The organism is Nonomuraea sp. NPDC050691 (genome assembly GCF_040654455.1).
Taxonomy (GTDB): domain Bacteria; phylum Actinomycetota; class Actinomycetes; order Streptosporangiales; family Streptosporangiaceae; genus Nonomuraea.
Window position 1 is genome coordinate 1 of record NZ_JBFAIA010000026.1, and the last position, 55,122, is coordinate 55,122.

Annotated in this window: 57 protein-coding genes, 1 tRNA gene and 2 pseudogenes (1 of these 60 only partly in view); 33 read left to right on the plus strand and 27 right to left on the minus strand. The window is 72.2% G+C overall.

Annotated features, from left to right (window positions below; genetic code table 11):
- Positions 1-454: helix-turn-helix domain-containing protein (locus AB0H81_RS13755; RefSeq protein ID WP_358373651.1), on the minus strand; the 454-nt coding region annotated here is incomplete at its 3' end.
- 220 nt (positions 455-674) lie between these two features.
- Between AB0H81_RS13755 and AB0H81_RS13760 the strand changes: the two genes are divergently transcribed.
- The 10 genes from AB0H81_RS13760 to AB0H81_RS13805 all read left to right on the plus strand — a co-directional run bounded on the left by AB0H81_RS13760 (position 675) and on the right by AB0H81_RS13805 (position 10,751).
- Entirely contained in the window at positions 675-1,442 is a 768-nt protein-coding gene (locus tag AB0H81_RS13760; RefSeq protein ID WP_358373654.1) for a hypothetical protein, read from the plus strand.
- The gene (locus tag AB0H81_RS13765) at positions 1,439-3,043 is read left to right on the plus strand and encodes an MFS transporter (RefSeq protein WP_358373657.1); all 1,605 of its coding nucleotides are present in this window, start codon (positions 1,439-1,441) and stop codon (positions 3,041-3,043) included. Before AB0H81_RS13760 ends, AB0H81_RS13765 begins: the two co-directional genes overlap by 4 nt.
- Positions 3,044-3,096: 53 nt before the next feature.
- The gene (locus AB0H81_RS13770; protein WP_358373660.1) at positions 3,097-3,309 is read left to right on the plus strand and encodes a hypothetical protein; all 213 of its coding nucleotides are present in this window, start codon (positions 3,097-3,099) and stop codon (positions 3,307-3,309) included.
- Between the two features lie 25 nt (positions 3,310-3,334).
- On the plus strand, positions 3,335-3,556 hold the full coding sequence (locus AB0H81_RS13775) for a hypothetical protein (protein WP_358373661.1): 222 nt from the start codon (positions 3,335-3,337) through the stop codon (positions 3,554-3,556).
- Complete coding sequence (locus AB0H81_RS13780; RefSeq protein WP_358373664.1) at positions 3,556-3,999, plus strand: hypothetical protein; 444 nt, start codon at positions 3,556-3,558, stop codon at positions 3,997-3,999. Before AB0H81_RS13775 ends, AB0H81_RS13780 begins: the two co-directional genes overlap by 1 nt.
- Entirely contained in the window at positions 3,996-4,724 is a 729-nt protein-coding gene (locus tag AB0H81_RS13785) for a hypothetical protein (protein WP_358373667.1), read from the plus strand. Before AB0H81_RS13780 ends, AB0H81_RS13785 begins: the two co-directional genes overlap by 4 nt.
- Complete coding sequence (locus AB0H81_RS13790; RefSeq protein ID WP_358373669.1) at positions 4,721-5,980, plus strand: FAD-dependent oxidoreductase; 1,260 nt, start codon at positions 4,721-4,723, stop codon at positions 5,978-5,980. Before AB0H81_RS13785 ends, AB0H81_RS13790 begins: the two co-directional genes overlap by 4 nt.
- A 1-nt stretch (position 5,981) precedes the next feature.
- Positions 5,982-6,782 (plus strand): aspartate/glutamate racemase family protein, encoded by an 801-nt coding sequence (locus tag AB0H81_RS13795; RefSeq protein WP_358373672.1) that lies wholly within the window; start codon positions 5,982-5,984, stop codon positions 6,780-6,782.
- The gene (gene hemB, locus AB0H81_RS13800) at positions 6,779-7,762 is read left to right on the plus strand and encodes a porphobilinogen synthase (protein WP_358373814.1); all 984 of its coding nucleotides are present in this window, start codon (positions 6,779-6,781) and stop codon (positions 7,760-7,762) included. Before AB0H81_RS13795 ends, hemB begins: the two co-directional genes overlap by 4 nt.
- Before the next feature lie 61 nt (positions 7,763-7,823).
- The gene (locus AB0H81_RS13805; protein ID WP_358373675.1) at positions 7,824-10,751 is read left to right on the plus strand and encodes a hypothetical protein; all 2,928 of its coding nucleotides are present in this window, start codon (positions 7,824-7,826) and stop codon (positions 10,749-10,751) included.
- A gap of 103 nt (positions 10,752-10,854) precedes the next feature.
- On the opposite strand, the gene AB0H81_RS13810 is transcribed toward AB0H81_RS13805, so the two are convergent.
- A complete protein-coding gene (locus tag AB0H81_RS13810) occupies positions 10,855-12,777 on the minus strand; it encodes a Xaa-Pro dipeptidyl-peptidase (protein ID WP_358373678.1) in 1,923 nt (640 codons plus the stop codon).
- Between the two features lie 253 nt (positions 12,778-13,030).
- Between AB0H81_RS13810 and AB0H81_RS13815 the strand changes: the two genes are divergently transcribed.
- Both AB0H81_RS13815 and AB0H81_RS13820 read left to right on the plus strand, forming a co-directional pair.
- Positions 13,031-13,690 carry a FadR/GntR family transcriptional regulator gene (locus AB0H81_RS13815; RefSeq protein WP_358373681.1) on the plus strand — a complete coding sequence of 220 codons (660 nt, stop codon included), beginning with the start codon at positions 13,031-13,033 and terminating at the stop codon, positions 13,688-13,690.
- A gap of 131 nt (positions 13,691-13,821) precedes the next feature.
- Positions 13,822-14,403, plus strand: a complete 582-nt coding sequence (locus tag AB0H81_RS13820; RefSeq protein ID WP_358373684.1) for a TetR/AcrR family transcriptional regulator — start codon at positions 13,822-13,824, stop codon at positions 14,401-14,403.
- Positions 14,404-14,502: 99 nt separating this feature from the next.
- Here AB0H81_RS13820 and AB0H81_RS13825 read toward each other — a convergent pair whose 3' ends face one another.
- Positions 14,503-15,270, minus strand: coding sequence for a hypothetical protein (locus tag AB0H81_RS13825; RefSeq protein ID WP_358373686.1), 768 nt, complete (start codon positions 15,268-15,270; stop codon positions 14,503-14,505).
- Positions 15,271-15,382: 112 nt separating this feature from the next.
- Entirely contained in the window at positions 15,383-15,913 is a 531-nt protein-coding gene (locus AB0H81_RS13830) for a nuclear transport factor 2 family protein (protein WP_358373689.1), read from the minus strand.
- A 441-nt stretch (positions 15,914-16,354) separates the two neighbouring features.
- Between AB0H81_RS13830 and AB0H81_RS13835 the strand changes: the two genes are divergently transcribed.
- A complete protein-coding gene (locus AB0H81_RS13835; RefSeq protein WP_358373692.1) occupies positions 16,355-16,558 on the plus strand; it encodes a CDGSH iron-sulfur domain-containing protein in 204 nt (67 codons plus the stop codon).
- Between the two features lie 96 nt (positions 16,559-16,654).
- Positions 16,655-16,993 (plus strand): hypothetical protein, encoded by a 339-nt coding sequence (locus AB0H81_RS13840; protein ID WP_358373694.1) that lies wholly within the window; start codon positions 16,655-16,657, stop codon positions 16,991-16,993.
- A 139-nt stretch (positions 16,994-17,132) separates the two neighbouring features.
- Here the strand turns inward: AB0H81_RS13840 and AB0H81_RS13845 are convergent, their stop codons facing one another.
- The 3 genes from AB0H81_RS13845 to AB0H81_RS13855 form a co-directional block, all read right to left on the minus strand.
- The gene (locus tag AB0H81_RS13845) at positions 17,133-17,627 is read right to left on the minus strand and encodes a GNAT family N-acetyltransferase (protein ID WP_358373697.1); all 495 of its coding nucleotides are present in this window, start codon (positions 17,625-17,627) and stop codon (positions 17,133-17,135) included.
- Positions 17,628-17,663: 36 nt separating this feature from the next.
- Positions 17,664-18,239 carry an HD domain-containing protein gene (locus AB0H81_RS13850; protein WP_358373700.1) on the minus strand — a complete coding sequence of 192 codons (576 nt, stop codon included), beginning with the start codon at positions 18,237-18,239 and terminating at the stop codon, positions 17,664-17,666.
- Between the two features lie 110 nt (positions 18,240-18,349).
- A complete protein-coding gene (locus AB0H81_RS13855; protein ID WP_358373703.1) occupies positions 18,350-18,793 on the minus strand; it encodes a protein-tyrosine phosphatase family protein in 444 nt (147 codons plus the stop codon).
- Positions 18,794-18,898: 105 nt separating this feature from the next.
- Between AB0H81_RS13855 and AB0H81_RS13860 the strand changes: the two genes are divergently transcribed.
- On the plus strand, positions 18,899-19,360 hold the full coding sequence (locus AB0H81_RS13860) for a GNAT family N-acetyltransferase (RefSeq protein ID WP_358373706.1): 462 nt from the start codon (positions 18,899-18,901) through the stop codon (positions 19,358-19,360).
- 24 nt (positions 19,361-19,384) lie between these two features.
- Here the strand turns inward: AB0H81_RS13860 and AB0H81_RS13865 are convergent, their stop codons facing one another.
- Positions 19,385-19,918 (minus strand): MarR family transcriptional regulator, encoded by a 534-nt coding sequence (locus tag AB0H81_RS13865; protein ID WP_358373709.1) that lies wholly within the window; start codon positions 19,916-19,918, stop codon positions 19,385-19,387.
- Between the two features lie 39 nt (positions 19,919-19,957).
- Here AB0H81_RS13865 and AB0H81_RS13870 point away from each other — a divergent pair, with 39 nt between their 5' ends.
- Positions 19,958-20,977, plus strand: a complete 1,020-nt coding sequence (locus AB0H81_RS13870) for a DMT family transporter (protein WP_358373712.1) — start codon at positions 19,958-19,960, stop codon at positions 20,975-20,977.
- A gap of 85 nt (positions 20,978-21,062) precedes the next feature.
- On the opposite strand, the pseudogene AB0H81_RS13875 reads toward AB0H81_RS13870, so the two are convergent.
- A pseudogene (locus AB0H81_RS13875) lies at positions 21,063-21,632 on the minus strand (methyltransferase domain-containing protein); the annotation flags it as partial.
- Between the two features lie 145 nt (positions 21,633-21,777).
- Here AB0H81_RS13875 and AB0H81_RS13880 point away from each other — a divergent pair.
- Positions 21,778-22,440, plus strand: a complete 663-nt coding sequence (locus AB0H81_RS13880; protein WP_358373714.1) for a nucleotidyltransferase domain-containing protein — start codon at positions 21,778-21,780, stop codon at positions 22,438-22,440.
- Positions 22,437-23,029 (plus strand): annotated as a pseudogene (locus AB0H81_RS13885) (nucleotidyltransferase domain-containing protein). Before AB0H81_RS13880 ends, AB0H81_RS13885 begins: the two are co-directional and overlap by 4 nt.
- A 25-nt stretch (positions 23,030-23,054) precedes the next feature.
- Here the strand turns inward: AB0H81_RS13885 and AB0H81_RS13890 are convergent.
- The 3 genes from AB0H81_RS13890 to AB0H81_RS13900 form a co-directional block, all read right to left on the minus strand.
- Positions 23,055-24,224: an FAD-dependent monooxygenase gene (locus AB0H81_RS13890; protein WP_358373717.1), complete on the minus strand. Its 1,170-nt coding sequence runs from the start codon at positions 24,222-24,224 to the stop codon at positions 23,055-23,057.
- A 415-nt stretch (positions 24,225-24,639) separates the two neighbouring features.
- On the minus strand, positions 24,640-25,506 hold the full coding sequence (locus tag AB0H81_RS13895; RefSeq protein ID WP_358373720.1) for a hypothetical protein: 867 nt from the start codon (positions 25,504-25,506) through the stop codon (positions 24,640-24,642).
- Positions 25,503-26,003, minus strand: a complete 501-nt coding sequence (locus AB0H81_RS13900) for a SigE family RNA polymerase sigma factor (protein WP_358373723.1) — start codon at positions 26,001-26,003, stop codon at positions 25,503-25,505. The genes AB0H81_RS13895 and AB0H81_RS13900 overlap by 4 nt, the downstream gene beginning before the upstream one ends.
- 213 nt (positions 26,004-26,216) lie before the next feature.
- On the opposite strand from AB0H81_RS13900, the gene AB0H81_RS13905 reads away from it, so the two are divergent.
- Positions 26,217-28,454 (plus strand): Orn/Lys/Arg decarboxylase N-terminal domain-containing protein, encoded by a 2,238-nt coding sequence (locus tag AB0H81_RS13905; RefSeq protein ID WP_358373725.1) that lies wholly within the window; start codon positions 26,217-26,219, stop codon positions 28,452-28,454.
- Positions 28,455-28,529: 75 nt separating this feature from the next.
- Here AB0H81_RS13905 and AB0H81_RS13910 read toward each other — a convergent pair whose 3' ends face one another.
- The gene (locus AB0H81_RS13910; RefSeq protein ID WP_358373728.1) at positions 28,530-30,131 is read right to left on the minus strand and encodes a hypothetical protein; all 1,602 of its coding nucleotides are present in this window, start codon (positions 30,129-30,131) and stop codon (positions 28,530-28,532) included.
- 108 nt (positions 30,132-30,239) lie between these two features.
- Between AB0H81_RS13910 and AB0H81_RS13915 the strand changes: the two genes are divergently transcribed.
- Both AB0H81_RS13915 and AB0H81_RS13920 read left to right on the plus strand, forming a co-directional pair.
- Positions 30,240-31,424, plus strand: coding sequence for a HAMP domain-containing sensor histidine kinase (locus AB0H81_RS13915; protein WP_358373731.1), 1,185 nt, complete (start codon positions 30,240-30,242; stop codon positions 31,422-31,424).
- Complete coding sequence (locus tag AB0H81_RS13920) at positions 31,421-32,083, plus strand: response regulator transcription factor (protein ID WP_358373734.1); 663 nt, start codon at positions 31,421-31,423, stop codon at positions 32,081-32,083. The genes AB0H81_RS13915 and AB0H81_RS13920 overlap by 4 nt, the downstream gene beginning before the upstream one ends.
- A 132-nt stretch (positions 32,084-32,215) precedes the next feature.
- Here the strand turns inward: AB0H81_RS13920 and AB0H81_RS13925 are convergent, their stop codons facing one another.
- The gene (locus AB0H81_RS13925; protein ID WP_358373736.1) at positions 32,216-32,587 is read right to left on the minus strand and encodes a DUF5997 family protein; all 372 of its coding nucleotides are present in this window, start codon (positions 32,585-32,587) and stop codon (positions 32,216-32,218) included.
- 55 nt (positions 32,588-32,642) lie between these two features.
- On the opposite strand from AB0H81_RS13925, the gene AB0H81_RS13930 reads away from it, so the two are divergent.
- The 3 genes from AB0H81_RS13930 to AB0H81_RS13940 all read left to right on the plus strand — a co-directional run bounded on the left by AB0H81_RS13930 (position 32,643) and on the right by AB0H81_RS13940 (position 35,463).
- The gene (locus AB0H81_RS13930; RefSeq protein WP_358373738.1) at positions 32,643-33,389 is read left to right on the plus strand and encodes a LysR family substrate-binding domain-containing protein; all 747 of its coding nucleotides are present in this window, start codon (positions 32,643-32,645) and stop codon (positions 33,387-33,389) included.
- A 1,173-nt stretch (positions 33,390-34,562) separates the two neighbouring features.
- Entirely contained in the window at positions 34,563-34,712 is a 150-nt protein-coding gene (locus tag AB0H81_RS13935; protein ID WP_358373740.1) for a hypothetical protein, read from the plus strand.
- An 88-nt stretch (positions 34,713-34,800) separates the two neighbouring features.
- Positions 34,801-35,463 carry a GntR family transcriptional regulator gene (locus tag AB0H81_RS13940; RefSeq protein ID WP_358373743.1) on the plus strand — a complete coding sequence of 221 codons (663 nt, stop codon included), beginning with the start codon at positions 34,801-34,803 and terminating at the stop codon, positions 35,461-35,463.
- Here AB0H81_RS13940 and AB0H81_RS13945 read toward each other — a convergent pair.
- From AB0H81_RS13945 to AB0H81_RS13955, 3 genes are all read right to left on the minus strand, one after another.
- Positions 35,421-35,918, minus strand: a complete 498-nt coding sequence (locus tag AB0H81_RS13945; RefSeq protein WP_358373745.1) for a hypothetical protein — start codon at positions 35,916-35,918, stop codon at positions 35,421-35,423. The genes AB0H81_RS13940 and AB0H81_RS13945 overlap by 43 nt on opposite strands.
- Before the next feature lie 688 nt (positions 35,919-36,606).
- Positions 36,607-37,200: a DUF6461 domain-containing protein gene (locus tag AB0H81_RS13950; RefSeq protein WP_358373748.1), complete on the minus strand. Its 594-nt coding sequence runs from the start codon at positions 37,198-37,200 to the stop codon at positions 36,607-36,609.
- Between the two features lie 473 nt (positions 37,201-37,673).
- Entirely contained in the window at positions 37,674-38,141 is a 468-nt protein-coding gene (locus AB0H81_RS13955; RefSeq protein WP_358373750.1) for a hypothetical protein, read from the minus strand.
- Between the two features lie 565 nt (positions 38,142-38,706).
- Here AB0H81_RS13955 and AB0H81_RS13960 point away from each other — a divergent pair.
- Positions 38,707-39,042, plus strand: a complete 336-nt coding sequence (locus tag AB0H81_RS13960; protein WP_358373753.1) for a tyrosine-type recombinase/integrase — start codon at positions 38,707-38,709, stop codon at positions 39,040-39,042.
- Positions 39,043-39,110: 68 nt separating this feature from the next.
- Here the strand turns inward: AB0H81_RS13960 and AB0H81_RS13965 are convergent.
- From AB0H81_RS13965 to AB0H81_RS13995, 7 genes are all read right to left on the minus strand, one after another.
- Positions 39,111-39,185 (minus strand) — tRNA-Val (locus tag AB0H81_RS13965).
- Positions 39,186-39,202: 17 nt separating this feature from the next.
- On the minus strand, positions 39,203-40,159 hold the full coding sequence (locus tag AB0H81_RS13970) for an ROK family protein (protein WP_358373754.1): 957 nt from the start codon (positions 40,157-40,159) through the stop codon (positions 39,203-39,205).
- 154 nt (positions 40,160-40,313) lie between these two features.
- Complete coding sequence (locus AB0H81_RS13975; protein ID WP_358373757.1) at positions 40,314-40,622, minus strand: hypothetical protein; 309 nt, start codon at positions 40,620-40,622, stop codon at positions 40,314-40,316.
- 11 nt (positions 40,623-40,633) lie between these two features.
- On the minus strand, positions 40,634-41,086 hold the full coding sequence (locus AB0H81_RS13980; RefSeq protein WP_358373759.1) for a peroxiredoxin: 453 nt from the start codon (positions 41,084-41,086) through the stop codon (positions 40,634-40,636).
- 39 nt (positions 41,087-41,125) lie between these two features.
- Complete coding sequence (locus AB0H81_RS13985) at positions 41,126-41,554, minus strand: DUF3052 domain-containing protein (RefSeq protein WP_358373762.1); 429 nt, start codon at positions 41,552-41,554, stop codon at positions 41,126-41,128.
- Positions 41,555-41,670: 116 nt separating this feature from the next.
- On the minus strand, positions 41,671-42,078 hold the full coding sequence (locus AB0H81_RS13990; protein ID WP_358373764.1) for a secondary thiamine-phosphate synthase enzyme YjbQ: 408 nt from the start codon (positions 42,076-42,078) through the stop codon (positions 41,671-41,673).
- 9 nt (positions 42,079-42,087) lie between these two features.
- On the minus strand, positions 42,088-42,270 hold the full coding sequence (locus AB0H81_RS13995) for a DUF1918 domain-containing protein (RefSeq protein ID WP_358373766.1): 183 nt from the start codon (positions 42,268-42,270) through the stop codon (positions 42,088-42,090).
- 595 nt (positions 42,271-42,865) lie between these two features.
- Here AB0H81_RS13995 and aceE point away from each other — a divergent pair.
- From aceE to AB0H81_RS14010, 3 genes are all read left to right on the plus strand, one after another.
- Positions 42,866-45,613 carry a pyruvate dehydrogenase (acetyl-transferring), homodimeric type gene (aceE, locus tag AB0H81_RS14000; protein WP_358373769.1) on the plus strand — a complete coding sequence of 916 codons (2,748 nt, stop codon included), beginning with the start codon at positions 42,866-42,868 and terminating at the stop codon, positions 45,611-45,613.
- Positions 45,614-45,745: 132 nt separating this feature from the next.
- Positions 45,746-47,245 carry an alpha/beta hydrolase gene (locus AB0H81_RS14005; protein WP_358373772.1) on the plus strand — a complete coding sequence of 500 codons (1,500 nt, stop codon included), beginning with the start codon at positions 45,746-45,748 and terminating at the stop codon, positions 47,243-47,245.
- A 132-nt stretch (positions 47,246-47,377) separates the two neighbouring features.
- Positions 47,378-48,142, plus strand: a complete 765-nt coding sequence (locus AB0H81_RS14010) for a maleylpyruvate isomerase family mycothiol-dependent enzyme (protein WP_358373775.1) — start codon at positions 47,378-47,380, stop codon at positions 48,140-48,142.
- A 287-nt stretch (positions 48,143-48,429) separates the two neighbouring features.
- Here AB0H81_RS14010 and AB0H81_RS14015 read toward each other — a convergent pair whose 3' ends face one another.
- The 3 genes from AB0H81_RS14015 to AB0H81_RS14025 all read right to left on the minus strand — a co-directional run bounded on the left by AB0H81_RS14015 (position 48,430) and on the right by AB0H81_RS14025 (position 50,769).
- A complete protein-coding gene (locus AB0H81_RS14015) occupies positions 48,430-48,813 on the minus strand; it encodes a VOC family protein (protein ID WP_358373776.1) in 384 nt (127 codons plus the stop codon).
- 60 nt (positions 48,814-48,873) lie between these two features.
- Positions 48,874-49,605: a YafY family protein gene (locus AB0H81_RS14020; RefSeq protein WP_358373779.1), complete on the minus strand. Its 732-nt coding sequence runs from the start codon at positions 49,603-49,605 to the stop codon at positions 48,874-48,876.
- A gap of 135 nt (positions 49,606-49,740) precedes the next feature.
- Positions 49,741-50,769: a PHP domain-containing protein gene (locus AB0H81_RS14025; protein WP_358373782.1), complete on the minus strand. Its 1,029-nt coding sequence runs from the start codon at positions 50,767-50,769 to the stop codon at positions 49,741-49,743.
- A 161-nt stretch (positions 50,770-50,930) separates the two neighbouring features.
- Here AB0H81_RS14025 and AB0H81_RS14030 point away from each other — a divergent pair, with 161 nt between their 5' ends.
- From AB0H81_RS14030 to AB0H81_RS14050, 5 genes are all read left to right on the plus strand, one after another.
- Positions 50,931-51,272, plus strand: a complete 342-nt coding sequence (locus tag AB0H81_RS14030) for a hypothetical protein (protein ID WP_358373785.1) — start codon at positions 50,931-50,933, stop codon at positions 51,270-51,272.
- Positions 51,273-51,275: 3 nt separating this feature from the next.
- Positions 51,276-52,424, plus strand: a complete 1,149-nt coding sequence (locus AB0H81_RS14035) for a glutathionylspermidine synthase family protein (protein WP_358373787.1) — start codon at positions 51,276-51,278, stop codon at positions 52,422-52,424.
- Complete coding sequence (locus AB0H81_RS14040; protein WP_358373790.1) at positions 52,421-52,852, plus strand: DUF350 domain-containing protein; 432 nt, start codon at positions 52,421-52,423, stop codon at positions 52,850-52,852. Before AB0H81_RS14035 ends, AB0H81_RS14040 begins: the two co-directional genes overlap by 4 nt.
- A 168-nt stretch (positions 52,853-53,020) precedes the next feature.
- Entirely contained in the window at positions 53,021-54,145 is a 1,125-nt protein-coding gene (locus AB0H81_RS14045) for a helix-turn-helix domain-containing protein (protein ID WP_358373817.1), read from the plus strand.
- Positions 54,146-54,248: 103 nt separating this feature from the next.
- A protein-coding gene (locus AB0H81_RS14050) for an ACP S-malonyltransferase (RefSeq protein ID WP_358373792.1) crosses the window boundary here: on the plus strand, positions 54,249-55,122 show its 5' portion. 23 nt of this gene lie beyond the right edge of the window; 874 of the gene's 897 nt are visible here — the first part of the coding sequence; it begins with the start codon at positions 54,249-54,251; its stop codon lies off the right edge, out of view.

Consider the following 55,122-nt stretch of genomic DNA (forward strand, 5'->3'; position numbering starts at 1 on the left):
CGCGCGCGGCTCGGACCGGCGGGGCCAGAGTGGTCCGGGCCGCCGGCACCGCCGACACCTCGGGCGTGGCCTGCGGCCCGGACGCCGGGCTCTCGGGCAGCCCCTCGGCCCGGCGGGCCAGGTCGATCACGCCGCGCAGCACGGCCAGCGAGCCGTCGGACAGCCCGGAGGCCGCGGCGCCGAGGGCGGCGGCGCGTGACTGGAGGTCGTCCACCGCGGCGGAGGCGGCGCCCAGGGACTCCTCCCCCACCAGCCAGCCGACGCTGACCTGGAGGCAGGAGGCGAGCGCCCGCAGCACCTGGAGGGTGGGGTTGGTCTGCTTGCCGGTGCGCAGCTGGCTGACGTAGGCGCGGGTGATGGGGATGCCCGCCTCGGTCAGCTCGGCGGCCACCTGCGCGCCGCTCAGCCCCCGCTCTCTCAGCGCCAGGTCCAGCCTGTCGGCGATGTTCGCCACTCCGCGCCTCCTGCCGCCCGGGGGACCCTCAGCGTAGGGGAATCCGGGGATCATGCGCGCCTTCCGGCGTCCGTAAACCTCCGGAGGCGCATCCATACCCAACTGGAAAGTGTCAGTTGACACATCTTCCCACAGAACGCCACTATCGGACCGACAGGTGGAAAGTGAGACTTGACAGCCGGACGGTTCTGGAGAGTCGCCGGCGAGGAGGTGGCCGGACGTGACCGATCCCCAGACCGGTTCCTGGTTCGCCAGGCGGCCGAGGGCACCGCAGGCACCGGACCGGGTGATCCTGCGCATCTGCGCCCGGGTGGCGCCGCGTGACAAGCGCGTCCACGTGGCCAACATGCCGCTCGGCGGCGTGGAGGTCTGGGTGGACGGCAACGGCGACCGCTGGGTCCACTACCACCGGATGGCCCGCGAGCTGCGGCTGGCCGGCTGGTACACCGAGGTCGCCGCCGAGCGGCTCATGGTGCTCGGCTGGAGCGCCGAGTGCCTGGTCCACCGGGCGCGGATGCTCGACGCCGCCCTCGCGGGCCGGCTGTCCGACTACGCCCGCACCGCCCGCACCGCCTACGCGCTCGGCACCCGGCTGCGCGAGGAGAAGGTGCCCGCGGACGAGATCGCCACGCGGGTCCGCGACCACCTCGGCCGCGAGCTGCGCTGGCCCGACCGGCTCGCCGAGCTGGACGGCCTGGAGCGCACCGCCTCGCTGGAGGCGCTGCGGCTACGCCTGGCGCAGGTCACCGGCCTAGAGGCCAAGGTGAGCCGCCGCTGCGCCGAGCACCTGACGCTGGCCTCGCAGGTCGTCATGTCGCTGGTCGGGCCCGACGCCGGCCGTTCGGCCCGCTCCTGGACGCGGGCGCCCGGCCGCCTCATCGGCCTCACCGAGCGGATGGTCGCGGCCAGCGTGCCCAACCGTCCCGAGGTGCCGCGGCCCGAGACCGTCACCGTCGCCCGCAGGGACCTGGCGGAGACGCCGCGATGACCCTGACGCCCGTTCGCGAGCACGTCGCCGGCCCGTTCGTCGGGCCGGTGGCGCGACCCCGGCCCCAGGTCCGGGGGCGCTTCGCCGTCCTGCGCCTGATCGCCTGCGGTGTCGTCATCGCGATCATGGCCGACAGCACGGCGACGACGCTGGCGATCCCCGTGCTGAGCCGCGACCCCATCGCGGCCTCCCTGCCGATGGCCGAGGTCACGTGGGTCAGCACGATCAACTTCGCCGCGGTGGCCGCGCTGCTGGCCACGGCGGGCCGCTTCGCCGACCTGCTGGGCCGGCGCAGCGTCCTCGCCTTCGGCCTGGCCCTGTACGGTCTGGGCGCCGCGGCGGTCATCGCGACCACATCCTTCCCGCTGCTCCTCGGCGGGCGGCTGGCGCAGGGCGTCGGCGCCGCGCTGATGTTCCCCGCCTCGCTCGGCCTGCTGCTGGGCGAGCTGCCCGCCAACCGCCGCGCCGGCGCCGTGGCGCTGTGGAGCGCCTCGTCGGGCATCGGCTGCCTCATGCTGCAGGTCGGAGGCGGCCTGCTGGTGGCCGAGTACGGCTGGCGCGGCCTGTTCCTGCCGAGCGCCGGACTGGCGGCGGCCCTGCTCATGCTGACCCCCGCGCTGCCCCGCTCCCTCGGCCAGGTGCGCCGCGTGCCCGACGTGTTCGGCACGGTGCTGCTGATCGGCGCGATCGCCGCGGCCGTGCTGGCCGTGTCGCAGGGCGGCACGTGGGGCTGGACCTCCGTGCGCACCATCGGCTGCGGGGTCGCCTCCGCGCTCCTGCTGGCCGGGGCCATCGCCACCTCGTGGCGCCACGCGGCCGGCGCCATCGACATACGGCTGTGGCGGCGGCCCGGCTTCCTGTGGTCGGGCGGGGCGTCACTGCTGTACGGCGCGGCCTCGTTCGTGGTGCTGGCGCTCGGCCCGCTCTACCTGAAGAGCTCCGGGTTCGACCCCGTCACCATCGGCCTGTGGCTGACGCCCATCTCGCTCGCGATGATCGCCGGGAGCCCGCTGGCCATGCTGGCCGGGCGGCGCATCGGCCTCAACGCGGTCATCTACGCCGGGGCGCTGCTCCTCGGCGGCGGCTGCGCCCTCCTGCTGGCCAACCCCTATCCCACCGTCTGGACGCTGGTGGCCGCGCTCATGCTGGGCGGCGGGTTCGGCGCCCTGTCCACCGGAACGTTCACGGTCGGCACGATGGCCGCCCACCCCACCCAGTACGCCTCCGCCGTCGGCGCCATCAACACGGCCCGCATGCTGGGCGGCGCGATCGGCGTGGCCGGCGCCTCGGCCCTGGTGGACCAGCCGGTGCTGGACGGCCCGATGCCGGGCTTCGCCTCCGCGTTGGCCGGCTGCCTGATCGTGGCCGTGGTGGTCGGCACCGTGGCGCTCGCCCGGGTCGCCGGCACGCCGCGCCGCAGGACCCCGCGCCTGTCGCGGCGCGAGGCCGAGGCGGAGCTGATCATGCTGCGCCGGCTGCTCGCCGAGCTGCGCGACAGCTTCGTCCAGGTACGCGACGAGGCGGAGGAGGAGCTGGCCCGCTTCGGCGCCCGCGACCTGTCCGCCCCCCCGTCCGCCTATCGGGCCGCCGAACGGCTCTGACCCCCACCAGTCCCGTGTATCCGCCCGTGAAGCCGCGCTGACAGGAGTGGACCATGCTCGCCGACGAGATCCGCAGGCCGTACCAGCACCCCTACGGAGCCCCCGCCCGGAGGGAGAGGCAGGCGCCGCCGCCTCCCCGGCCGGCGGAGGACGAGCCCGTCGACGGGGCGGAGGCCGAGCGCACCGTGCACCGGCTGCACCACATCAGGCAGGTGTCCGACCTGGCCATCAGCGTCATCGACCAGGCGCTCGCGCACGCGTCCTGAACCCCCCACGCGCATGGAGGAAACCATGGTCACCATCAAGGTCGAATGCCCGGCGGAGGTCGCCGCGGAACGGCAACGGGAATTCGCCGACACCGTGATCGGGGCCGCGGTGCACCTGCTCGGCGCCGAGCGGGCCGGGGTGCGGCTGGACACCACCGACGACGCGCGGACCCGGCGCGAGACGGATGACGACGCGCGGGAGCGGCGTGAGGCGGCGTTCTGGGCCGCGGCTTGGTCGGGTTGCTGATGACGGCCGGACTCGCCCCGGCGCCCGTCCTGCCGGACCGGCGCCCGCGCAGGGGGATCGGCGGCGCGATCCCCGCCCGCCGGGCCGCCGTGCCGCACAGGCCGTGGATCACCACGGTGCCGGCGCCCCGTTCCGCGCCCGCCCCTGCGGAGTCGGCGACCGGCTCGGTCGCTGTGACATCGGCGACCGGCTCCGTCGCGGTGGCGCTGCGTACGAAGGCGAGCGCCGTCGCGGACGCCGAACTGGACCGGCTCGCCTCGCGGGCGCCGGAGCTGGACTCCTCGGCGCGTGACGAGGTGCGCGACGCGGTCCAGCGGGTGGTGGACGCGTTCCTGGAAGGGCCGCTGACCCGCCTGACCAGCCACTCGGGCTCTCCCCTCGGCGAACGGTACGCCGACGCGCTGCGGGCGCTGTTCGGCCTGGACGCGGGGAGGACCGCATGAAACGCGGCAGAGTGGGCGTGATCGTGCCCCCGGCCAACCCGGCGGCCGAACCGGAGCTGGCCCGGCTGCTGGGCTCGCGGGCCGACATGCACGTCACCCGGTTCCCCGTACGGCCGGGGCTGACGCTGCCGGAGCGGCTGGAGGCGTACAACGAGGCGCTGCCCGCGATGATCTGCTCGTTCGGCGACCTGCCGCTGGACGCGATCGTCATGCTGTGCAGCGGCTCGCGATACCTGCTCGGCCCGGAGGAGGACCGGTTCCGGTGCGAGGAGCTGAGCGCGCGTTTCGGCGTGCCGTTCGCCTCGGCGACCCTCGCCACGCTGGACGCGCTCGACCACATCGGCGCCGAGGACATCGTGCTCGTCTCGCCGTACGAGCCGTGGCTGACGGAGCTGGCCGAGCGGTTCTGGAAGGCGGCCGGCATGCACGTCACCCGGGTGGTCGACGTGCGGGCGCGCGGCCGGTTCTCGCCCTACGACGTCACCACGGCCGAGCTGGTGGAGCAGGTCGGCGAGGCGGGCCTGCCGGACGACGCCGTGGTGCTGTTCAGCGGCACCGGCATGTCGACGCTGCCCGCGCTGCTGTCGATCGGCGCCGGCAACGACCGGATCCTGCTCACCTCGAACCTGTGCAGCTCCTGGTGGGCGCTGTCGCGGGCGACGGGCATGCCGATCACGCTGGGCCGCGTCCCGCACCGCCCTGCCGTGCAGGGGCAGCGGACATGAGCGGCGTCGTCGTGGTCGGCGCCGGCCCGGTCGGGCTGACGGCCGCGCTCACCCTGGCCAGGGCGGGCGTGCCGGTGACCGTGTTCGAGCGGGAGGCGGGCCTGGCCAGGCAGTCACGGGCCTCCACCTTCCACCCGGCCACGCTCGACCTGCTGGACGACCTCGGCGTCGCCGAGCCGCTCATCGCCCGCGGCCGCGTGGTGGACCGCGTCCAGTGGCGCGACCGGGGCGGCGTGGTCCTGGCCGAGATGGGGATGGGCAGCCTCGACGGCCTGACCCGGCACCCGTACCGGCTGCACGCCGAGCAGTCGTCGCTCACCCCGCTGCTGCTGGCGGCGCTGGAGGCCGAGCCCGACGCGGACGTGCGGTTCGGCACGGCCGTGGACGGGGTGGCCGAGGGCGGCACCGGCGTGCGGCTGCGCATCGGGCAGAGCTGGGCGCGGGCCAAGTACGTGGTGGCCGCCGACGGCGCGCACAGCACCGTGCGCGGCTCGCTCGGCCTGCCGTTCCCCCGCGCCGCCTACCCCACGCAGGCGCTGCGGGTCTTCACCGACTCGCCGCTGGACGAGCTGCTGCCGCGCCTCGCGCCCCTGACGTACGTGCGCGACGTGGGCCAGTCGTGCAGCCTGCTCGCGCTGCCCGACCACTGGCGGATCGTCGTGCGCATCCCGTGCGACGCCCGCAATCCGCTGGCCACCTCCAGCGTGGCCGCGCTGGTGCGGCGGGCCCTGCCCGGCGTGAGCCGGCCGGTGCGGGTCATCGGCGCCGACCGGTACGGCCTGTCCCGCGGGGTGCTCGGCTCGTTCCGGTGCGGCCGGGTGCTGTTCGCGGGCGACGCGGCGCACCTGACGTCCACGGCCGGCGGGCTCAACATGAACGCCGGCATCCACGACGCCGTCGAGCTCGGCGCCGTGCTGGCCGAGGTGACGGCCGGGCACGCCGGTCCGGCGGCGCTGGACGCGTGGGCGGCGCGGCGGCGCAACGTCCTGCTCGAACACGTGATCCCGCGCAGCGAGGCGCGCGTGGCCGGCGTGCAGGACCGCGACACCTCCCGGCTGGCGGCCGCGATGGCGGGGCTGCGGGCCATCGCCGGCGACCCGGAGGCCACCCGCGTGTACCTGGCGCAGGCGTCGATGCTCGACACCCTCCCCGGCGGCATGCCCGCGAGCACCGCCGACACCCTGCCCGGCCGGGCCCCCGGGCGCGGCCCCGACCGTGTGCTGGACCCCGTCCCCCACCCCGTGAGGCAGAGCTGACATGCGCATCTGGTTCCAGAAACACACCGTCGAGGGCCGCACGCCGCTTCTGGACAAGCTGTACGCCGAACACCTGGCCCTGGTGTCCGCCCCCGGCACGACCGTGGAGATCCACACGCTGCCGGCCGAGACGTACGGCACCGCGCTGCCCGAGCACCTGGTCGGCTACGGCGAGATCGGCCTGCTGTTCGGCCACTACTTCACGCAGACCGCCGTGACCGCCGAGCGCGACGGCTGCGCCGCCTGGATCAGCGGCGCCGGCCAGGACCCGGGGCTGGCCGCGGCCCGCAGCCGGGTGTCGATCCCCGTCGTCGGCTACGGCGACGCCGTCTGGCAGGCCGCCCGGATGGAACGTCACCGCCTCGGGGTCCTCGGGTTCATCCCGCACCTGGCCGAGCCGATCACCGAGAACATCCGGGCCGCGGGCGCCGAGCTGGCCTCGTACCAGATCGTCGAGCGCGGCGCGGACGTCGTGCAGCGGGCCCTCGCGCACGACTTCGAGCCGTTCCTGGACGCCTACACCAAGGCCGCGCGCCAGGCCGCCAAGGCCGGCGCGCAGTGGCTGGTGCCGGCCGAGGGCATCCCCAACGTGATCCTCGTCCACCTGCGCGTCCACGAACTGCACGGACTGCCCGTCATCGACCCCGGCGGGCTGGCCATCAAGACGGCGGAGCACTTGTGCGAGCTGCGCGCGCTCAACATCACCGCGCGCAGCAACGCCGGTTACTGGATGCGGCGCCCGCCCCAGGCCGCCGTCCAGCACGCCGAGCGGGTCCTGCTCGGCAAGGTGATCGGAGACTGACCATGAGCTATCCCGCCGAGCGTCCCCGCCGCCTGCGGCGCACCCCCGCCCTGCGCGGGCTGGTCGCCGAGACCCGCCTGCACCCCGCCGACCTGATCCAGCCGCTGTTCGTCCGCGAGGGCCTGGACGAGCCCCGTCCCATCACCTGCATGCCCGGGCAGGTCCAGCACACCCGCGAGAGCGTCCGCAAGGCCGCCGCGGCCGCCGTGCGGGCCGGCGTCGGCGGGCTGCTGCTGTTCGGCATCCCGGAGAGCAAGGACAGCGACGGGCGCGGCGCCTGGGACGAGCACGGCATCGCCCAGCTCGCCCTCGCCGACGTCGCCTCCGAGGTGGGCGACGCCACCGTCGTCATCGGCGACGTCAACCTGGACGAGTACACCGAGCACGGGCACGTCGGCGTCCTCGACGAGCGCGGCGACGTCGACAACGACGCCACGCTGGCCGCCTACGCCCGCGTCGCCGTCGCCCAGGCCACGGCCGGCGCCCACATGGTGGCGCCCAGCGGCATGATGGACGGCCAGGTCGGCGCCATCCGCCGGGCCCTCGACGCCGCCGGCCACCACAACGTGCCGATCATGGCCTACGCCGCCAAGTACGACTCCGCGTTCTACGGCCCGTTCCGCGACGCGGTCGAGTCGCGGCTGACCGGCACCCGCTCCACCCACCAGCAGGACCCCGCCAACCTGCGCGAGTCGCTGCGCGAGGTGCTGCTCGACGTGGACGAGGGCGCCGACTTGGTGATGGTCAAGCCCGCCGGCCTCTACCTCGACGTGGTGCGCCGCGTCGCCGACGCCGTCCACGTGCCGGTGGCCGCCTACCAGGTCTCCGGCGAGTACGCCGCGATCGAGGCGGCCGCCGCCAACGGCTGGCTCACGCGCGACCGCGCCATCCTCGAGAGCCTCACCTCGATCCGCCGGGCGGGCGCCGGGAGCGTGATCACGTACTGGGCCACGGAGATCGCCGAACAGCTTCCCCGCTGACCTCGGAGCCGCCCCGACGCCGGACCCGATGCCCGAACCACGGAGAGGAGATGCGACCCCCATGTGGCGCACCCTGTCGGAGGACGCACGTGAGGCCATCCTCGAACTGTGCGACGGCTACGGGCCGCACCTGTACGACTACTGCCGGACGGAGCTGTCGTCGAGCGACGCCGAACTGGCCGTCGCGGGCACCCTGCTGTCGGCGCACGCCTGGGCCGAACGCGTCGACGAGTCGTCGCCGCTGCGGCCCTGGCTGTACGCGCTGGCCAGGGCGCACCGCGCGTACCTGTCCACCCCCACCAGCGTCGGCTCCTGGTCGCGGCCCGGCCGGATGGCCGACCTGCTGCCCGAGGCGCTGCGGGCGCTCGCCCCGGCGCACCGGGAGCTGCTCGACCTGTCGGTACGGCACGGTCTGACGCACGACGAGATCGCCACCATCTTCGCGGCGGACGTCGACGAGGTGGAGACGATCGTGCTGGAGGCGGCCGACGGGCTGGAGGAGTGGTTCGCCGCCGTCATCGCCGCCAGGACCCGCCACGGATGCGCCGCGCTGGAGTCGCGGGTGAACGACTGGGCGTCGGCGCCCGGGCGGCGCACCCGCGCGCGGATCAGCCGCCACATCGCGCACTGCGACCTCTGCCAGGGCGCGCCGCGCGTCATGGTGGCCGACACGCTGCTGCGCCAGATGCCGATCTCCTCGGCGCCGGGCACGCTGCAGGGGCAGCTCGCCTGGGCGCTTCCCCTGCCGGACGAGGCGGGACTGTGGCGGGCGGACGGCTTCCCGGCGCAGGCGCGCGGGCTCGCCGAGCCCGCGCCGCCGCCCATCTCTCCGGTCCCCGGCCCCACGACGGGGACCTGGGAAAGCTCCGGGCCGGCGGCGGGCGCGGCCGTCGCCGGCCCGGAGCACACACCTGACCCGGCCGCGCACCGCCCGCCCAGCAAGCACGCCCGGCCGGGGCCCCCGGACATCGTCCCGCGACCGGAGTCGCCGGCCGTCACCCCGCGAGAGCCGGCCGCGCGTGTCCCGGGGCTGGCCGCCGCGCGAGCCACCGTGACCCGTGGCGGGCCGTCCGCGCCCGCCACCGAGACCCCAGGCGGGGCCGCCCAGACCGCCGCCTGGACCCCGGACCCGGCCGACCAGTCCCCCGCCTGGTCGCCGGATCCGGCCGAAGACTGGGCCATCGTCCGCCGCAACCGCGGAGGCGTGCCGTACCGGAACCTTCCAGCGGCGTCCGCTCGTGACCGGATCAGCAGTAGCGGCCCGGCCGGTCAGGAGCGGGCCCCCTCACGCCGGGCCGAAGGTGGCCCGCCATGGGAGCACCACCCGGACGATGGCCCACTCACCCCTCCCCCCACCCCGGCACCCCCCACCACCGCGCCGACGCCACGCCCTGCCACCCCACCCGCCGCCGCCTCGCACCCCAGCGAAGCGCGTCCCCTCACACCACCCGCCGCCGCGGCCCCGGCGCAGGTGGCTGCCGAGGTGGCGCGGCCGGTGGTGCCCCCGATGCGTACCGCCACCCCCTCGCCTGCCCCCGCACCCGCGGCCCGGCCGGTGGCGGCCCCGGCGGCGCGCGTGGCGCCCACGAGTCTGCCGACGGACCGCATGGTGGCCGGAACCCCCCGCCCGAAGCGGGCCGTCCCGCTGAGCGCCCCGGTCATGGCCGACGCCCCGCCCGCCGCCCGCCCGAGGAACGGCTCCACCGACGCCACCCCCTCCCAGCACCACCGGCCCACCAACGGATCCGCCACCCCCGCCTCCCCTCAGCACCGCCCCTCCCCCGTTCGACCGGCCACCACCGACCCGGCCACCACCACCGGCCCGGGCTCGGTCCCCCCGGAGGCGGGCCGGCGGGTCCCGCCCTCCTCCGGCCGGGTGCACGGAGTGATCACCATCCCCGGGCCGCGCCGGGCCCCCGAGGACACCGTCATCCCCCCGGCCGGTGGGCGGGGGGACGGCGTGCCGGGGTGGGCCCGTGGACGCGGCGCCGACGGCCCGGGTGAGGGCCCGGCCGCCGGCGCCCCGCCGTTCACCGCGCCGCTCCGCTACGAGCCGGGCCCCGCAAACGGCGGCCACGTGGTGGAGCTGCACGCGGGCGGCCCCGACGAGTTCTGGCTGGAGCGCCCCGAGCTCGCCGACGGCGAATCGGGCGTCACGGTGCGGACCGTGGCCCGCGTGAGCCTGCTGGTCGGTGTCGGGCTCCTGGTCGCGGGCCTGGCCTGGTCGGGACTGAACGCCCGCCAGCACATGCCGGCGATCTCGGAGACGGGCGCCGAGGACCCGGCCCGGACGCCGTCGCCGGACGGCCGCCCGTCCCCTGACCCGGCGGTGCCCGTGCCCCCGCCGGAGCCCGCCGCCGTGCCTCCCGCCGCGCCCGCGGCCCCCGCCGTGACCCCCGCGGCAGGGTCCCCGGCGCACCCCACGACCGGCCCGTCCGGCACCGAGGGGACGGCGGACGGTCGGCGGGAGAGCCCGGTCGTGGCCGGCACGATGAGCCCGGCCGACCGGCCCGCCAAGCGCTCCGCCACCGGAAACCCCACGGACCGCGTGACGCGGGAGCCGGCCGGGACGCGACGCGAGCAGCCGGTGACGCTGCCGCGGCCGCACGCCCCGGTCGCGTCCCTGTCGCCGGTGTCGGTCAAGCTCGGCGCCCGCCGCACCGGTACGTTCGCGCTCTCCTGCAAGGGCGGCACGTGCCGCGTCGTCTCGGCGGGCGGCACGGGCGGCATCACGGTGTCGGGCCGCGCGTTCCGGGTGAAGGTGCCCGCGGCCCGGCCCGGCTGCCACGGCCGGCCGGTCACGCAGACGGGCACGATCGTCGTGCGCTGGGTCGGCGTGGCACGAGGAGACGGCCGCAGGACGTCCGGCACGACGACCACCGGCGGGACGCTGCGGCTGCGGGTCTCCTGGACGGTCGCCAAGGACCCGGGCGCGTACGTCATCGACGGGGAGGGCAACGGCCACTGGAGCAACTGCGTCCGGTACTGAGGCGTGTCCCGCGGGGCACGCTCGGTGGGCAGGTAGCACAGGACCCGCCCGGCCCGTCCTCGTCCCGGTCCTCACCCGGAACGAGAACGAGCCGGGCACCGCGTCAGAAGAAGCTGAACTCGGGCTCGGCCTCCGGCAGCTCGACTCGCGCCGGTCCGCGGAAGGTGGCCCGGTCCTTGGGCACGTCCGCCAGCGGGGTGCCGAGGACGAACGGGATCGACACCGTGCTGGCCGCCAGGTCGAGCGTCACGTTCGCGCCCGTGCCCGGCTCCTCGCTGTAGGTGCTGTCCGTGCCGGCGACCACGAGCGCGAGCCGGTGCCCCTTCGCGAAGGTGTAGTCCTGGGGCAGCGTCTGCCACCTGACCTTGCCGAACGTGCCGACCGGCAGCGGGGACGGCTTGCTCGGCGAGGCGCGGTTCTGCACGTCGATCCAGCCGCGGGCGACGATCTCGACGGGCCGCTCGGCCACGTTGGTGACGATCTTCCTGTAGCAGGCGTCGTCGGCCGTGGTGCTCTCCCCGTGGCAGTCCTCCTCGGTGAGCGTGGTGATGCCCTGGCCGCGCCGCCAGTCCACCCGGGTGGCGTCGCCGAAGTCGACGAGCAGGGCGGTGAGGTTCGAGGTGGGCTTGTCGAGCTTGACCGTGAGGTCGGCCGTGGGGGTGCCGGACAGGCGCAGGTCGAGCGGGAGCGGCCCGGTGGTGAACGCCACCCGGCCCGGCTTGGCCGTGCCGACGTCGGCGATCATGTCGGCCTCGTCCATGGCCACGTCCCCGAACGAGGCGGTGGCGCCCCGGGCGGCCGGCCGGAGCCCGAGCGTGCCGTCGGCGGACGGGCGCAGCGCCAGCCTGGCCGCGAGCGGCGCCGGCCAGTCGCGCTGGGTGATCCAGGTCGCGGGGCCCGTCTGCACGTCGGCGCGCGGCTCGGTCATGATGCCGTTGCGCACGCCGAGCAGCCAGTGGTCGAACCAGCGGTGCAGCGTGTCGACCCACAGGTCCCGGCGGCCCTCGAAGTCGAACGGGTCCACGTGCTGGTACTGGCCGACCCAGATCTTGCGCGGCACGCCGCGCCGGGCGAGGGCGTCCCACCAGGTGGAGAAGTTGTCGGGCTTGACGTTCAGGTCGTTCACGGTGTGGACGACGAAGACGCTGGCCCGTACCTTCGAGGCGTCGCCGAGCAGGCCGGAGATGTAGTCGCGCTCGGCCCAGAAGGCGTTGTGGTTCCCCGTGTCGTCGCCGTCCTCGGCGTCCATCCGGTCCCGTACGGCCTGGCACTTGGCCTCGGGGTCGGTGTCGACGTAGTTGGCGAGCCAGGAGGCGTAGTCGTAGTTGTAGACGACGCCGTTGGAGCGCTGGTACTTGTACCAGGAGCTGATCGCCGAGATGGGCACGATCGTCTCCAGGCCCTTGACGCCGGTGGCGGCCACGGCGTTCGCGAGGGTCCCGTCGTACGACTTGCCGATCATCGCGGCCTTGCCGGTGGTCCAGTCGGCGGCGGCGGGGGTGCCGTCGGCGCGGAAGGCGCGGGCGCGGCCGTTCAGCCAGTCGACGACCGCCTTGCCGCCCAGCACGTCGGCCTTGCCGCCGATGTCGGGGCAGCCGTCGGAGCGGGTGGTGCCGAGCATGTCGACGTTCAGGACGGCGTAGCCACGCGGCACGAAGTAGTTGTCGTAGAACAACGGAAATTTCGTGACATTGCCGGCGGAGTCGTAGGCCTTCCGCTCGGCCTCGTTGCCGCGTCCGGAGTTGTCGTAGTACGGGCTCTCGTCGATGATCACCGGCACCTTGAGTCCGGGGCCGGACTCCTTCGGCCGGATGATGTCGACGCGTACCCGGTCCAGCCGGCCGTCGGCGTCGCTGTCGACGCTCGACTCGACGTAGACGTGCTCGCGGACGGCGTCGGCGTAGGAGAAGACCGGCTGCGTGCGGCCGTTCTCGACGGTGATGGCGGGACCGGCCGCCGCCTGGGCGGGGGGCGCGATCGCCAGGGTGAGGGCGACCGCCAGAAGGGCCGGGCGTAATTGCGACACGCGTGTCCTCCGTGACAAAAGGTGGGGCGTGACAGGAATGGGGTTAAGTCCCCCGGGCAATCTCTCACCCGCCCGAAGGCCTGACAAGATCCTGTCCGTACGGGTGGAGACGCCTGTCCGGCCACCGCGCAACCCTCCTCCGCATGTACGGAGACGCCCGTCCATAGGGAGCCGAGCGGCGCGCGCGTCTAGGCTGGAGGGCCCGAACCGGAGGCCCCTGTCCTGAGGCCCCGGACCTGAGGAAAGAGGACGCATGCGCAACGTCTCCCGGACCTCGCTCGTGGACGCCGCCATCGAGCAGCTCCGCAAGGAGATCACGGGCGGGGCGTGGCCGGTCGGCACGAAGATCCCGTCCGAGGCGCAGCTCGCGGCGAGTCTCGGCATGAGCCGTCTTTCGGTGCGCGAGGCCGTGCGCGTGCTCGCGCACGCGGGGCTGCTGACCACCCGCCAGGGCGACGGCACGTACGTGACCGCGACGGACGAGTCGCGGATCGCGCTGCGCCGCCGGCTCGACCGCGCCGCCGCCATGGACATCATCGACGTGCGGCGCGGCCTCGACCTGGTGGCGGCCCGGCTGGCGGCGGTCCGGCGCACCGACGACGACCTCGCGTCCCTGCGGGAGACGCTGGAGCGCAGGGACGCGGCCGGGGAGGCGAACGACCTCGACGGGTTCGCCGACGCGGACGCCGCCTTCCACCTGCGGGTGGCGGACGCGGCCCGCAACCCGCTGCTCGCCGACCTCTACCACAGCATGGGCGAGGCCGTCCGCGACAGCGTCCGCGACGTGCGCCGGACCACGCGCGAGCCGGACACCTCGCACTGGGACCTGCTGCACGCCATCGAGTCCGGCGACGCCGCCGGGGCCGTGGCGCTGTCCATGGCGATCCTCGACATGCACGAGCGTGAGCTGTGACGTGCCGGCGGGCTCGTCGGCCGGCACCCCGGCGCGCGGGCAGGTGAACCATGACCCCGTCGGGTGCGCGTGGGAGGTGTGATCGTCCGCCGGTGACCGTGGCTCGCGGGACGCGCCACTAGGCTCGCCGTATGGGGACCAGACGGGCCGACGCCGAGCGCAACATCGCCGCGATCCTCGAGGCGGGGCGGCGGGTGCTGAGCGCCGACCCGGGCGCGAGCGTGATGCAGGTCGCCAAGGAGGCCGGCGTCGGCCGGGTGACGCTCTACGGCCACTTCCCCTCCCGCGAGTCGCTGGTCGAAGCGGTGGTGAGCCACACGGTCGAACTGGCCGACACGACGCTGGCCGGGCTCGACCTCGACACGCCGTCCGCCCGCGAGGCGCTGGCCGCGCTGGTCCGCTCGTCCTGGGACGTGCTGAGCCAGCACAGCCGGCTGTTCCTGGCGGCCGACGCGGCGCTGCCCGCCGAGCGGGTCCGCGAACGCCACGCCGAGCCGCTGAGCCGGGTGGAGCGCCTGATCGCCCGGGGCCGCGACGAGGGCGCGTTCCGCACCGATCTGCCGCTGACCTGGCTCGTCAGCACGTTCCTGGGGATCCTGCACACGGCGGCGGGCGAGGTCGAGGCCGGTCGGCTGGCGCGCGAGGAGGCGGGAGAGACGCTGGTCCGCACACTGGACGCGCTCTTGTCTCCCCCGCCTCCGCCCCCGCTCTGAGCACACCCGGCCGTCGGGTCGTCCGGGCGCGCTCAGTCGTCCGGCCGTGCCCAGTGGTCCGGTCGCGCTCAGCCGCGCGTGTTCAGGGTGGGGGCGTGCTCAGCCCGGGAAGGTCACGGTGTCGCCGTCCGCGTCGGGGCGGCGCCGTTCTCGCACCGGGCGGCGCAGCGCCGCCAGCGCGAGCAGCGCCCCCGCCACCGCGGCGATCACCAGCGTGTACGGCGGGACGCCGCCACCCCCCGAGCCGGACGAACCGCCGCCCGCGACGGGCCGGTCATCCGGAGCCGCCGCCCTGGAGACCCCGGAAAGTTCCGAAGCCCCCGGAGTCGCCGCGTCCGGCCGTTCTGCCGGCGGTGACGTGTCCGGCGCGGGGACGACCGTCGTCCCCTTGCCCGCCGGGAAGCCGGGCGGCCGGATCTGCCCCCAGTAGTCCTGGCCCGGGATCACCTTCGACGGGATCGCCTCCCGCGACGGCGGGGTCACCTCCAGCCCGCCGGGCACGGTGAGCGTGCCGACCGGGTGCGGCTGGAACAGCCCCTGGATCCCCTCGACCCGCCACGTCCCCCTCGGCACGACGAGGGACGTCGCGTAGTGCCCGGCCTCGGGCAGCCGCGTCCCCGGGAACGTCAGGACCTCGCCGCCCCGCCCGGTCAGCCGCAGTCCCGTCGGCCCGAGGTCTCCCGCGTACGGATGGCTGCCGTGCTGGAGCACCCAGAACCCCAGCGTGTACGGCGTGCCGGCGGCGAACCGCGCCGGCAGCGGGTCCAGGTACGTCACCGCCCAGTTCCCGGCGGCCTGGGCCGGTGTCGCCACGGCCGTCAGCACGAGGGCGAGCAGGCAGGTCAGGGCTCTCGCGATCGTCTTCATGATGCTGGTACACCCTGCGGCGCCCCGAGGTTCCCGGCGGAGGCCCCGCGGCATGACGAAGCGGTGGCCGCCGGCCGGGCCGCCACCGCTCGCCGAAGAGGACCCCGCGGGGTCAGGACGCCTGGTTGCTCATCAAGCGATCGATCTTGTACCCGTCGCCGGACTTCTCCAGGATGAAGAACTCCCGGGTGCTCTGGCTGTCCTGCTCGCTGGTCGCGCGGACGAAGGCGTACTCGTCGCCGAACTTCTCCGCCTCCTCGATCGTGTACGTGCCCGACTGGGGCCCGGTGAGCGTCTGCTGGTAGAGCTTGCGGATGGCGTCGGTCCCCTCGGCGGTGTCCGAGCCCTGCACGGCCGCCAGCCCGTCGGGGCCGAACAGCGCGACGACGGCGTCCACACTGCCCACCTTGAGGGCGGCGAAGTAGCGCTGGACCGTTCCCTTCGGCGTGTCCTTGCTTTCCATCCGGGTCTCCGTCGGAGAGCCGCTCTCCATCGGCATCGAGCTCATGTCCGTGGTCGGCGCGCCGGGGCTCGCCGCGCCCCCCATGGCCTCCGTGCCGCCGCCGGCCGCGCAGCCCGCGGCCAGCAGAGCTGGGATAACGGCCGCAAGCAGGAGTGACCTGCGCTGAAAAATCTTGTGCATGGCGGCTTGATGCCCACGCCGCCTTTGATCGAATGCCTGCTTGTCCAGTCCGCACAAGCCCTTTACGGTCTCCAGGGATCATGACCGGCGGACCGGGGGATCAGGCGGCACGGGCCACTCCGTCAGGGGTGCGGCTCCGACGGTGGATAGACATGCGGGCTGTGGTGACCCGTCGGCAGGACGCAGCGCCGCCCGGAGTCGACACTGGGGCAGCGATCGGCACTGTCACGCTGCGGCAGAGGGGCTGGGGCGTTGGTGACGTTCGGCTCCATTTCGGGCACTCGCTGGACGTTACGGCGGCACCCCGGGGGGTTGGTCGCGCCAGGATCACGATCCGACCTCTGAACGGTCTCGCGACACCAGTGAAGCGTCACGGTGAGTGAGTTTTCGCGATGACGGCCTGGGCAGGTGTCCGGAATGCGTACCGACGGTGACGGCGAAGTGACCGTGACTCCTTGCGAGGACGGGCCGCTCCTCGTGCGCGGCCGGTTCCGGCTGGTGACCCAGGAGGGGCAGGAGATCGACCCTGGCCGGGCGACGGTGGCGCTGTGCCGGTGCGGGCTGTCGTCCACGAAACCGTTCTGCGACGGCTCCCACCGGGCGGCGGGCTTCCGGGCGACCAGCGATCCGGACCCCGCCGCCTGACATTCCCCCACCCCGCCCAAGACCCGGCAAAGCGGGTTGATGGCGTGTTACCTGGACATACGGGGCGGGTAGCAGCACCAGAGCAAAGGGGGAATCATGATCAGAATGCTCCACAAGATGGGAATTCGATCCCATCACGCCTACACCGCCGGCATGGCCTCCATCGGGCTCGCGTTCGCGTCCTGGGCCATGTCCACCCAGGCCGAGAAGACCCACGGCCTTGACCGGGCCGACCGGTGGGGCATCTTCATCGGCGAATGGGCTCCCACGTTCTTCGCCCTGGGCGTCGCGCTGCGCATGGAGGAGGGCGGCGCGCGGGAGGCCATGGGCATGGGCGGCACCATGCCGGAGATGGAGCGCGGCATGGAGGCCGACACGGACGTGTTCGACCGCACGTCCAGCGGCATGTCCCGCCCCGCGACCACGAGCAGGTAGGCGCGCCGCACCAGGCGTCCCGGATCGCCGCGGGCCCCGTTCCCGGAGCCCGCGGCGACGGACGTCACGGGACGGTCGGTCCGGGAAGGCGGGCGGCCAAGGGCCCGGCTGTCAGGAGCGGATGGTCAAGAGTGGGCGGTCAGGGGGCGGCGCGCCCGGCCAGGGCCTGGAGCGGCTCGTCCGTCAGACGGAACACCGTCCACTCGTCCATCGGCACCGCGCCCAGCGCGCGATAGAACCCGATCGCGGGCTCGTTCCAGTCGAGCACCGACCATTCGAGCCGGTGATAGCCGCGCTCGACGCAGATCCGCGCCAGCTCGGCCAGCAGCGCCCGGCCGTGGCCGCCGCCTCTCCGGTCCGGGCGCACGTACAGGTCCTCCAGGTAGACGCCGTGCGTGCCGCGCCAGGTCGAGAAGCTGAGGAACCACAGCGCGAACCCGACGACCTCACGCTCCCCCTCGGCGCCCTCCTCCTCCGCGACGTGCGCGAAGACCGCCGGCGCGTCGGCGAAGAGCGCGGCGCGCAGCTGCTCCTCGCTCGCGCGCACCTCGTGCGCGGCCTTCTCGTACTCGGCGAGGTCGTGGATCAGTCCGAGGACGGCGGGCACGTCGGCAGGGGTGGCGCGGCGAATCATGCCCCCAGCGTAGGGGACCCGCCGGCGTGACCGGTCTCAGCCTCCGTCGAGGACGCGGGTCAGCCAGTCGAGCGTGTTGGTCCGCAGGGCCTCGTCGGCGAGCCGCTTGGCCGTGGCCGTCTTGAGCGCCGCCAGCGAGCTGTCGATCCACGGCTGCACGTTCTGGTTCCCCTGCTCGCGGTACTCCACGGCCTGGAGCAGGCATTCGAGCTTGTCGGCGTCGCGGGCGCACACCGCCTCGAGGCTGACCTTCTCCTCGTACTCGGCGATCGCGTCCCGCAGCATGGCGGCCACGGCCTCGGGCACGTCACGCGTCTGGTCGGCGGTGACGTCCTCGTTGGCGGGCGCCGTGACGTAGCGCTTGGCGACGTACGGGATGTCGGTGATCCGCGTCTCCTGGCTGTCGTGGAACAGGCTCATGAACGCCGCCCGCTGCGGGTCGCCGCCCTCCAGCGCCGCGATCACCCCCGCGATGACCGCCGTGCGGAACGAGTGGTCGGCGATGCTCTCCGGATCGCGCACGCCCGCCACCAGCCAGCCGGTGCGCTTGTAGCGCTTGAGCAGCCCCATCTCGTACAGCAGGCCCGTCAGCCCCGTCATGTCGTCAGCCACGAGGAGTCCCCTCTCACCTCGGTACCTATGGGCCGAGCGTAGACGACGCTCCCCCCTGCGGGCCTCGTCCTGGGCGACACGCCGTACCGGCCGGGCCTTTACCGGCGTGCTTACGTCCCGGCCCGAGTCGGGAAACGGGCGACGAAGCGGCGTTGCCAGGGCGTCTCCACGGCCCGGGCCTTGTAGTGCGCGCGCACGTACGCGACGGCCTCGTCACCCGGCACGCCGTCCAGGACGGCCAGGCAGGCCAGGGCGGTGCCGGTGCGGCCCACGCCGCCGCCGCAGGCCACCTCGACCCGTTCCGTCGCGGCGCGCTCCCACACCTCCCGCAGCGCCTCCGTCGCGGCGGCCCGGTCGGAGGGCAGCCAGAAGTCGGGCCAGCGCACCCACCGCGTCTCCCACGCCACCGCCGGAGGCTCCTTGCCGAGCAGGTACACCCCGAAGGCGGGCGCCGCCCCCTCGGGAAGGGGACGCCTCAGCCCCCGGCCGCGCACGAGCCGCCCCGAGGGCAGCCGCAGAACACCGGTCGTCGCAGGGTCCCAGGTATCGATCACGGCCCGAGGATAGCCCGGCCCCCTGGCCGCGGAGGAGGCCGTTCGCTCAGGGATGATGTCCACCGGGCACTCCTGGATGATCACAGTGGACGGGAAGTGATGAGCATGACCGACGACGTGCGGCTGCGCGCCGCCGAACCGCGTGACTACGACCGGATCGCCCCCGTGGTGGACGACTGGTGGGGACGCCCCGTCCAGGGCGTCCTGCCGCGGCTGTTCCTCGACCACTTCCACCGCACCAGCCTCGTGGCCGAGGACGGCGACGCCCTGGCGGGGTTCCTCATCGGCTTCCTGTCCCCGTCGCTGCCCGACGCCGCGTACATCCACTTCGTGGGCGTCCATCCGGGCCGGCGCGGCGGCGGGCTGGCGCGCCGGCTCTACCGGAGCTTCTTCGGCCTCGCCGCGGCGGACGGCCGTACGCGGGTCCGGGCGATCACCTCGCCGCTCAACCACGGCTCCATCGCGTTCCACCGGGCGATGGGGTTCGCGGTGGAGGGGCCCGTCCCCGACTACGACGGACCGTCCGTCGACCGGGTCGTGTTCGAGCTCCGCCTCGGCACCATCTGAGACCAACTCCGAGAGAGGCGGTCGCTACGCGCCGGGTTCGTCGCGCGGCGGGCGCGGGGACTCGAAGCAGGCGAGCCAGGTGACGAGCAGCCGTTCCAGCTGGGCCGCCTCCTCGGGGGTCAGGCAGTCGAGGAGGCGGCGCTCGTTGCGCGTGTGCTCGGCGAACGCCTCGTCGATCAGCTCCCGCCCGGCGTCGGTCAGCGCGACGACGCGCGCGCGGCCGTCCCGCTCGCTGGGGCGGCGGGTGACCAGGCCGCCGCGTTCGAGCCGGTCGATCCGTTTGGTCATGGCGCCCGTGGTGACCATCGTGTACGCGGCGAGCTCGCCGGGCGCGCGTTCGAACGGCGGCCCGGCCCTCCGGAGGGAGGCGAGCACGTCGAACTCGCCCTCCCCCAGCCCGTACCGCCGGTAGACGATCAGGAGCCGGTCGGTGAGGTGGCCGGCCAGGCGGTGCAGCCGCCCGATCACTCCCAGGGGCGCCACGTCCAGGTCGGGACGCTCGCGCGCCCACGCCTGCTGGATCCGCGCCACGTGGTCGAGACGGTCGAGATCGGTCACGGTTACATAGTAGCTTCCATGGAAGCTACATTGTCTTCCATGGAAGCTACTTTGCGGTGGGCCCCGGTCACCGCGATCGCGCCCGTGGCGTGGGGCGCGACGTACCTCGTCACCCACCGGTTCCTCCCCGCCGACCACCCCCTGTACGGCGCCGCGATCCGGGCGCTGCCCGCCGGGCTGCTGCTCCTCCTCGTCCGCAGGCGGCTTCCGCGCGGGTCGTGGTGGTGGCGGTCGCTGCTGCTCGGCACCCTGAACATGGGCGCGTTCTTCGCCCTCGTCTACCTGGCGGCCCAGACGCTCCCCACCAGCGTCGCCTCGACGATCATGGCGACCTCGCCCGTGGTGATGATGCTGTTCGCCTGGGCGGCCCTGTCCGAACGTCCACGCGCGACGCACGCGGCCGGGGCGGTCATCGGCATCGCCGGGGTCTGCCTCCTGCTGCTGCGCGGCGCAGCGGCCGTGAACGCGACGGGGGTGCTGGCGTCGGTCCTGGCGATGACGATGTCGTCGTTCGGCTACGTGCTGGCCAAGAAGTGGAGCGCGTCCGTGGACGTGTTCTCGCTGACGGCGTGGCAGCTCGTCGCCGGCGGCGCCGTGCTCGTCCCCGTCGCGGTCGTGGTCGAGGGCGCGCCGCCGCGGCTCGACACGCCGGCGCTGCTCGGGTTCGGGTACGTCACGGTGGTCGCGACCGCGCTGGCGTTCGCCGCCTGGTTCACGGGGCTGAGGCACCTGAGCGCGGGGACGGTCGGCCTGATCGGCCTGCTCAACCCGCTGACCGGCGTCCTGCTCGGCACGGCGGTGGCGGGCGAGACGCTCACGGCGCAGCAGGTCTGCGGGCTCGTCCTGGTCTTCGCGGGCATCCTGCTCGGCCAGCCGATCACGGCACGCCTGCTCTCCCGCGCGCGCCCGCCGCGCCCCGCACCCGCCGGCCCCGCGGGCGGCCGGGCGCCTCGGCCGTCACCAGGAACAGCAGGAACGACGCCAGGAACGGCCGCGACCGCAGCTCCTCGATCCACTCCTCCGCCCCGGGGCCGAGAGCGCCCGCCCGGTTCGCCCTGACGACGGTACGGCGCAGCCCGAGCAGCCGGTCGGCGGTGTCGAAGTCGCGGAACACCGGCGCCACGGTGGTCACGGACCGCACCGTCAGTCCCGCCTCCTCGCACAGCCGCGCCAGCCCACGGCCCACGGCCGCGTTGCGGACGACCTCAGCGGCGACGAAGCGCGTCAGCCGGCGGCTCATGGCCATGTCGCGGGAGTCGACCAGCAGGCCGTCCCAGTCGGGCTCCGCCATGACGATCCGGCCCCCGGGACGGACCACGCGCCGGAACTCCGCCAGCACCCGGGACGGGTCCTCCACGTGCTGGAGCACCCGGTCCGTCCGGGCCCGGTCGACGCTGCCGCCGTCCAGCGGGAGTGCGTGCACGTCACCGGGGCGGACCTCGGCGCCCGGCCGTCCCCCCAGCCGGGCGCGCGCCTCCGCGACCATGGCCGGGTCACGGTCGACGCCGATGACGCGGCCTCCCGGCGCGACCGCGTCCGCCATCTCCGCGAGGTCCGTGCCGGGCCCGCAGCCGAGGTCCACCACCGTCTGACCCGGCCGCAGGCCGAGCAGGCGGAGGACCCGCCGTTTGTACGCCCGGCCCGGTGCGCTCGCGGCGACCTGGTCGAGGTAGTCGATCGGATCGGGCACCGACGGCTCATGACTGTCGATCATGAGATGGAGCCAAGCACAGGGCCGTGGCGTTCCCGCGGGGAAACTGTCGAGATTCCGTGCAGCAGCGGCACGAAACTAGAGGACATTTCCCGATACGCCCCGATACGGTGATCGACCACCACCCCACAGGAAGCCGGCACCCACCATGACCTCCCGCGAAGGCCCCCGCCTCGGCGACGACCTGATTCTGTCCGTCGTCACGGGATCGCGCGCGTACGGCCTCGACACCGACGGGTCCGACACCGACCGGCGCGGGATCTTCGTGGCCCCCACCCAGGACTTCTGGCGCCTGACCAAGCCGCCCACGCACCGCGACGGGCCGCTGCCGGAGCAGTTCTCCTGGGAGGTGGAGCGGTTCTGCGCGCTCGCCCTGGCCGCGAACCCCACGGTGCTGGAATGCCTGTGGTCGCCGCTCGTCGAGGTCGCCACCCCGTACGGGGAGCGGCTGCTCGGCCTGCGCGGGGCGTTCGTGTCGCGGCGGGCGCACAAGACGTTCGCCCGCTACGCCGACGACCAGTTCCGCCGCCTCGACCCGGCCGCCCCGAGATGGAAGCAGGCCATGCACATGATCAGGCTGCTGCTGAGCGGGCTGAACCTGGTCCGGCACGGCGAGCCGCTGGTGCGGATGGACGCCTTCCGGGACCGCCTGCTGAGCGTCCGGCGCGGCGAGGTGCCGTGGGCCGAGGTCGACGCGTGGCGCGTCTCCCTGAACGCCGAACTGGCCGCCGCGCCCAGCGTCCTGCCGGCCGAACCCGGCCTGGAACGGGTGGAGGAGTTCCTGATGGACGTCCGAAGGGGCCACCTGTGAACCTGCCCGCCTGGCTGCCGGAGATCGCCGGCGAGCAGCCGTACCCCCTGGCGTTCGCCACGGTCAGCGGCGCGCACCTGTACGGCTTCCCGTCGGCCGACTCGGACGTGGACCTGCGCGGCGTGCACGTGCTGCCCGCCGAGCGGGTCGTGGGACTGCGCACCGGCCCGGACACGCTTCGCCGCTCGTCGCGCTCGCGCCCGCCTGCCTGACCCGGCACCACGCCCACCACTACCTCGGGTTCGCCCGGACGCAGTGGCGGCTGTTCGAGAAGACGGGGCGGCTCAAGCCGCTGCTGTACACGTTCCGGGTGCTCCTGACCGGGCTCCACCTCATGCGGGCAGGGGAGGTGGAGGCCGACCTGACGCGCCTGTACGCCTACGGCCCGCCGTACCTGCCGGACCTGGTCGCCGCCAAGCGCGAGGCCGAGCACGGCGCGGCGCCGCACGTGCCGGGCGCGGCCGGGGACGTCGAGCGCCTGACCGCCGAGCTGACGGAGGCGCGCGGCTCCTCGGCCCTGCCGGAGGAGCCGGCGGCCCACGACGCCCTCCACGACCTGGTCGTACGGACCCGCCTGACGGCCCGCTGAGGAAGGAGACGTCCGCCCGGGGCGGTCAGTGCCTGCCCCTGCGCAGCTCCCCGAGAGTCGTGGACAACTGGTTGAGCCGGTAGTACAGCCGCGGCGGCACGTGCGGCAGCACCCCGGAGTGCCGCTGGCTGAGCAGCACCACCAGCTGCTCCGGCGGCAGGTCGATGTAGCGCGTGAGGTCCTCGTACCACCGGGCGCTGTTGCGGGCCGAACGCTGGGGCGCCACCAGCGCGGCCTTGCGCTCCCGCTCGTACCAGGCCAGGGCGGCCTCCGGCTCCATGCCCGCGTGCAGGGCGTTGACCAGGGTGGCGGCGTCCGCCAGGGCGAGGGCGGTGCCCGCCCCGATCGAGTAGTGCGTGGTGTGCGCGGCGTCCCCCATGAGGACGACGTTGCCGCGGCGCCACGTGCGGTTGGTCAGGGTGCGGAAGTTCAGCCAGTGCGCGCCGCCGTCGGCGTTCGCCCGGCCGATCAGCGGATGCCCGTCGAGGATCTCGGCGAACAGCTTCTCCAGCAGGGCGAGGCTGTCGGCCTCGTTCGCCTGGTGCAGGCCGAGCCCCCGCCACGTCTCCGGGGAGCACTCGACGACGCAGGTGCTGTGGCCGTCGCCGAACCCGTAGCCGTAGCACCAGATCCAGCCGTGCTCGGTCGGCGTGAACGCGAAGGTGAAGGCGTCGAAGACCTTGGTGGTGCCGAGCCAGACGTACATGTCGCGGCCGACCTCGACCTCGGTGCCGAAGTGGGCGGCGTGGCGCTCCCGCAGGACGCTGTTGACCCCGTCGCCGGCCACGACGAGGTCGGCGCCGGCCAGCTCCTCCGCGTCCTCGTCGGCGATCTCGTGCTCGAACTCCACGCGGACGCCGAGGGAGCGGGCCCGCTCGGTGAGGATGTCCAGCAACCGGCGCCGGCCGACACCGAAGCCCTCGTCCCCGTTCTCCACCGTCACCGTCGCCCGGTGGCGCACGTGCACGACGAAGCTGTCCCAGCGGACCGAGCCGTCGAGGATGGCGGCCGCCGACTCGGGGTCGGCACGCTGCAGATGCTGGAGCAGTTCGTCCCAGTAGGTCACTCCCCAGCCGTACGTGGACCCGGCCGGGTTGCGCTCGTAGACGGTGATGTCATGGGACGGATCCACCCGCTTCATCAGGATCGAGAAGTACAGGCTGGCGGGCCCCCCGCCGACACAGGCGACCTTCACCCTAGCCCCCCTTGATAACACAACGCGATCAATTCGTGACATAGAGTATCAGTGGAGGTGTGCGGAGAGGCGGCGTCACGCGCCGAGCCGCCGGTCACGAGATGGCCAAGTCCTGGGAGCCCGAGCCACTCGTCACCCGGGCTCCCCGAATACGGGCAATGCTCCCGGCGCGATCAGGATCTCGTCCAAGGCGAGCGGCAATCTGTCCGAGTGAAGAGACTGGCAGACCCCGACCCTCGACGGCTCCGGCCCCACGACCTCGCCCACCGTCACCCCCACGGTCACCCCCGACCAGCGGTTCGGCTACAGCTCCGGCAGGCTCCAGATCCTCGGCAAGTGCCGCGAACAGCCGAGTCCAGGCGACCTCTCGCACGGACCCGGCTCGCCCCCGTCGTGATGCCCCGTTCCGCCGCGGTCAGCCCGCCGGCGTGGAAGCGCCGTCCGCCGGGCGTTCGGTGGCCACCGTGGGCCCGTTGTCCGGTACGGGCCCGGTCGAGACGGACGTGCCCGGAGCGGGCCGGTCGTAGACGCCGATGGCCCACCTGCCCGGCCGGCCACCGACGATGGCCGACAGCCGCCGACGCACCTCGGGGTTCATCAACGCGACGGACTGGGCGGTCTCGTCGCAGTCCTCACCCTTCACGGCCGGCCGGCAGCCGTTGACGGCCTCGGCGACCTCCCGGACCGGGGCGTCCGCGGGGAAGACCCAGACCTGCAGATATTGCGGGCGCTTCAGCCAGCCGGACGGCACCGACAACTCGTCGCCATGACCGCCTACCCCATCACCGCACCGCCCGGTCCCACCGGTCGGCTCGCCTCCCCTGCCCCGATGCTCGACGACGACCCAGGCGCGCGGATCTTCGCAGATCACCTTTTCCCCGGTGTAGACGCTGGTCGGCGTGAAGGTCACCTTCTGAACCCCTCCCACCGTCTCGAACCGCTGCGAGTGGATCAGATGGAGATCGAACTTCTTGGTTCCCAGGACCACCCGCATCGTGTCGTCAAGCTCGGGCCCGGGTGTGACCTGCGCCGAGTCCACAGGCCGCCGAGCGACCGCCGTACCCTCCGCCCTGTGCGGGCCGGCGGGCAGGAGACCCGTCACCCCGACGGCGGCGACGGCCGCGCAGGCCAGCGCGGTCCCGGCCGTCACGGCACGCCGGGTACGGCGCATGCGACGGCCCCGCCGTACGATCGCGTCGAGATGAGCGGACGGCTCCCGGCCGGCCCGCTCGTGGCCGTGCTCGTTCAGGAGCTCACGCAGGTCGCTCTCGGTGTGCCTCATCGCTGGACCTCCTCCAAAGTCATGGTCTGAATGTCGGGATCGACGCGAAGACGGGTGAGGGCCCGGCTGAGCTGGCTCTTCACCGCTCCCAGCGAACAGCCGACGATCTCGGCCACCTGGGCCAGCGTCCGCCCCTCGAAGTAGTGCAGGACGATCACCGCACGCTGGCGCGGGGAAAGCGCGCCGATCGCCTTCCACAGCGCCGCCTGGCCCTCCACCTCGCCGGCCGGGTCACGCGGATCGGCCGTCTCGGGCAACGTCGCGGCCGGCACCTCCCCACGCCAGCGCCTGCGCCACCAGGAGGCGTGGGTGTTCACGATGATCCGGTAGACGTAGGGGTCCGGATTGCCCTCGATACGCCTCCAGGCGAGCCATGCCTTCGCCAGCGCGGTCTGCACCAGATCCTCGGCCGTGCCCCAGTCCCGGGCGAGGAGGTACGCCATCCGGCACAGCCGTAGATGCCGGTGCGCCACGTACTCGGCAAACCCGTCGTCCATCGCTCATCTCCGTCTTGTTGTCTCTCCGGCGATGACTACCGCCTGGGAGGCTCGTTCGGATGACAGGTGGTGTCACGAGATCGCCCGGCCCGCGTCGCTGCGGAGCACCGCGGCCATTACCGATTGTTGCCATTCGAGTGCTCCGCGTTACCATGGTGTGGGGCCGGCAGGACCTTCCCGGCCCCTCCCTTGCCCCCGACCACGGAGCGCCGCATGGAGCGAACGGTTCTGGCCGCCGTCACCGAACGTCCCGACGCCGACTCGGCGCTCGCCGAACAGCTCCGCCGCGTGTGCGCGGCGATGGACGAGCTCGGGCTCCAGGTGCGCTGGACCCACCGAGCCGAGGACGCCCTTGCGGTGGTCGGGTCCGACGCGTCCCTCGCGGCGGTGCTGGCGGCGTGGGACGCGCCGGGCGCCGAGGAGCTGCTGGGCGCGGTCGCCAGGCGGTTCCGCGGGCTGCCCGTGTTCCTGATGACCCAGGAGCAGGAGCTCCCGCTGTGGGTGTACGAGGTCATCCAGGGCTACGTCTTCCCGCTGGAGGACACCCCGCAGTTCATCGCCGGGCGCATCGCGTACGCCGCCGACCAGTACGCCGAGAAGATCCTCCCGCCGTTCTTCGGCGCGCTGCGGCGCCTGCAGGACCACCATCGCTACTCCTGGCACACCCCGGCCCACGCCGGCGGCGTGGCGTTCCTCAAGTCGCCGGTGGGCCGCGCGTTCTTCGACTTCTACGGCGAACGGCTGCTGCGCACCGACCTGTCCATCTCGGTCACCGAGCTGGGGTCACCACTCGACCACACCGGCCCCATCGGCGAGGCTGAGCGCAACGCCGCCCGCGTCTTCGGCGCCGACCGCACGTTCTTCGTGGTCAACGGCAACTCCACCGCCAACCGCATCGTCGGCCACCACGCCATCGCCCGCGACGACACCGTCCTGGTGGACCGCAACTGCCACAAGTCGGTCCAGCACGCGCTGGCCATCAGCGGCGCCCGCCCGGTCTACCTCGTGCCCGAGCGCAACGGGCTCGGCCTGGCGGGCCCGATCCCGCCCGCCGCGCTGGAGGCGGCCGCCATCCACGCCCGGGTGGCCGCCCATCCCCTCGCGGCCGGAGCGCCGACGTACGCGGTGATCACGAACTCCACGTACGACGGCGTCTGCTACGACGCGGTGCGGGTCGGCGAACTGCTGGGCGCCAGCGTGCCGCGGCTGCACTTCGACGAGGCGTGGTTCGCCTACGGCCGGTTCAACCCGCTCTACGCCGGCCGGTACGGCATGGCCGTCGACGAGCGCACGCTGCCGGGCCCGGGCCGCCCCACCGTGTTCGCCACCCAGTCGACGCACAAGCTGCTGGCGGCGCTGTCGCAGGCGGCGATGCTGCACGTCCGCCCCTCGGAGCGGGCGCCGGTCGACTACGACGCCTTCAACGAGACCTACCTCATGCACGCCTCCACCTCGCCGCTCTACCCGATGATCGCCTCGCTGGACGTCGCGGCGGCGATGATGGACGGCCCGTCGGGACCGTTCCTCACCGGGGAGGCGATCGTCGAGGCCGTCCGGTTCCGGCAGGCGATGGTACGCCTGGCCGCCCGCATCCGCGAGGACGGCCTGCGGCCCGACTGGTTCTTCGGCGTCTGGCAGCCCCCCGCCGTCACCGATCCGCGCACCGGCCGGACCGTCTCGTTCGCCGACGCCGACCCGGCGCTGCTGTGCGCCGAGCCCCGGTGCTGGACCCTGGAGGCGGGAGCCGCGTGGCACGGGTTCGACGGCATGTCCGAGGGCTACTGCCTGCTCGACCCGGTCAAGGTGACGATCACCTGCCCGGGCGCCGACGCCGCCACCGGCACGCTCGACTGGGGCATCCCGGCCCGCGTCGTGGCCGCCTACCTGCAGCGGCGCGGCATCGTGGTGGAGAAGACCGGCGACCACACGCTGCTGGTGCTGTTCTCCATGGGGATCACCAAGGGCAAGTGGGGCACGCTGATCGACGCGCTCACCGACTTCAAGAACGCCTACGACGCCGACCTGCCCCTGGCCGAGGTGCTGCCCGGCTTCGGACCGCCCGCGATCTCACTGCAGAAGTTCTGCACCCTGGTCCACGAGAACCTCCGTGACTCCGGGGTCGGCAAGCTGCTCGACCAGGTCTTCACCACCCTGCCTGAGCCCGTGTCCACGCCCGCCGACTGCTACCAGGCCATGATCCGGGCCCGCACCGAACGCGTCCCGCTGACCGGCCTGCCGGGCCGGGTCGCCGCGGCCACGGTGGTGGTCACGCCGCCGGGCATCCCCATGCTGATGCCCGGCGAGGCGACCGGCCCGGCCGACGGGCCGCTGATGACCTACCTGCGGGCCCTGGAGGACTTCGACCGGGCCTTTCCTGACCTGGCCACCGACATCCACGGGGCGCACCGCGACGACGACGGCCGCTACTGGGTGGAGGTCGTCAAGGACTGAGCCGGTCGCCCCGCCCCAGGGCCCCTGGGCTCGCCCCGCTTCCGCGCCACCCCGCGAGGGGTGTGGCGCTCAGCGTCAGGAGCGCTGCCGACCGCCGCCACCGAAGCGCAGCGGCGCCGCCCCCCGGCGCTGCCGGAGGACGGCCAAGCCTAAGCCGAGCATGGCGTAGCCGCTGAGCACGGCGAACCCCGCCGCTCCGGACAGGGGGAAGTAGCCTTCCGGCGGCGCGTAGAAGGCGAGCACCTGGGGGTACTCACGCAGGGTCTGCTGGACGGCGAAGGCGGCTGCCGGAGTGAGGCGCAGCAACCACACGGACACGACGTCGGGCAGGAGCGGCAGGGTTCCCAGCACGTACGGGAGGACGATCACGCAGACCGCGACGAGGATCGCCGTCCAGGACCTCCGCGTCAGGGCGCCGAGGGCGAGCGCGAGAACGGCGGCGACGGCGACCAGCGCGGCGACGCCGACGACGACCCGCAGCCCGCCGAGCGCGGAGACGGGCAGGACGCCGATGCCGTTGCCTCGCAGGATCGCCGCGCCGACCGGCACCACGACCCCCGCGGCGACCAGTCCGGTGAGGAAAGCCGCCGCGCCGGTCACCATAGCCTTCGCCGCCAGAACGCGGCCGCTGAGCGCCGCCGGACCGGTTCGGCCGGTTCGGCCGGTTCGGTGTCCGGCGGTCGCGAACCGCACGGCCACGACGATCACGATGATCAGCCCGATGGGGAGGCCGACGAGGGTGCTGCCCACGGTGCGCCCGCTGTCGGCGACCGGCCCGATGTCACCTGTCCCGGTGACGGTGAACGTGCCGTGCGACTCGACGAGCCCCGGCGCCCGGTGATGCAGCTCCCAGTCGGTACCGCCCATCGCCCCCACAGGGCCCGCGCCCCATCCGGCGGCCGGCGCGCCGCCGGGCCCGGCGAGGGGCGCGCCGGCGAGGCGGACGGTGTCGAAGACGGCGCTGGCCTGGGTGAAGCGCGATGCCGGCAGGCTCGCCCCGAGGGGCGTGCGCTCGAGCGTCAGGTCTCCCGGGGAGGCGACGAACAGCCCGACCTGCACGGTGGGGGGAAGCCCGGAAAGGTGCGCGGTGCCGACTTTCTCCCAGTGTGCGCCATCGGTCGACTCGTAGCCCGTGATGGTGCCGCCGGAGCGGGTCAGGCGCAGCCAGCGTGGCGACACCGGAGAGACGCCGCCCGGGCGGCCGGCCACATCGTGGACGTAGTCGTACTGCATCCGGACGCCGTGGCCGCCGGTCAGCATGAGCGCGGCGTACGAGGAGCCCTGCCGGGTGCCGTCCTTGAGGATGATGCCGGCTTTCGCCCAGGGCACCAGGCCCGGGACGATCTGGTCGTGGTCCGGCGGCGGATAGGTGATGATCCCCGTCATCGAGGTCAGGCGCGCGGTGATGCCGCCATTCTCCCCCAAGGGCCGGTGCACGAAGAAGAACGTGTCGCTCACCGCCTGTCCGTCCGGCCCCACGGGCGCGACGGGACATGGCACTTCCACCGGACCCTCGCTGCACGACGGGTGGACGACGGCCAAGAGCAGGCCGAGCAGGATGACGACCATCGCCGCGACGGACATGGCGATCATCCGGCCGCGGCTGCGGAACCTCCTCCACTCGCGGCGCAGCGGTGAGGTCACGGGCTCGGCGGCGGCTTCGTCGGTTGCTGGCATGCGTCCGGTTCTACGCCGCGAGCCGTAACACGACGGGAACCGCCGCTGTCACAGCCCTGTTAGGTCCGGTGCGGCATCCTGGACCAAGCACAGACCAGAGGGGACAAGATGCGCAGGCTGACACACCTGCTGCTGGCGGAGCGGACGGCTCGGTCGCGTTACACCGTCTTGTACGCCATGCTGTTCCTCGGCTCGGGAATGGCCTTGCTGGCCCTCACCGCGGTGCTGGCCGGCGTGAGCGACACCGAGCCCGCCCCGAGCCGGCCCCTCCCCGTCCAGCAGTCCGGCCTCGCCGCCGCGCAGCGCATCCACGACCTGGAGACGCAGCTGTCGGAGATGCAGGCGGCGCAGTCCCGGCAGCTCCTGACGGGTGCGCTGATCGCGATGGTCGTGATGGCGGTGGTCTCGGTCGTGCTGGGCAATGTCGTCGCCGGCCGCGTGCTGCGTCCACTTCGGACGATCACCGCCGCGACGCGGCGGATCTCGGCCGAGAACCTGCACGAACGGCTGGCCGTGCCCGGCCCCGCCGATGAGGTCAAGAGCCTCGCCGACACCATAGACGAGCTGCTGGAACGCCTGGAAGCGTCCTTCGCCGCCCAGCGCCGGTTCGTCGCCAACGCCTCCCACGAACTGCGCACACCTCTGGCCACCATGCGGGCATCCGTGGACGTCGCCCTGGCCAAACCAGAGCCGGCGCCACCTCAAACAGTCGCCCTGGCCGACCGGTTGCGCACAGAACTCGACCGGGTCGACCATCTCCTGGAAGGCCTGCTCGTCCTGGCCCGCGCCCAACACGGTGCGCTCGCCGACCGCGCCCCGGTCTCGGTGGCCACCCTGGTGTCCCAGGCCGTGACAGCCCGCGCCGCCGACATCGCGGCGAAGAACCTGACCCTGAAGGACCACGGCCTCCGGCGCGCGGCGTGGACCCAGGGCAACCTGACGCTGCTGTCCCGCATGGCCGACAACGTGATCGACAACGCCATCGCCCACAACCAGGACGGGGGCTGGATCCGGGTCGCCACCCCAGCGGACGACGCGACGGTGCGGCTGATCGTGGAGACAGGCGGGCCGATTCTCGAACCAGAACACGTCGCCCGGCTCGGCCGGCCCTTCCAACGGCTCGCCGCCGACCGCACCGGCTCCGGAACCGGGTCCGGTCTCGGCCTGTCGATCGTCGCTGCGATCGCCGACGCGCACGGCGGCCGGATGGACCTGCGCGCCCGGCCCGAAGGCGGCCTGCGCGTCACCGTCTCGCTGCCGCCGGCGGCCGCGCCCCAGGGCGGCACGGCGTGAGGATCCTGGTGATCGAAGACGCGCTCGCGCTGGCCGAGGTCCTGGCCGAAGGGCTGCGGGATCAGGGCATGGCCGTCGACGTCGCCCATGACGGCCTGGCCGCCGTCGCCAAGCTCGATCTCAACGGCTACGACGTGATCGTCCTCGACCGGGACCTGCCCGGCATCCACGGCGACACCCTCTGCCAGATGATCACCGAACGGGACGACCGCGCCATGGTCCTGATGCTCACCGCGGCCGGTTCCCCGACGGACCGGGTCAGCGGACTGACCCTCGGCGCCGACGACTACCTCGCCAAGCCGTTCCACTTCCCGGAACTGGTGCTGCGCGTCCGCGCACTGGCCCGCTGGCGCCCCTCGTCCCGCGCACGGACGCTGCGGGCTGCCGGCATCGAGCTCGACCCCGGACGACGCACCGCCACCCTCGACGGCCGGCAGCTCGACCTCTCGGTCAAGGAGTTCGCGCTCCTGGAAGCCCTCCTGCGCGCCAGCCCAGGCTTCCTCAGCACCGAGGACCTCCTCGAACAGGTCTGGGACGAGAACGCCGACCCGTTCACCAACACCGTCACCGTGACCGTCGGACGGCTGCGCCGCAAACTCGGCAGCCCGCCGATCATCACCACCACGCCCGGTGTGGGCTACCGCATCGCCGATGGGTGAACCGGCGACGATCGCACGCGCACGAAGCCCCGATTCCGCGACCGGAAACAGGGCTCATGTCGTAGGTGGCGCGGACGGGCCGTGCCCGGCCCCGCCGCGAGCCTTGCGCCGTCCAGCGTCGCCTTCCGCCCGCTAGCGCTGCTTGAGGCGGAGTGCCTCCTTGCGGGCCTCGGCCTGGACGGACCGCTCGTGCTCCAGCCACTCCGGGTTCTCCGCCTTCAGCGCGTCGATCTCGGCGGTGGTGAGCGGTTCGGTGATCCCGCCCCTGGCCAGGCCGGAAATGGAGACCTTGAGCTTCGCGGCGACGACCTGCTTGGGGTGCGGGCCGTTGCGGCGCAGCTCGACGAGCCAGGCCGGCGGCCTCGACTGCAACTCGTTCAGCTCGTCCCTGGAGACGACACCCTCCTGGAACTCGGCAGGTGTGGCCGAGAGCAGAACACCCAGTTTCTTGGCCGCGGTCTCGGGCTTCATCGTCTGGATGGACTTGGGCTTGGGCGAGGTCATGGTGCCAAGCGTAGTCAGTCCGAACGGGTTCCCCAGACATCGGTACCCTAGGGACGTGACTGAGGGGGAGACCGGCAAAGTGTTCCGGCTGGCCTACGTGCCCGGGGTGACGCCCGCGAAATGGGTCAACGTGTGGACCGAGAGGATGCCCGACGTACCGCTCACCCTGGTCGCGGTATCCGCCGCCGAGGTGGCGGGGCTCCTGCGGGACGGCGGCGCCGACGCCGGGTTCGTCAGGCTACCCGTCGACCGGGACGGGCTCAGCGTGATTCCGCTCTACGTGGAGACCACGGTCGTCCTGGTGCCCAAGGACCACGCGGTGGCCGCCGTCGACGAGGTCGCCACCACCGACCTGACCGACGACGAGGTGTTCCAGCCCCTGGACGACACCCTCGAGTGGACCGTCCGGCCCGGGCAGCCCGCGTTCACCCGCCCGGACACGACGGAGGACGCGGTCAAACTGGTGGCGTCCGGCGCGGGGCTCCTCCTGGTCCCGCAGTCGCTGGCACGCCTCCACCACCGCAAGGACCTCACCTACCGGCCGGTGTCGGACGCGCCGCAGTCCCAGATCGCGTTGGCCTGGCCCACGGACGCGACCACCGACCTGGTGGAAGACTTCATCGGCATCGTCCGCGGCCGGACAGTGAACAGTTCCCGGGGCCGCGCCCCCGCCTCACCTTCGGCGGAGAAGCCGGCACAGCGGAAAGCACAGAAACCCACACAGAGCAGCTCCGGCCGCCGGGCCGTGCCGGCCAGCCGCAAGCCGGCCAGCCGTAAGAAGAAGGGTCACCGGCCTCGATGACCTCCGGTCCGGCCCCGGCCCCCGGCCTCAGCCGAACCCCGAGATTTCTCCGCCCGATGCCCTGATCAAACCGGGACAGCGGCGGAATGCGGCCCCGGCGCGTAACGATCGGCGACCATAGATCAGGCGGCTTCGCGTGAGGGCGAACCTCTTGGACTACGCGAAGGTCGCCGCCGCGGACCGGCATGCGGCAAAGCCCTCGATCAAAGGGGCCACCAAGGTCCATACATGAGCAGCATGTGCTCGCGAGACCCACGCCATTCACGTGCGGCTCCCGAAGAACGGGGACCGGCGAACCAGCAAACGGTGAGCACAGACGCGCGGAGCAGGGCGCATCTGGGCACTTCCCGTCCTGATCATCCCGGCGGGGGCTCCACGCCGCCTGCGCGGCCCCGCGCCCGGCCGCACGCCGACGCCGGTCCTGGGGGCCGTTCTCCCGTACGCCGTGCTCGGGCCGCGCTGGGCGCGATATCCCGGCCGACACTCGAAGCGGATATCTTCACAGAGTGGACGATGATCTCACAGGTCGGCCGTTGACTGACGTCGCGCTCGCTCTGGGGGTGGGCCTCATGCTGCTGCTTCTGCTGCCCACCATCATCTGGCTGGCCACGGTGACACTGCGCCGCCGCAGATAGAGCCCCCGGCGGGGCCTCGGCTCCGGGATGACCGCGACAGGCGTCCAGGAGATCGTGGCTGGTGCTCAAGAGCCTGTGTCCCAGCAGAGAGGCTCGCGCGGTCGTTCCCTGTCGCAGCCCATTGATACTCTTCTCCATTCGCGATCAACATGCCCATGCCGCTGACTTCGCCGGCGTCGTGATGAACAGGTGGGAGTGAGGGAACGTGAAGAGGCGTAGTGCAGCCTTCCTGCTGGTCTTGGCGTTGGCGGCTGTCCCGACACTTACCACCGCCACCCCACCGGAATGCCCGCAGCCAGTCGCAGAGACTCAGTACCCCGGACCCGAGGCGCCACCCAGCCCGACACCGTCCGTGACGGTGCACGAGGGCTACATGCCCGATGTGAAGGCGGGGACTGTGGCACCCATCGGGGTTGAGATCGTGGAGCCCCCGGGCTGTCCCGAGATCAGCGGCGAATGAGTGAGCCCTTTCCCCTGAAGCGGCGATGGAGACGAGCTTCCAAAGGAGGAACGGCAGTGTCTCGACCGCCTCGGGAGGATGGTGCATCGGCCTGCGCCGGGGCTGCCGGTGTGGGTGTTCGTCGGCTACGGCGGCGCCTACTACTCCTGGCAGAGCGCCGAGCAGAGTCACCCGGTCGATGACGTGGAGGGCGCCGCGAACGTCTTGGCGGAGTACATCGCCAAGTGAGGAGGGACGCGACGAGGCGGTGACGGCCTTGGCCAGGAGGGGACCAGGGTGGGCCTTCTCATCGCCTCGTCGCGTCCGGCCCACCGTCGTGGCGGCGCTGCGTGAGCAGGGCTGGATCGAGTCTCAGCAGGGCAAGGGCCGCTTCGTGCGCGGCCGTCCGGCGATGGCGACGGTGGAGTCCAACCGCACAGGTCAGGCGTATCTGACCAACCTGGAGACGGACTCCCCCGATGAGTTGGTCGAGGCCGGCGCGGTGGCGCTGCGCAACCGAGTGGCCGCGTTGCTTAATGCGGAACCCAAGAGCAAGGCGTACCTGCGCCGGCGGCTGGTCGTGCGCGAAGATGAGCCTAGTGCGTTGGTCTCACTGTGGCTGCCTCTGGAGTTGTCCGAGGGCACCGATCTGACCAGCGGCGAGGCGCTGCCGCAGGGCATCCGGCAGCATCTCCAGTCGCGTAAGGGGGTGCGCTTCGATCACATCGTGGAGCAGATCACCGCGCGCATGCCCACGGCTCAAGAGGCCAAGCAGCTCGGCATGCCGAAGAACGTACCGCTCCTCGCGATCTTCGGCGCGGTCCGGGACGCCTCCGGCCGGCCGTCAACGGCAGCGGACTACTGCTGCCGGCGGATCGTCACGAGCTGGAGGACGCCTACCCGGTGCGGTGAGAGCCCGATCATCGCGCGGCCGGGCGAAGCGCCACGCGCCTGTGTCTATATACAGCGCCAGTCCCAGTTCCAGCCATGGGAGTCGTAGACCTCGACGATGACCCGGCGTCCTCCTGCATCGTCCGAATCATCGAAATACAAGAAGATCATCGCCTTGTTCTCGGCTCCCATGATGGTGGCTTTGCTGTAGTAGCTTCGGATCTCCTCTTCGGTAAGTGCGGTCTGAAGCGTGAGCCTGATCCGGTAGTCGCAATAGCGACCACTTCCCCCGACCAGGTTCTTGCCGAAGGTGACGTCCCGGTCCATGGGGAAGTAGTCCCGCGTCCTGACTGGAAGCGGGTAGTTCAGCACCCGCTGGTACAGGGCTTCGAGGCGCGCGTTGTCGCGCCAGACAGGTGCCATGACAAGGCCTGATGCTATGGCAAGCGGCAGAAAGACGGCTGCCAGGCATCCCCATTGACGGCGCTCCACAAAGCGAAACCATAGAGCAAAGCCGATCTTTCTCTCAGTCAGATCACGGCGACCGATGTACCGGCTGCGCAACGTGTTCGCAGTGCCACGACCGCGGCCCTCCCGGTGCCGGTCTGTTCGCCACTCCGGGCTCGCGACCTTCTCGGCCGCCGACTGGGTACCGCGCCCCTACATGGTCATGGAGCAGCGGTTGAAGCCTCGGGCAAGCATCGAACCCATGCCGTACATGGTCGTCGTTGGCGACAGCGGCCGGGCGAAGCCCGGCCCCAAGGAAGGGCGTCCGAGCGGAGCGAGGGCCACGGTGGGGGCGGGCATCAGACGGCCCACCCGGGAGGTGGGCAACGGGTGGGTGTGCAGGGTGGGCGGTACTGGGTTCGAACCAGTGACCCCTCGCTTGTAAGGAGCCATGATCGGCTGCGCGTGCCGCTGACCTGGTCCTGCTCTACGCCACCACCAACTTCTCAGAAGCCGCCCGGTCGGAGCTAATGGCACGCTAATGGCACGACGATCATGCATATCTCGCCCGCATCCATGCCGCTTGATCGGGGCTTCCTCGTCGCGCCGTGGCCGCCGAATGGCACGCGAATGGCACGCTGTTACGGATGGACAAGTTCTCACGTCGAGGGCTGGCCGCCACCGGGAACCCGGCGGCATTACAGAGGGCCGACGTACCTGACTGCATCAGGCCCCTGACCTCTGGATTCGAACCTTACCCTTGACCTGCCACCGCGACCGACTGTATGGGCGTTGGACCCGGTCATCAGTCACGGATTGCGGCACCGAGGAATGGTGTGCTCAGCATGTCCTCGGAGAAAGAGAGGCCCGTGATCTTCTTCGCCAGGGCGAACGACCGCGGGAAGGGAGCGTCGATGCCGGGCCCCTCCCAGGACAGGCCGACTTCACGCATCTCGCTGACCAGGCGGTCGGGATCACTGCCCCAGCGTGTATCGGGAACCAATTGATCGAAGCTTGTGACCTCTTCGCTGTCGACCGCGTAGACGAAATAGTCCGTAGCATGGAGGTTGCGAGAGATCGACACGACCTCAGTCGCCCGAGAGAGGCTGCGGAGTAGGAGCCTGTTGAGGCCGATCGATCCAGTCCAGAGCTGGATCAGAACGGTCCAGCCGTTCATCTCCAGCGCGCCCACATAGCTGGTGCGCATATTGTCCGAGTCGATGTACCTCATCGTTCGTTCTTGGTGCTCTTGAAAGGTCACCTCTCCGATCCCGTTGCAGTCTGCACCGAGACGCGTCAACGCCTCACGAGGGCTGAGGGATCGGGCGAAGGTGACACAGGAGACGTCATAGAACGGGCCATACTTTGCGAGCCAGCCAAATTCTTCGTGTGCGTCCATCACCGTAACTCCCATGATCAGTTACATGCATGATGGCAGCCGTCACCGACAGGGGCAGCACCTCGACGACATGGGCCTGAGTGACGACGGGCACGGACGGAGCTGGTGCCACGTTCTCCGGTGAGCCAGGGTGAGGAACGAACCCTGGATCGTCGATCGCCCCCCAGCACGTACGGAGTCCAGCCATGCAGTGGCGATCGTAGGGCTGCATCTGTGCAGCGGCGCGGCACTGGGTTCGATCTAGTGACCCCTCCCTTGTAAGGGTAGCTATGCGATCACTGGAGCTGGCATGCTTGCTGCTCAGGCCTACGTTCGGTATGCACTCTTGTGCATGGTCGCGCCGTGGTGGGCGCCGCCGATGTCACTCAGTTTGTCACTCAAGCGGGCACTGACGACCATCCACCACTCCTGCTGTTCATCGCGTCTTCCTCAACCCACTGCGAAACGGCAGTGGGTTCGATCAGAGCTCGATCTCACCAACAGCGAGGGTCCCAAAGGCTGCTCCCGAGGTACTGGGCATCCAAGTCGACAATCACGGTTTGGTATTCGTACCCAGCTTCTCGACGCGTTGGCTGGGTGTACCCCTGTTGCACCCAGGCGTCGATTGAGAAGTCGGCATTGACCTCGTCAACCTTAGCGATCGTGGCAGTCTCGTAATGCTTCAACACTTCCTCAACAGGCCTGTCGGTGACTACGTCGAAACGCACATGGAAGGTGCAGTCACCCGAATCTCCGCTCACCTTAGATTGCGGTCCGTAGAAGCTGGGTGCCGATCCTCCCGGAGGCGGCGGGTACTGTACGACCTGATCTACGAGTTGTGACAACTGAAAGTCGTGCATCCAAGCAGGTGCCTTGAAGATCGCGTAGATAAGGAGCACCGGTGCTGTCACGAGCAGTACTGGACGAAGCCATAGCGAACGACCCAACACGGTGATCGACATGGTTGGCATCCTGTCCTACGGGCCGGATCCTTGACTACCGTTCGCTCCTAGGCATCTGCCTTGGCCTGCCCGTCTACCGTCGTCCCACTCACGGGGTAGCGGGCCACCCACGGGGTAGCGGGCCAGCCGCGGGGCTGCGCCGGCCGCGCGGCCGGCGCCAGGGCCGTGATGGAGCGTAGGCGGCCCCGCGGCTGGCCTGCTAGGGCTTGCCCTGGGACGGCGGTAGGCGGGCAGGCTTCCACGGCAACCCGTTCAGACGGTCAGGGGCCGATCGTGCCTGCCCGGTGCCGGAGCGCCCCCGCCGGAGGCATGCAGTAGGGCCGGCCTCGTGACCGCGTGCGCATGCGCTGACTGGCTCGTCCCCGTGACTGGAGAAGTGCGCCCCCTGTGTGATCAGCTCTGTAGTGTCGCCTGGCGGCCCCTTCCACTCGTCCGCGCCAGCCGGCGGGGGCTGTAACCGCTCGGGGTGCCGCCTGGCGCTTGCGCCTCTTGGCGGCGGGGTCCCCGAGCGGCTGCCCGTTGGCAGGCCCCCGGCCGACGGCCCGTGCGGCCCCTTGGGGCCGCCTTGAAGAGCCTCAAGGAAGCTCAGAACGACGATCGCGAGCTGGTGTTCTCCACTCGGACCGGTTCGAAGATGACCGCCCACAACACCCGCCGCGACTTCAGGAAGGTGCTCGACAGCGCCAAGCTCGCCGGCAAGGACTGGGCTCCCCGGGAGCTCCGGCACAGCTTCGTGTCTCTGCTCTCGGACCATGACATTCCGATCGAGGACATCTCACGCCTGGTCGGGCACTCCAACACGGTGGTCACGGAGACTGTCTACCGTCAGCAGATCCGGCCGGTCATCCAAGAAGGCGCGACTGCGATGGATCGCATCTTCCCCATGGCGGACGATGCCTAGCCACCCAGCATGTCACTCAGTTTGTCACTCACGCCCCGTTTCCATGATCGGAGACGGGGCGTTTTCGCTGGTGGGCGGTACTGGGTTCGAACCAGTGACCCCTCGCTTGTAAGGCGAGTGCTCTACCGCTGAGCTAACCGCCCCTGATCGGCACTACACCTTACGACACCAACGGCTGGGATCGCACATCAAGAACCCAGCCCGGGCCCAGTTCGGGGCGGCCGGCGGCGCGCCAGCCCAGGAGGGAGGCTCCGAGCATGCCGGCGTCCACGCCGAGGGCCGCCGGGTGCAGGGGGGGCGCGGCGCGGAAGGCGAGGCGTTTGACGAGGCGGGTGCGGACGGGGTCGAAGAGCGCCGGGCCCGCCTCGGCCAGGCCGCCGCCGAGCACGATCATGGAGGGGTCCAGCAGCAGCGTGTACGTGGCCAGGGCGAGCGACAGGGCCTCCACGGCCTCGTCCCACACCTCGATGGCCACCGGGTCGTCCGAGGAGACCACCTGTTCGGCCCGTACCCCTTCCTGGCCCGAGCGCTGGCTGTAGCGTCTGCCCACCGAGGCGGCCGAGGCGTACGTCTCCAGGCAGCCGAACTGGCCGCACGCGCACTGCTCCCCGTCCGGGAACACCGGGATGTGCCCGATCTCGCCGCCCCAGCCCGAGGCGCCGCCGTACGGCTCGCCGTGCACGATCATGGCGCCGGCGATGCCGGTGCCGATCGGGAGGAACAGGAAGTCGGGGACGCCGCGTCCCGCTCCGAGGACGCTCTCCGCGAGGCCGCCCGTGCGGACGTCGTGGCCGAGGATGACGGGGACGTCCAGCGGCGTGAAGGCGGTGGCCGGGACGTCGCTCCAGCCCAGGTTGGCGGCGTAGAGGGCCGTGTCCTCCGACACCAGTCCGGGAACGGCCAGGCCGACCCCTGCCGGGTTGCCGTCGCCCGAGCCTGCCAGGTGGCCGATGAAGTCGCGGATGGCCCCCACGACCGCCTCAGGCCCCTCCGAGACGGGGGTAGGGCGTCGTTCGCTCAGCAGCACCGCGCCGGACTCGCTGACCAGGCCGCCCTTCATGGACGTGCCGCCGACGTCGAGCGCTACGACGAACGAACTGCTCCTAGGTTCGGACACGGTACGAGACGATAGCGCAGCTCAGTAAATGTCCGGAAAGGGGTCTTGGGGGGCTTCTTCGGCTTCGTGTCCGATCTTGTACGCCCCCGTCCCGGCGGTCCGGGTCTTCCCGGAGTCCGCGTCAGGCCGCCCCGATCCTCCCCGGCATCCAGGCTCAGGCGCGGCCCAGGACCCGGTTCAGGGCCGCCTCCACCTCCGCCGACAGCCCCGGCGGGGCCCCCGAGCCCGCGAAGGCCCTGGCCCGGGCCATCCGCACCGCCCCGCAGCCCCGGCACTCCACCTCGCCCAGCCGGCAGATGAGCGCCGTGGACCCGCACGTACGGCAGGAGTCGAGGTCGAGGTCGTGCAGGCGTTGGCAGTCAGGGCAGATGAGCACCTGGGACTCCCGGCGTACCCCGCGCTTCCAGGGGCTGGCGCCCCGGACGGGGTCCGTCTGCCGGGCCCCGCAGCGGTAGCAGGGCATGGTGTCCTCCGTTACGAGATGTCGGCGAGTGCCTCTACGTAGGCGGCGACATCGCGTGCGGTGCCGGCCGGGTTGACCACCGACCACCGGATCACGCCCTCACCGTCGATGATGAAGGTGCCACGCCGCGCGATGCCTTTCGCGTCGTCGAACACACCGTACGCCCGGGCGACCTGTCCATGTGGCCAGAAGTCGGAGAGCAGGGGAAAACCGTAACCCTCCTGGTCCGCCCAGGCACGGTGCGTGAACAGGGAGTCGACCGAGACGGTGAGGATCTGCGCGTCGGTGTCGAGATCGCGCAGGGCGGCCAGCTCGCTCTGGCAGACCCCGCTGAAGGCAAGCGGGTAGAAGACCAGCACGACCTTCCCGCCTCGGAAGCCGGACAGCCTCACGGGCGTGCCGTGCTGGTCCTGAAGCTCGAAGTCCGGAGCCACGGCGCCCACCGCGGCAGGATGTAGCGTCACGGGACTCATCCTGCCGTATCCGGCCGGCGCTGGAACTCCCTAGCGTCGCCCCTTGGGCGAAACGAGCCTGGTCCCCGACCAGTCGGGGGCGGCGGAGATGCTGCTGGTCTGCGAGAGACCCGCAGTCGTGGCGTCCTCCCCGATGTCGCTCGGCTCCACGTGGCCGTCGCGTCCGGCCTTGGGAGTCAGCAGCCAGATCTGGCCGCCTTCGGCGAGTGCTCGCATGGCGTCGCTCAGGACGTCGAACAGGTCCCCGTCGCCGTCGCGCCACCACATCAGCACCACGTCGACGACGTCGTCGGTGTCCTCGTCCAACAGCTCGTTGCCGGTCAGGCTCTCGATGGACTCGCGAAGCTTCTCGTCGACGTCCTCGTCCCAACCGATCTCCTGCACCACCTGACCCGGCTTGAGGCCGAGTCGTTCGGCCAGGCCGCGCTCGCCCTGCGCCTGACCCGCGGTCGCGCTCACGTTTATCCCTCCTGCTTGAGTGGCCCCGCTTGTGCGGTTATCGCTTCGGGACAGTCCACACGCTGTGACCCTCAGTCGTCAACGGTCGCCACGGGTACGGCCGTAGGCGGCCATAATTAATCGGACAGAAATGACAGTCGAACCTGGCGTTGCGGGTTGTCGACATTGAGGTCGACGAGCGCGATCGACTGCCAGGTGCCCAGCGCCAGCCGCCCGCCGACCACCGGGACGGTGGCGTACGGCGGGATGAGCGCCGGCATCACATGAGACCTGCCGTGCCCGCGCGAACCGTGGGCGTGACGCCACCGGTCGTCGGCCGGAAGCAGGTCGCGCAGCGCCGCGAGCAGGTCGTCGTCGCTGCCCGAACCCAGCTCCATCAGGACCACGCCCGCGGTCGCGTGCGGGACGAAGACGTGCAACAGGCCGTCCTCGCCCTGTTCACGTACGAAGTCCGCGCACACCGAGGTGATGTCGTGCACCGTCTCTCGCGAGCCCGTGGCCACGGAGATGATCTGGGATCTCACACGTGAATTCTACTGAGGCACGATGACCGCATCCGGGCCGGGAAAGACCAGCCCGGTGTGCCCGTCGTCGAACCGCACGATGTACGGGGGGCCGCCGTTCGCCCCGTGGACCTCGATGATGACTCCCCCGTGATCCATTTCTCCGACGACGTTCCCGTGCACAAGGAGGCGGTCGCCTACCGTCGCGTTCATATCTCCACATTCGTACGACGGCGGCCAAACGGAAAGAGGGATGTCCGTCTCCCACCATGAGGTCAGGAAAAATCATGACCGAACCGTTACGCTGCTCGGACGCCCCGGGCGCCGCCCGCCGGACGACACGCCCGGCGTCCCCCAGCAGCCGCGCCGGCCGCCCGCGATCGCGCGCCACGCCTCAGCCATCCCACGTGGATCCCGATCCCGCCCGGAATCCCGCCGCGAATCCCCGGGACCGCCGAACCTCCCACATGGCCGCGCCCCCTCCGCGGCCATCACCCCGCCCCCGCCAGCTAGACTCGCGCGGCGTGCGCGCCCGCCCGGCCCCCGCGGGTGACGGTGTCCGCCCTTCGGGGGATACTCCACACATGAGGGCGAAATTTCCCAGGTTTTCCCGACTTGTTAAATTGGCCGCCCAATGTAACCTTGGCCCTTGATTCGTCCTACCATCGGTGGTCTAGGCCACCACTAGCCGCCCTGCCAGCAGGGACGTCCTGGTTACCGGCCAGTAGAGATGCACTTTCTACGGCGAGCGACCAGGATGGAAGGCGACCCAGACCAGACATCCGTCATCCTCGGAAGGCGAGACCCAGTGGCTTCCGGACGCCAGCGTTTCTCGATCATCAGCGACGGCCTACCCAGCCAGTTGCCTGATGTCGACCCCAGCGAGACCAACGAGTGGCTCGAGTCCCTCGACAACGTCGTCAAGACCGAGGGCCGCACGAGGGCCCGTTATCTCATGCTCCGCATGCTGGAGCGCGCCCGCGAGCACCAGGTCGGCGTGCCGGGCCTGCGCAGCACCGACTACATCAACACGATTCCGCCGGAGCGCGAGCCGTGGTTCCCGGGTGACGAGCACGTCGAGCGTCGCATCCGTGCCTACATCCGCTGGAACGCCGCGATCATGGTGACCCGCGCCAACGCGCGGACCAACGTCGGCGGCCACATCGCCACCTACGCCTCCGCCGCGTCCCTCTACGAGGTGGGCTTCAACCACTTCTTCCGCGGGAAGGACCACGGCGAGTCCGGCGACCAGGTCTTCTTCCAGGGCCACGCCGCCCCGGGCATCTACGCCCGCGCCTTCCTGGAGGGCCGCCTCAACGAGGCGCAGCTCGACGCGTTCCGGCAGGAGCTCTCGCACGGCTTCCACGGCCTGCCCTCCTACCCGCACCCGCGTCTGATGCCGGACTTCTGGGAGTTCCCCACGGTGTCGATGGGTCTGGGGCCGATCGGCGCCATCTACCAGGCGCGGTTCAACCGCTACCTGCTCAACCGCCAGATCAAGGACACCAGCCGCAGCCACGTCTGGGCGTTCCTCGGCGACGGCGAGATGGACGAGCCCGAGTCGCTCGGCGCCATCGGCGTGGCGGCCCGTGAGGAGCTGGACAACCTCACCTTCGTCATCAACTGCAACCTGCAGCGCCTCGACGGCCCGGTACGCGGCAACGGTAAGATCATCCAGGAGCTGGAGTCCTACTTCCGCGGCGCCGGCTGGAACGTCATCAAGGTCGTCTGGGGCCGCGACTGGGACCCGCTGCTGGCCGCCGACGTCGACGGCGTGCTGGTCAACCAGATGAACACCACCCCCGACGGCCAGTTCCAGACCTACTCGGTCGAGTCGGGCGCCTACATCCGCGAGAACTTCTTCAGCGGCGACCCGCGCCTGCGCAAGATGGTCGAGCACCTGACCGACGACGACATCCGCAAGCTGTCGCGTGGCGGCCACGACTACCGCAAGGTCTACGCCGCGTTCAAGGCGGCCCGCGAGCACGTCGGCCAGCCGACCGTCATCCTCGCCCAGACCATCAAGGGCTGGACCCTGGGCAAGGACTTCGAGGCGCGCAACGCCACCCACCAGATGAAGAAGCTCACCAAGGCCGAGCTGAAGGAGTTCCGCGACCGGCTCTACCTGCCGATCCCGGACTCCGCCCTGGAGGGCGACCTGCCCCCGTACTTCCACCCGGGCGACAACGACCCCGAGATCGAGTACATGAAGGAGCGCCGCGCGGCGCTGGGCGGCGTGCTGCCCAAGCGCGTGGTGCGGGCCAAGCCCGTCAAGCTGCCGGGCGACGACGTCTACAAGACGTTCGGCAAGGGCTCCGGCAAGCAGCAGGTGGCCACCACCATGGCGTTCGTGCGCCTGCTGAAGGACCTCATGCGCGACAAGGAGATCGGCCACCGGTTCGTGCCGATCATCCCCGACGAGGCGCGCACGTTCGGCCTCGACGCGATGTTCCCCACGGCGAAGATCTACTCGCCGCACGGCCAGACGTACGAGGCCGTCGACCGGGAGCTGCTGCTGTCGTACAAGGAGTCCGTGCAGGGCCAGATCCTGCACGAGGGCATCAGCGAGTCGGGCTCGATGGCCTCGGCGATCGCCGCCGGCACCGCGTACGCCACGCACGGCGAGCACATGATCCCGATCTACATCTTCTACTCGATGTTCGGCTGGCAGCGCACCGGCGACCAGATGTGGCAGCTCGGCGACCAGATGGGCCGCGGCTTCCTGCTCGGCGCCACGGCCGGCCGCACGACGCTGAACGGCGAGGGCCTCCAGCACGAGGACGGCCACACGCCGCTCATCGCCTCGACCAACCCGGCCGCGATCTCCTACGACCCGTCGTGGGCGTTCGAGGTGGCGTACATCGTCAAGGACGGCCTGCGCCGCATGTACGGCGAGCAGCCCGAGGACGTCTTCTACTACCTGACCGTCTACAACGAGCCCTACCTCCAGCCGGCCGAGCCGGCCGGGCTCGACGTGGACGGCCTGCTCAAGGGCCTGTACAGGTTCGCCGCCGGCCCGCAGACGCAGGGCCCGAAGGCCAACATCCTCGTCTCCGGCGTGGCGGGCCCGTGGGCCGTGGAGGCGCAGCGGCTGCTGGCCGAGGACTGGGGCGTGTCGGCCGACGTCTGGTCGGCCACGTCGTGGACCGAGCTGCGCCGCGACGCGCTCGCCTGCGAGGAGCACAACCTGCTCAACCCGGAGGCCGAGCCGCGCGTGCCGTACGTGACCCAGGCGCTGTCGCAGGCGCAGGGCCCGTTCGTGGGCGTCAGCGACTACATGAAGGCCGTCCAGGACCAGATCGCCCAGTGGGTGCCGGGTGACTGGTCGTCGCTCGGCACCGACGGGTTCGGCCTGTCCGACACCCGCTCGGCGCTGCGCCGCCACTTCCACGTCGACGCGGCGTCGATCACGCTGGCCGTGCTCACGAGCCTGGTCAAGCGCGGCGAGCTCGACGGCGAGGTGCTGAGCGAGGCGATCGCCCGCTACCACCTCAAGAACGGCGTGACCGAGGCCGGTGGCGCCGAGAGCAACGACACGCAGTCGATGGGCGTCTGACCCGGCGCGCACGACCACGGCAGACGGTGTGAGGCGACGCGTTCCCGACGGGCGCGTCGCCTCACACCGTTCCTGGTGGAGTCTCACGTATTGTGGGCACTACTTCCCCCGGAGAGTCGAGGGGGAGCTTTCATGCGTCATGTCCTGGCCGTCGCCACCGCGCTGGCCGTGTCCGCCACCGCCTGCGCGGGCACGGCGAAACCCGACACCGACCCCAAGGGTGCCGTCGCCCCGATCGCGTGGGGACCGTGCACGGACATCAAACGCCCCGGCGGTCAGACCCCGGCGCAGCAGGACCCCTCCGTCAGGTGCGCCAAGCTCGCCGTGCCGCTCGACTACAACAACCCCGGCGGCGACACGATCCAGCTCGCCCTCATCAAGATCGCGGCCACGGGTCAGAAGCGCCGCCTCGGCTCGCTCGTGTTCAACTTCGGCGGCCCCGGCGGCTCCGGTGTGGACACCCTCGACCAGGCCGCCAAGCAGTTCGAGTCCCTGCGCACCCGCTACGACCTCGTCAGCTTCGACCCTCGCGGCGTCGAGCGCAGCGCGGGCGTGCGCTGCGGCTCCGACGCCGACATGGACCGCTGGGTGTCGCTCAACACGCTGCCGCTCAACGAGCAGACCCGCGCCGCCGGGCAGGCCGCCAACAAGGAGTTCGCCCGGCTCTGCCAGCGCGACGCGGGCCGGGTCCTGCCGTACGTGGGCACCGTGAACGCCGCCCGCGACATGGACCGGCTGCGCGTCGCGCTCAAGGAGCCCAAGCTCAACTACTTCGGCATGTCGTACGGCACGCAGCTCGGCGCCGTGTACGCCACCCTGTTCCCGAAGAACGTCGGCCGGACGGTGCTCGACGCCCCGCTCGACCCGTCGATCACGTTCTCGGAGCGCACGATCGCGCAGACGCGCGGCTTCCAGCGGGAGTACGAGACCTTCCTGAAGAGCTGCGTCAAGGAGGGCTGCGACTTCGGCAAGACCGTCAAGGCCGCCAACGCCAACGTCGACCGGCTCATGAACCGCCTCGTGACCCGGCCGCTCACCGTGGACGGACGCAAGCTCACCCAGGGCCTGGCCGCCACGGGCGTCGCCGCAGCCCTGTACTCGGAGCTGTCATGGCCGTTCCTGGAGCAGGCGATCGCCGCGGCGATCAAGGGGCGGGGCGAGGCACTGATGTTCCTGGCCGACTCCTACACCGGGCGGGACCAGCGCGGTCACTACAGCACCCAGATGTCCAGCTTCCCGGCCATCACCTGCGTGGACTCGGCCGAGCGGCCCGACGAGAACCAGCTGCGCCGCACGTGGGAGCGCTCGACGAGGATCTCACCGCTGTTCGGCGGTGAGGGCTCGGGCGGGCTGTGCCGGTTCTGGCCGGTCCCGGGCGGCGACCAGGCCCGGCACGTGAACGCGGCGGGGTCGGGGCCGATCGTCGTGGTGGGCGGCAAGGGCGACCCGGCCACGCCGTACCAGTGGGCGCCACGCCTGACCGAGGAGCTCGGTACGGCGCGGCTGCTGACGTACGAGGGCGAGGGGCACGGCGCGTACACGTCGGGCAACCGCTGCATCCAGCGCCGGATCGACGCCTACCTCCTCAACGGCAAGCTCCCGGCCCGGGGCGCCGTCTGCGAGGCCACCTGACCGGTCCCGGCGCCGCCGGCCACGGCCGATCGGCTCTGCCCGATCGCCCGTGGGCAGGCCGGCTCCAGGCCGGCCGCGCCTCGGCCGGCAGGTTCTGGTCCGGGCGGCTCGGGCCCGTCTAGGCTCGGGGGCGTGAGCGACTATCCCGCGCGGGTCGAGGCTGAGGCGGCCCGGCTCGTCGAGCTGGTGACCGGCGCCGATCCCGGCACGCCGGTGCCCACCTGCCCCGGCTGGACCCTTGCCGACCTGATCACGCACGTCGGCACCACGCACCGGTGGGTGATCCACATCCTGCGCGACCGGGTCCAGGAGCGGATCTGGTCGCGCCAGGTGCCCAACGGCCTGCCCGAGGGGACGAGCGGCGACCCGGCCTGGCTGGCGCGGGGAGCGGCCGAGCTGCTCGACACGCTGCGGGCCACCGACCCGGCCACGCGGGTGTGGTCGTGGGGCGGCGACCAGTCGGCGGCGTACTGGGCGCGGCGGATGGCGTTCGAGCTGCTGATCCACCGGATCGACGCCGAGCTCGCGCTGGGCGCCGAGCCGTCGGTGCCCGTGGCGACGGCGCTGGACGGCGTCGAGGAGTTCCTCGGCAACCTGCCGCACGCCGTCTGGGTCGCCCGCCGCCTGGCCGAGCTGGACGCGGAGGGCGCCACGATCCACCTCCACGCCACCGACCCGCCGCCGGACTCCCCGGAGGGCACGGGCGAATGGACCGTCACCCAGGGCCCCGAGGGTGTGATCACCTGGACGCGCGGCCACGCCAAGGCCGACGCGGCCGTCCGCGGCCCGGCACGCGACCTGCTGCTCATGCTGTACGGCAGGCGCTTCGCCCCCACGTTGACCGTCTTCGGCGACCGCCCCTTCCTGGACCGCTGGCTCGCCAAGGCCGCCTTCTGACACCCCCCGGATGCCCCGACACCGGTTCCGCCCCTGACGGGCTCGCGACACGCAGGCAAGCGGAGCCGACGGGACCAGGTGGCCCGTGCACGAGCGGGCCCCCGGGGCGGCCCCGCGAGCGGGACCACCGGGGCCGGCGGACGAGAAGCCCCTGGACGCGCCGCCGCTCGGCGGTCGGCGGCGAGTCCAGGGACGGGGGCGCGCGGCGTGAAGCCGAGGCGGCCCGTCACGAGCCCGGGCGAGCGAGGGCGCCGGCGGGGAAGGCGCCGGCGGCGGCTCGCCGCGGTTCATGACCCCAGGTGGAAGATCCCGAAGAGGTTGCCCGACGGGTCGCGCAGGTAGGCGAAGTCGGTGCCGTCGAGCTCGCCGGGGACCCTGGTGACGACCTCGCCCCGGAGTGCCTCGCTCTGCCGGCACGTCTCCTCGACGTCGGCGACCCGCACCTGGAAGACCGCGTGAGCGGGGAAGTCGCCCTTGGTGTCGAGCAGCCCGCCCGCGGGCCGGTCACCGCCCGGACAGCCGGTCATCCGGTGGTCCAGGGAGCCGTCGCCTCGGGCGAAGGTCCAGCCGGACAGCCCACCGTAGAAGCGCCCGGCGCCCTCGGGGTCGGCCGTGGCCACCTCGAACCAGGTCACCGTGTTGCCCATCGCCGTCCTCTCTATTTCGAACATGACAACGATCGCATGGGTGAGCGACAGCCCTATGTCGGTGTTTCCGTACGAGTTTTCGAGCTACTGATCGAGAACAGTGCCGTGCAGCGCCATCTCGGGCAGGTCGGGCGTGAAGCCCTCCAGCGGCCGGTCGGGGCAGCGCTCGCCGGTGACGCCGGCCGAGGCGATGCGGTCGAGCCGGAAGACCCGCACGTCGTCGCGTAACCGGCACCACGCGACGAGGTACCAGTAGCCGCCGCGCCCGCCCAGGAACACGCCGGGCTCGACGTCGCGCGAGGTCAGCGCGCCCTTGGCGTCGGCGTACTGCAGCCGCAGCACGCGGCGGCGCAGCAGCGCCTCCTCGATCGCCCGGGAGACGCCCTCGGCGCCGAGCGGCCGGCCGCCCTTGCCCTCGTCCTCGGGCTCGGCCACGACCCGCACCCGGCGGGCCAGCTCGCGCGCCAGCTCACCCTCGCGGCCGGGCATCGCGGCCACCACCTTGCGCAGCGCGCTGCGCGCCTGCCGGCCGAACGGCTGGTCGCCCGACCTGCTGAGGGCCAGGGCGATGGCCACCGCCTCGGCCGGGGTGAAGTTGAGCGGGGGCAGCGACATCGTCTTGTCGAGCGCGTAGCCGCCCGTGCGCCCGGGCTCGGCGTGGATCGGCACCCCGGACTGCTGGAGCGCGGTGATGTCACGCTCGATCGTGCGGACGCTCACCTCGAACCTGCGGGCGAGCTCGCGCGCCGAGCGGCAGCGCGGGGAGATCGCGCGCAGGTCCTCGACGAGCGCGTACAGCCGATCGGTACGGTTCACAACCGGGACGTTACGCGCCGCCACCGACAATCTCGCGTCCCGCGGCGGACCGGCCACATCCCCCTCACCCCCGCGCCAGCAGGGTCTCACGCCTCGGCGTCACCTTCCGGAACGCGGGCGAGGAGCCGGCGACGGCTACGCCCCGCGGCGCGTCCAGGCCAGCAGCTCCTCCGCCGGCCACGTGTTCACGATCCTCCCGGCCTCGATGCCGCACCGGGCCGCCCGCTCGCACCCGAACCGCTGCCAGTCGAGCTGCCCCGGCGCGTGCGCGTCGGAGTCGATCGCGAAGTCGCAGCCCGTCTCGTACGCGAGCAGCATCAGCCGCTTGGGCGGGTCGAGCCGGTCCGGCCGCGAGTTGATCTCCACGGCCACCCCGAACCGGCGGCACGCCTCGAAGACGACCTCGGCGTCGAACTCCGACTCCGGCCGGGTCCCGCCCCGCCGGCCGCCGCCCCGCACGATGCGTCCCGTGCAGTGGCCGAGCACGTCCACGTGCGGGTTCGCGACGGCGGTGACCATCCGGCGGGTCATCTCGTGGCGGTTCATGCGCAGCTTGGAGTGGACGCTGGCGACGACCACGTCGAGGCGTTCCAGCAGCTCGGGCTCCTGGTCGAGGGTGCCGTCGAGATTGACGTCCACCTCGATGCCGGTGAGGATCCGGAACGGCGCCAGCCGCTCGTTGAGCCGTTCGACCTGGTCGAGCTGGCGGCGCAGCCGGGCGGGCGACAGGCCGTTGGCGATCGTCAGGCGGGGCGAGTGGTCGGTCAGCGCCCAGTACTCGTGGCCGAGCGCGCGGGCGGTCTCGGCCATCTCCTCGATCGGCGACCCGCCGTCCGACCAGTCGGAGTGGCTGTGCAGGTCGCCCTTGAGCGCCGCGCGCAGCGCCGCGGTCTGCTCGTCCAGGTCCGTGCCCTCGGTGGCGCGCAGCCTGCGCAGGTACGCGGGGACCTCGCCGCCCAGCGCCTCGGTGATGGCCAGGGCGGTGACCTTGCCGATGCCGGGCAGGTCCGCGAGGCCGCCCGCTCCGGCGAGCCGTACGAGCTCGTCGTGGGGCGTCGACTCGGCGACGGCGGCGGCGCGGCGGAAGGCGCGCACGCGGTAGGTGGGCTCGCCGGCCCGCTCCAGGAGGAAGGCGATCTCGCGCAGGGCTTCGACCGGTGTCATGGGGAACTCCTACCCTCGCGCGGTTCGTCACCTAAGCGACATTGATGCCGCGGGTGGCCCCCGATAGGCTGATCGGCCAACGAAAGCAGGAGCTCATGGGACAACCACGACCACATCAGCAGCAACCGCCCCGGCGGTCCAAAGCCTCCAAAGTGGTCACGTTGTCCGTCATCGGCGTCGTCTCGGTCATGATCGTCGGCTACTGCGCCGCCCAGGGCGACGACGACGTCACCGCCGACTGCGTCGACATGAGCCAGCAACTGCCCGACGGCACGTACGAGGTCGTCGACGACGACTACTGCGACGACGATGACGACGGCACCGTCCACTACTACAGCAGCGGCTCGCGCTCGGCCTACCACTGGTACTACGGCGGCAACCGGGTCGGCACCCGCGTGCGCGGCGGCACGACCTACCGCCCCTCCGACGTGACGATCTCCTCCCGCAGCGGCAAGTCGATCCAGCGGGGCGGCTTCGGCGGCCGCTCCAGCAGCGGGAGCTGACAGGTGCGGCGCGAACACGGGACACCTCGGGACGGCTGGGACAAGATCATAGAGGGCCAGGGGCTGGCCTACCACCGCGCGGCCCACCCCGAGGGGCTCAGCCGGCCGTACTGGGACGAGTCCGTCCACTACGTCTTCTCCATGGACGAGGTCGAGGAGCTGGAGGCGCAGGTCGAGGAGCTGCACGAGATGTGCCTGCGCGCCGCGGGCCACGTCGTGGAGACCGGCCGCTTCGCGGACTTCGCCATCCCCGAGTGGGCCGTCGAGGACGTGCGGCGCTCGTGGGAGCGGCGCGACCCCCACCTGTACGGCCGCTTCGACCTGCGCTACGACGGCACGGGCCCGGCCAAGCTGCTGGAGTACAACGGCGACACGCCCACCTCGCTCGTGGAGTCGGCGGTGGTGCAGTGGTTCTGGCTGAAGGACACGCACCCGGACGACGACCAGTGGAACTCCGTCCACGAGCGGCTCGTCGACCGCTGGTCGGCCATGACGCTGCCGCCCGGCCCCACCCACTTCGCCTGGACCTCCATGGACGAGACCGGCGAGGAGGCGATGACCCTCGCCTACCTGCAGGAGACGGCCGAGCAGGCCGGCCGTCCCACGGTGGCGGTGGCCATGGAGGACGTCGGCTGGGACGAGCTGAACCGGCGCTTCACCGACGTCGAGGAGCGATGGATCCGCTCGATCTTCAAGCTGTACCCGTGGGAGTGGATGCTGGCCGACCCGTTCGGGCGCCACGCCGTCCGGCACGGCACCTGGATCGAGCCCCTGTGGAAGGTCCTGCTGTCGAACAAGGCACTGCTCGCCGTGCTGTGGGAGCTGTACCCGGGGCACCCCAACCTGCTGCCCGCCTACCTCGACGGGCCCCGCGACCTGACCTCGTACATCGTCAAGCCGCTGCTCGGCAGGGAGGGGGCGTCGATGCGCGTCGTCACCCCGGGCGGCGCCCACGAGACGCCGGGCGAGTACGGGCGCGAGGGCTTCGTCCATCAGGCGTTCGACGCCCTGCCCGAGTTCGACGGCCAGCGGCCGGTGCTCGGCGCCTGGGTGGTCGCCGACGAGGCGGCCGGCCTGGGCATCCGTGAGACCACGGGGCTCATCACCGATGACACCTCCTCCTTCGTCCCCCACCGAATCGAGCGACCATGACCCTGTTGGAAACCCTCGCCCGCGGCTCGGGCGCCATCGCCGCCTACGCCGCCGTCGGCGTGGTGCTGCTGATCGTCGGCTTCTACGTGATCGACCTGGCCACCCCCGGCAAGCTCAGCTCGATCATCCGCACCGAGCGCAACCCCAACGCCACCCTGCTCGCCACCTCGGCCATGGTCGCCGTGGGCCTCATCGTGGCCGCCTCGATCTGGTCCTCCGGCGGGCGCCTGCTCGAGGGTCTGGCCGGCACGGCGGTGTTCGGCCTGGTCGGCATCGTGGTGCAGACCGTGGCGATGATGGTCTTCGACAAGGTGGTCGGCATCTCGGTCCGCGAGCTGGTCAAGGAGTCGGAGGTCCAGCCGGGGACGCGGCTGCTCGCCGCCACCCACGTGGCCATCGGCCTCATCACCGCCGTCGCCGTCATCTGACGGCCGCCCGCGGCCGGACGTCCGGCGGGGCCGGGCGTCCGGCGGGGCGCTCACCTCGCCGTCCACGAGCCGCGGGGGTGCTCGTCGCGGTCATCTCGCCGGACCTGGCACTCTAGAGGCGTGACGGACCGGACCCGGGAGGACACCACCCGCAGGCTGGAGCGCGCCATGGGCGCGCTCGGCACGGCGGCCATGGCGCGGATGGACGAGCAGTTGCCGTGGTTCCGCGCGCTCAGCGCCGAGGACCGCTCCTGGGTGGGCCTGGTGGCGCAGGCCGGGATCGCCGCGTTCGTGGAGTGGTTCCAGCACGCCGGCGAGGACCGGCCGACGCCCAGCATCGAGTTCTTCGGCACGGCGCCGCGCGAGCTGAAGCGGTCGATCTCGCTCCAGCAGACGGTCGACATCGTGCGGATCGTCGTGGAGGTCGTCGAGGCGCAGAGCGACGAGCTGGCCGCGCCCGGCGGCGAGGACCAGCTCCAGCAGGCCATGCTGCGCTACACCCGCGACGTGGCCTTCGCCGCCGCCCAGGTCTACGCCCGCGAGGCCGAGGCGCGCGGCTCCTGGGACGCCCGGCTGGAGGCGCTGATCGTCGACGCGCTGGTCCGGGGCGAGGTCGACGACGGGCTCCACTCGTGGGCCGCCGCGCTCGGCTGGACCTCCTCCCCCGTGGTCGTGATCGCCGGGCACGCCCCCGACGACGACCCGCGCGCGGTGATCGACGGGCTGCGTGAGAAGGGCCGCCGCATCGGCATGGACCTGCTGGCCGGGGTGCAGGCCGACCGGCTGATCGTCATCGTGGGCGGCGCGGGCGGCCCCAACGACGCGGCCCGGCAGGTGGTGGCCCGCTTCGGGCAGGGGCCGATCGTCATCGGGCCGGAGGTGGCCGACCTGCACGCCGCCGCGCGCTCCGCGCGGGCCGCCCTGGCCGGGCTGAAGGCGTCGTCCGGCTGGCCCGACGCGCCCCGGCCCGTGCACGCCGACGACCTGCTCGCCGAGCGGGCGCTGGACGGCGACGAGGACGCGCGCGAGCAGCTCGTGGAGAACGTGTACCTGCCGCTGGCGGGCACGCCGCTGCTCGACACGCTGGCCACGTACCTGGAGCAGGGCACGTCGCTGGAGGCGACGGCGCGGCTGCTGTTCGTCCACCCCAACACGGTCCGCTACCGCCTGCGTAAGATCACGGAGCTGACCGGCTACCAGCCGACCGAGGGTCGCTCCGCGTTCACCCTCCAGGTGGGTCTCATTCTGGGGCGGCTCTCGGAGAGCGCCGCGATGTGGCGGGCCCTAACGTAATTGTCCGGAAACCCCCACTGTAGGAACCCTACAAAAGGTGTTGGACAAAGTTCGTACGGATCCTTAGCCGCGTGTCGAACCTCTACAGGGCATGGTGGTTTTTGTGCTTGCAATCGTCGCTCCGGGCCAGGGCGCCCAGACCCCAGGTTTCCTGACACCGTGGCTTGAGCTGCCGGGTCTGGCCGACCGGCTCGCCGGGTGGTCCGAGGTGGTGGGCCTGGACCTGATCACCTACGGCACCACCGCCGGCGCCGACGAGATCCGCGACACCGCGGTCGCCCAGCCCCTGCTCGTGGCCGCCGCGCTGGCCTCCGCCGAGGCGCTCGGCGTCAAGCCCGACCTGGTGGCCGGGCACAGCGTGGGCGAGTTCGCCGCCGCCGCGCTGGCCGGGGCGCTCACCGCCGAGCAGGCCCTCGCGCTGGTCCGCGAGCGCGCCCAGGCCATGGCCAAGGCCGCGGCCGTCACCGAGACCGGCATGACCGCCGTGCTCGGCGGCGACGAGGCCGAGGTCCTCGCCGCCATCGAGCGGCACGGCCTGACCCCCGCCAACATCAACGGCGCCGGCCAGATCGTCGCCGGCGGCACGCTGGAGCAGCTCGCCGCCTTCCAGGACGACGCGCCCGAGCGCGCCCGGCTGCGCCCGCTCGCCGTCGCGGGCGCCTTCCACACCGTCCACATGGCGCCGGCCGTCGCCACCCTGCGTGACGCCGCGCTCGGCGTGACGCCCGCCGACCCGTCGGTCCGGCTGCTGTCCAACGCCGACGGCCAGGTCGTCACGAGCGGCGCCGACTTCCTCGACCGGCTGGTCAAGCAGGTCAGCAGCCCCGTCCGGTGGGACTCCTGCATGGCCACGATGGCCGGGCAGGGCGTCACCGCGATGATCGAGCTGCTGCCCGGCGGCACCCTGACCGGCCTGGCCAAGCGCGCGCTGCGGGGCGTGAAGACCGTCGCGCTGAAGACCCCCGACGACCTCGACG

Bases quoted from the DNA above. Each gene is read 5' to 3' on its own strand.
- AB0H81_RS13765 (WP_358373657.1), top strand. From the start codon at position 1,439: ATGACCCTGACGCCCGTTCGCGAGCACGTCGCCGGCCCGTTCGTCGGG.
- AB0H81_RS13770 (WP_358373660.1), top strand. From the start codon at position 3,097: ATGCTCGCCGACGAGATCCGCAGGCCGTACCAGCACCCCTACGGAGCC.
- AB0H81_RS13775 (WP_358373661.1), top strand. From the start codon at position 3,335: ATGGTCACCATCAAGGTCGAATGCCCGGCGGAGGTCGCCGCGGAACGG.
- AB0H81_RS13780 (WP_358373664.1), top strand. From the start codon at position 3,556: ATGACGGCCGGACTCGCCCCGGCGCCCGTCCTGCCGGACCGGCGCCCG.
- AB0H81_RS13785 (WP_358373667.1), top strand. From the start codon at position 3,996: ATGAAACGCGGCAGAGTGGGCGTGATCGTGCCCCCGGCCAACCCGGCG.
- AB0H81_RS13790 (WP_358373669.1), top strand. From the start codon at position 4,721: ATGAGCGGCGTCGTCGTGGTCGGCGCCGGCCCGGTCGGGCTGACGGCC.
- AB0H81_RS13795 (WP_358373672.1), top strand. From the start codon at position 5,982: ATGCGCATCTGGTTCCAGAAACACACCGTCGAGGGCCGCACGCCGCTT.
- AB0H81_RS13805 (WP_358373675.1), top strand. From the start codon at position 7,824: ATGTGGCGCACCCTGTCGGAGGACGCACGTGAGGCCATCCTCGAACTG.
- AB0H81_RS13815 (WP_358373681.1), top strand. From the start codon at position 13,031: ATGCGCAACGTCTCCCGGACCTCGCTCGTGGACGCCGCCATCGAGCAG.
- AB0H81_RS13820 (WP_358373684.1), top strand. From the start codon at position 13,822: ATGGGGACCAGACGGGCCGACGCCGAGCGCAACATCGCCGCGATCCTC.
- AB0H81_RS13825 (WP_358373686.1), bottom strand. From the start codon at position 15,270: ATGAAGACGATCGCGAGAGCCCTGACCTGCCTGCTCGCCCTCGTGCTG.
- AB0H81_RS13830 (WP_358373689.1), bottom strand. From the start codon at position 15,913: ATGCACAAGATTTTTCAGCGCAGGTCACTCCTGCTTGCGGCCGTTATC.
- AB0H81_RS13840 (WP_358373694.1), top strand. From the start codon at position 16,655: ATGATCAGAATGCTCCACAAGATGGGAATTCGATCCCATCACGCCTAC.
- AB0H81_RS13845 (WP_358373697.1), bottom strand. From the start codon at position 17,627: ATGATTCGCCGCGCCACCCCTGCCGACGTGCCCGCCGTCCTCGGACTG.
- AB0H81_RS13860 (WP_358373706.1), top strand. From the start codon at position 18,899: ATGACCGACGACGTGCGGCTGCGCGCCGCCGAACCGCGTGACTACGAC.
- AB0H81_RS13870 (WP_358373712.1), top strand. From the start codon at position 19,958: ATGGAAGCTACTTTGCGGTGGGCCCCGGTCACCGCGATCGCGCCCGTG.
- AB0H81_RS13880 (WP_358373714.1), top strand. From the start codon at position 21,778: ATGACCTCCCGCGAAGGCCCCCGCCTCGGCGACGACCTGATTCTGTCC.
- AB0H81_RS13895 (WP_358373720.1), bottom strand. From the start codon at position 25,506: ATGAGGCACACCGAGAGCGACCTGCGTGAGCTCCTGAACGAGCACGGC.
- AB0H81_RS13900 (WP_358373723.1), bottom strand. From the start codon at position 26,003: ATGGACGACGGGTTTGCCGAGTACGTGGCGCACCGGCATCTACGGCTG.
- AB0H81_RS13905 (WP_358373725.1), top strand. From the start codon at position 26,217: ATGGAGCGAACGGTTCTGGCCGCCGTCACCGAACGTCCCGACGCCGAC.
- AB0H81_RS13910 (WP_358373728.1), bottom strand. From the start codon at position 30,131: ATGCCAGCAACCGACGAAGCCGCCGCCGAGCCCGTGACCTCACCGCTG.
- AB0H81_RS13915 (WP_358373731.1), top strand. From the start codon at position 30,240: ATGCGCAGGCTGACACACCTGCTGCTGGCGGAGCGGACGGCTCGGTCG.
- AB0H81_RS13925 (WP_358373736.1), bottom strand. From the start codon at position 32,587: ATGACCTCGCCCAAGCCCAAGTCCATCCAGACGATGAAGCCCGAGACC.
- AB0H81_RS13935 (WP_358373740.1), top strand. From the start codon at position 34,563: ATGGTGCATCGGCCTGCGCCGGGGCTGCCGGTGTGGGTGTTCGTCGGC.
- AB0H81_RS13950 (WP_358373748.1), bottom strand. From the start codon at position 37,200: ATGGACGCACACGAAGAATTTGGCTGGCTCGCAAAGTATGGCCCGTTC.
- AB0H81_RS13955 (WP_358373750.1), bottom strand. From the start codon at position 38,141: ATGTCGATCACCGTGTTGGGTCGTTCGCTATGGCTTCGTCCAGTACTG.
- AB0H81_RS13975 (WP_358373757.1), bottom strand. From the start codon at position 40,622: ATGCCCTGCTACCGCTGCGGGGCCCGGCAGACGGACCCCGTCCGGGGC.
- AB0H81_RS13995 (WP_358373766.1), bottom strand. From the start codon at position 42,270: ATGAACGCGACGGTAGGCGACCGCCTCCTTGTGCACGGGAACGTCGTC.
- AB0H81_RS14005 (WP_358373772.1), top strand. From the start codon at position 45,746: ATGCGTCATGTCCTGGCCGTCGCCACCGCGCTGGCCGTGTCCGCCACC.
- AB0H81_RS14015 (WP_358373776.1), bottom strand. From the start codon at position 48,813: ATGTTCGAAATAGAGAGGACGGCGATGGGCAACACGGTGACCTGGTTC.
- AB0H81_RS14025 (WP_358373782.1), bottom strand. From the start codon at position 50,769: ATGACACCGGTCGAAGCCCTGCGCGAGATCGCCTTCCTCCTGGAGCGG.
- AB0H81_RS14040 (WP_358373790.1), top strand. From the start codon at position 52,421: ATGACCCTGTTGGAAACCCTCGCCCGCGGCTCGGGCGCCATCGCCGCC.
- AB0H81_RS14045 (WP_358373817.1), top strand. From the start codon at position 53,021: ATGGGCGCGCTCGGCACGGCGGCCATGGCGCGGATGGACGAGCAGTTG.